Here is a 56173-nt window from a genome sequence, read left to right on the forward strand (position 1 = left end):
TTAAAGCGCCGAAAACCCGCCGCAGCGAAGCGGAGGCAGAAGATACGGCAAGATGGGTGCCATGCGCATCGGAGTCTTGACCGGAGGCGGAGACTGCCCCGGACTGAACGCGGTCATCCGAGCCGTCGTCCGCACCGCGAACGGCCGCTACGGGGACGCGATCGTCGGGTTCCAGGACGGTTGGCGCGGACTACTCGAGGATCGCAAGATCCACATCCACAACGACGATCGCACCGACCGGCTGCTCACCAAGGGCGGCACCATGCTCGGCACCGCGCGCACGAATCCGGACGTGTTGCGCGACGGTCTGGGCCGGATCAAGCAGACCTTGGACGACAACGGCATCGATGCCCTGATCCCGATCGGCGGCGAGGGCACGCTCACCGCGGGCAGCTGGCTGGCCGACGAGGGCGTCCCGGTGGTCGGCGTGCCGAAGACCATCGATAACGACATCGATTGCACCGACACGACTTTCGGCCACGACACCGCTGTCACCATCGCCACCGACGCCATCGACCGCCTGCACACCACCGCAGAATCGCATCAGCGCGTCATGCTGGTGGAGGTGATGGGCCGGCACGCCGGGTGGATCGCGATGAACGCAGGCATCGCGGCGGGCGCGCATCTGACCCTGGTCCCCGAGGTGCCCTTCGACGTGGACGAGGTGTGCACCATGATCAAACGCCGTTTCCAGCGCGGCGATTCGCATTTCATCTGCGTCGTGGCCGAGGGCGCCAAACCCGGTGAGGGGTCGTTCACCCTGCGGCAGGGCGGCATCGACGAATACGGCCACGAACGTTTCACCGGCGTGGCCCACCAGCTCGGCGTGGAAATCGAACGTCGCATCGGCAAGGAGGTCCGCACCACCGTGCTGGGCCACGTCCAGCGCGGCGGCACCCCCACCGCCTTCGACCGGGTCCTCGCCACCCGCTTCGGCGTGCACGCCACCGAAGCCGTCCACAACGGCCAATTCGGCCAGATGGTCGCCCTGCACGGCACCGAAATCGACCTCGTCCCCCTCTCCGAGGCCACCAAACAACTCAAACTCGTTCCGCCGCACCGGCACAACGAAGCAGCGGCGTTCTTCGGGTAACAGTCCGGCCCTTCGCGCAAGTCCAGAGCACCTCCATCGTCTCGGCTCGGCGATGCCTATCCACTGAATCAGTCGGAAAAAAAATTGATTCAGAAGGCGGCGAACATCGATGTCGATCGGCGATCGCATTGATCGTGCCCGCGCAGCCGCCGGGCTGAGTCAGCACGAGTTGGCAGCGACCACGGGTCACCCAGCCGACATTGTCGCGGACGATCGCCGGTGCTGGACTCCATGTACCAGCAATTGCTCCGTTTCCTCGAGTTGGATGCCTTCCTGGAGTACCAGGGCATCGCTCCGGTCGGGTGAGCGCCGAATCCGAGAGACGGGCAGCCGCGGAGCGCTTCCGGACCCACCACCATCTCGGTTTCCACCCGCTCGGCGATGTGGTGATGCTGATCGAGCAGACCACCAGCGCCGACGTCGCAGTACTCGATACCGAGGTCGACCAGCACGGCATGACGATGAAGCGGGGGAAATGGGCCGGCCTACGTCGCGGCTGCTCGCACCGGCGGCCGATGCGCCAACGCAGCCGCGATGCCGTGCAGGGGAATCTTCGGGGCTCCCGACTCGCGCAAGAAACAACGCACTTCGTTGAGCTTCTGGCCGCAGGATTGACCACTGAAACACGTAGAGCCGTCGAGCATGAGATAACGGAGGCACCGATGAAGGCGATCGTCACAACGGATCAGGCCGCGGAAGCAGCCGGGATCACACTCGCGGAGCGGCCCGAGCCGACGCCGGCGATCAACGACGTCATCGTTGAAGTCCATGCGTCGGGCTTCGTCCCCGCAGAGTGGGAGTGGCCCTCGACGTGGGTCGATCGCTCCGGCCACGATCGAGCCCAAGCGATCATCGGCCACGAGTGTGCGGGAATGGTCACTTCCCTCGGCTACGGCACGACGGGACTCTCGCTGGGCCAGCGGGTGTTCGGGATCACGGACTGGCACCGCGACGGAACCCTGGCCGAGTTCGTGGCCGTGGAGGCACGCAACCTTGCGCCGTTGCCGGGGAACGTCGACTTCACGGTGGGTGCGAGCCTGCCGATCTCCGGACTGACCGCATGGCAAGGCCTGTTCCAGCACGGTCGTCTTCAGGCGGGCCAGAGCGTCCTCGCACACGGCGCCGCCGGCGCGGTCGGGTCCGTGGTAACGCAACTCGCGCGAGAGTTCGGCGCCTATGTCATCGGTACCGGACGAGCGGCGGACCGCCAGGCAGCGCTCGACTTCGGCGCGAACGAGTTCCTCGATCTCGACGGCGAAAATCTGGAAGACGTCGGCGGGGTCGATCTGGTCTTCGATGTCATCGGTGGTGACATCCAGAGGCGCTCGGCGCGCATCATCCGTCCCTTCGGGACGCTGGTGTCGGTGGTCGGACCTGCCGAGGCTCGCCCTGTCGACGGTCTCGCGGTCGACTTCGTCGTCGAGTCCGTTCCGAGTCAGCTTGTGGAGATCGTCGACCGGGTGCGCGACGGGCGCCTTCGCACGCACATCGGAACCGTCGCGACGCTCGACGACGCCCTCCCTGCGCTCAACCCGACCGGGCGCCGCAAGGGCAAGACCGTCATTCGCGTGCGCCCCTGAGCTCACTGACAATTTCGTGGCGAAGAGCTCGGCATTGGCCGACGTTGGCCGCTGCGCCCGAGAGAGACTGGCGACTTGTTAGGTAAGCGTTGCCTGCTTTAGGCTGTGTCGGTCCGCTTCCGCCCTAGCCGAGGTCCGCTCATGTCCGGCACGAACATCGCCTTGCTAGGCGCCATAGCAGGATTCACCATCTACCTCGGCCTGCCGATCGGCAGGCTGCGCAAGCCCACCCCTCGTCTGAAGGCCGGACTCAACGCGGTCGCCATCGGGATCCTGGTGTTCCTGGTCTGGGACGTGCTGACGCACGCCTGGGAACCGATCGACGGGGCGCTGGGTAAGCACGAGTGGGGCACGGTGGCATCCGGCGGCCTCACCCTGATGGCGGGCCTGGCGGTGGGACTGCTGGGCCTGGTGTATTACGACAGTTGGATGGCCCGTCGCCGTCGGACCGCCGAGCGCCCACAGGGCCCGGGTGCGGTGGCCGCCACCGAACTCGCATCCAAGAGCCGCAGCCAGGCCGCATCCCTCACGCTGATGATCGCTACCGGCATCGGTCTGCACAACTTCGCCGAGGGCCTGGCCATCGGCAACTCCGCCGCCAAGGGCGAGCTCTCCCTCGCCATCCTGCTCATCATCGGCTTCGGTCTGCACAACGCCACCGAAGGGTTCGGCATCGTCGCCCCGCTCGCCGCGGACGGCGAACGCCCCTCCTGGCTCACCCTGCTCGGGCTCGGCCTGATCGGCGGCGGCCCCACCTTCCTCGGCACGGTCGTCGGTCAACGCCTGGTCGACGACACGGTGTCCATCGCCTTCCTCGGCTTGGCCGCGGGGTCGATCCTCTACGTAGTGATCGAACTGCTCGCCGTCGCCCGCAAGACCGGCTTCAAGACGCTGACGACCTGGTGTGTCTTCGCCGGTCTCGTGCTGGGCTTCGCCACCGACGCCGTGGTCACCGCAGCCGGGGCCTGACTCGAACCACGCGTCCCCTGTCATCTCACGCAGCGCGGCCGCCGGGCATCCCCTTCCGCTCTGCGTGTGCTCGGGCGCCTCGGATCTACCCGGTCACCTACACCACCGATATGCCCCCCACCCATGTGACATAAACACTCACACCGGCAGTCGAAAATCTGCCGTGTCGGATGTAGACATTCGCTGAGAGTCGTTATAGAGTCACTGTCGTTCGAGTTGATGAAGTCCGGTGGCCGGGCAGGTGAACTGCCCGGAAGAAGTAAGTTCCACCGTCCCCTTCCGGCGGATGACAGATAGACCCGGTGCAGTCGGCCGGACCCGCCGGAAGGGGACGAAGCACCATCGAATAATCGAATCCGCAAGCACCGTAGGAAGTCCGGCGATCCAGGAGGTGGTCACTGAGTAGTCATTTATCGGTTCCGCATCCCGGAAAGCATCGGATGCGGTGTGTGAGAGCGGCCCTCACGGGCCGGTGAGAACAGCAATGAAATTATTCCCCCGTTCGTAGATCCCAGGCCCCGGCGCAACCGCGCCGGGGCCTGTCGGCGTTGACCCGAGAGGCCCTGTGCAACAACCCAACCCCCACCCCACCGGCGGTCCCAGTGCCGCCGACAAACTCGACGACGACGATTACCCCGCCTACTCGATGGGACGCGCCGCGGAAATCCTTGGTGTCACCCAAGCGTTCCTGCGCGGCCTGGACGCCGCGCAACTGCTGACCCCGCAACGGTCGCCGGGCGGGCACCGCCGCTACTCGCGCTACCAGCTCCGTATCGCCGCCCGCGTCCGCGAACTCGTCGACGCCGGCAACGCCCTCGACGCGGCGTGCCGCATCGTCATCCTCGAAGACCAGCTCGCCGAGGCGCAGCGCCTCAACACCGAACTGCAACACACCCTCGACAAGCACACCGACCCCGACTGAAACCAAGGGTCATGACCGGTTACTCCGCGGCGCTTTCGGTGAGCGGTTCGGGAGTCGGTTTTCGGCCTGGAGGATGCTGTCGAGGTCAGGGCTCGGGCCCGGACGGGACGAGGTCGGAGTCGCTCGGGCCGGCTAGAGGCGTATCGCGGCGCGGACGAGGTCGGCGACGGCTTTGGATCTGCTGTGGGGCGGCCACGCGATGACTGTCGTGACGGCCGGTGCGTCCGGAACCGGCACGATGGCGTGCCCCTCGCCGAGATGGGTTCGCGCCGACTCGGGCAGGATCGCGCAGGCGCGTCCGAGCCCGATCAGCTGGACCAGCTGGGTGTGGTCGCGAACCTGTGGGCCGGGGCCCTCCGGGTAGCTGCCGTCCGACCGCGGCCAGCGCGGCAGCGGCAGGTCCGTGAGGGCGGAGACCTCGGCCGAGGAGATGTGCGACCGGGTCGCGAGGGGGTGGCCCGCGGGCAGGACCAGGATCTGCTGCTCGGTGTACAGGTCCTCGGTGTCGAATCCGGCGATGGTGTCGAAGGGCCGATGCAGCAGGGCGACGTCGGCGCGCCCGTCACGCAGCAGCCGTTCCTGTTCACCGGGCCCGCACAGCATCACCTCGACGGCGACAGCGCCGGGCTCGGCGGCATAGGCGTTCAGCAGTTTCGGCAACAGTTCGCTGGACGCTCCGGCCTTCGTGGCCAGCACCACGCCGGGCCGGTCGGCGGCGCGACGGGTGCGACGCTCGGCGGCCTCGACCGCGTCGAGCGCGGCCCGAGCCTCCCGCAGCAACACCGACCCCGCCTCGGTCAAGCTGATCGCACGCGAGTTGCGTTGCAGCAGAACCACTCCGAGGCGTCGCTCCAGCTGCTGGATCGCCCGCGACAGCGGCGGTTGCGCAATGACGAGTCGCTCCGCCGCCCGCCCGAAGTGCAACTCCTCGGCGACCGCGACGAAATATCGCAACTCCCGCGTCTCCACCATCTCATCCTATCCGCGGCTCACCACAACCGATACCCGTGCGGTATCGCTGACCACCGGGTAGGTCTTGGACGCCCCACAGGAGTCCGAACCAGTATCGACGGTATGAGTGAATCGACGATTGCGCTGGTGACCGGCGCGAACAAGGGAATCGGATACGAGATCGCGGCGGGCTTGGGCGCCCTCGGCTGGCGAATCGGCGTGGGCGCGCGTGATGCGCAGCGCCGCGAGACCGCGGTGGAAAAGCTGCGCGCGGCCGGGACCGACGCGTTCGGCGTACCGCTGGACGTGACCGACGACGCGAGTGTCGCCGCCGCGGCCGAGTTGATCGCCGAGCGAGCCGGCGGCCTCGACGTCCTGATCAACAACGCCGCGATCACCGGGGGTATGCCGCAGGCGCCCACCGTGGTGAACCCCGCGACCGTGCGAGATGTCGTGGATACCAACGTGATCGGGGTCATCCGCGTCACCAACGCGATGCTGCCCATGCTGCGCGAGTCGGCCTCGCCGCGGATCGTGAACATGTCCAGCACCGTCGGCTCGCTCACGCTCCAGTCCACGCCCGGCGCCGAGACGGGCCCGATTTCCGCCGCGTACTCGCCGTCGAAGTCCTTCCTCAATGCCGTCACCATCCAGTACGTCAAGGAATTGGGCGATACCAACATCCTGATCAATTCCGGCTGCCCCGGTTTCACCGCCACCGACCTCAACGGCTTCCGCGGCGTCCGCACTCCGCAACAGGGCGCGGCGATCGCGATTCGCCTCGCGACGCTGCCCGACGACGGGCCGACCGGCGGATTCTTCGACGACGCCGGAACCGTGCCCTGGTGATGGCGACGCACATTTCGTCGTGCCGCGGTTCGCCGGTGTTCCGGCGGTCCTGACAAGCTGCGCGGACAGGCGGGTGGCCTCGGGGTCACCCGCCTGTTCCGCCCATCCGTTTCCGGGGCCGACCGCTGTCGTGGCAGCCGAATCACGGCTGATGATCCGCGGCGGTCTCGAGCATCAGAGTTCTGGACCGATCTTCGTCCAGGGCAACGCGATTCAGTTCGGCGAGGGCGTCGCGGTAGGGGGTGAGGTCGCAGTCTCGTTCCAGGAAGAGCGATCCGGTGTGGCCTTCCACATGGATGATCGGCGGTTCGGGGAGGCCGGTGGCGGGGAGGTTGCCGAATTCCAGCAGTACGAAGCGGTCCAGGTGCAGGCCGATGTGGCTGTCGGCGGAGCGCGGGATGACGCGGATCGAGATGTTCGGCAAGTGCGTGAGGTCGTGCAGGTGGGCGAGTTGGCGGGCCATCACCGCCGGGCCGCCCACGGGGTGGTGCAGGACCGATTGCAGTAGGTATACGACGATGTCGAAATCGTTGTCGTGCAGACGTTTCCGACGTTGCAGCGCGGTCTCGACGCGGTGTTCGATATCGGCCGTGGCGTCCTGCGGATGCAGGGTCCATTCGCAGGCGCGGCGATAGTCGGCGGTCTGCAGGAGGATCGGGATCGTGACGTTCTGGAACGACGTCCACCGCCGGGCCGTCTCCTCGAGCGCCGCGAGGTGGTCGACATCGGCATGTGCGGGCTCGCCATTCGGACGCCACCACGCGCCGCCCGTGCGTTGCACCTCGCGCGCCTCTGCCGCGAGATCCAGCAGGGCCCGGCGTTCGTCGTCGTGCACTCCGTAGGCATTGCACAGCGCGTTGATGTGCAGGCCGGAAATCCTTGTCGCCTGGCCGTCTTCGAGGCGGCCGATGGACTGCGGGGACAGCTCGGCAGCCCGTGCCGCGGCGGCCTGACGTATCCCGGCCGCGTCCCGGAGCTTGCGCAGGCGGCGGCCCAGAGACCGCCGGGCGAGGGTTGATCCGGTCACTTGTTCACCTCCTGCACATATGTTTCGGCTACGTTTGCGACGCCACGTTTTCTGTTCCCAATTCCAGTCCGGTGAATTCCAGCACGGATTGTTGCAATGCGCTGTGTTCCAGCGGGATGCATCGGGTCGCGCCCGGCATCCGCTCGGGTTTCTCGTTTGTCGGTGGTAGTCATTACAGTCATGGCAGCACTCTCCGAAGACGTAGATTGCAGACGAATATCCGACGGCGGCTTGTTGATTCGCGCGCCATCCGGCACACATCGAGTACACACCGAGTCGTGCCGGATCGGGACCGAGTCGAAGACATTCGTCACCAGAGGAAAACGTTCCAATCAATCTGAACGAAACAGCCACAGCCAAAGGGGGCCTCATGACGATCGAAGCGACCACCGTGCCACGCAGGCTGCTCGCCAGACGGCTGGTCGAGTTGCGGGAGGCCGCCGACCTGACCCGAGACGCCGCCGCCGAACGCGCCGAGATCGGCCGGCAAACCCTGTGGCGCTTGGAGAACGGACGCACCTCGGAGGTCAAGAAGCCCACCATCCGGGCACTGTGCCGCGTCTACGAGGTCGACGATGAGGACTTGAACACGCTGTTGTGGCTGGCGGACGAGTCGCGCAAGGATGGTTGGTGGCAATCGTACAGTGATGCGATCTACCTCGATCGAGATCTCTTCATGAGTCTGGAGGGGGCCGCGAGTCGTATCAGGTCTTTTCAGCTCACGTTGATACCTGGACTCGCACAAACCGCCGACTATCGACGTGCCATGGCGCGCGACTTCTTGCCGGTGGTGAGCGACAAGGAATTCGAGCAACATCTCGAAGTGCTCAATATTCGCCAAGGGCGCCTCAGCGATTCGAAAGACCCACTGACACTGGAAGTGCTGATCAGCGAGGCGACGCTGCGTCATCGAATCGGAGGCGCCGCGGTAATGCGCTCTCAGGTGCACTATCTTTACGAACTGAGCACACTGCCCAACATATCTGTGCGAATTATTCCGTTAACGGTCGAGGGTCATCTCGGGCTTCAGACAGGATCATTTGTATTGCTTGAATTCCCGGAACATCTGAACCCATCGCTCACCCAACCCCCAGTCGTCTTCATCGAAAGTTACGCTGGAGCCCTGTACCTGGACAAGCCAGCGGAGATCGAGCTGTATAAGAACGCATTGGCCGCTATCGAAGCAGCGGCACTTGGCGAGCCGCAGTCCAGGGAACTGCTACAGCAGATCGAAGAGGAGTACGCAGCATGAGTATCGACCTGTCCACCGCTACGTGGTTCAAAAGCAGCAGAAGCAATACAGGCGGTGACTGTGTCGAGGTCGCTCACCTCGAAGGTGGCATGGTCGGCGTACGCGACTCCAAGAACCCCACCGGCCCGGCACTGATCTTCACCCCGGCAGAGTGGGATGCCTTCGTGGCCAACGTGAATGACAATGCCTGACCAGGCACATGAGCCTCACGACGCGGCGTCCGCGACCTCGTTCGCCGCGTCGGTAGGCCGTGCGTCCGCTTCGGCGCGTGACTGCCGCGCGCGCCGGTCGCGGTAACGCACCAGTGCCCACAGCAGCAGCGCCTCGGCGATCGCGGTGAAGACCGTGAGGAACTGACTGAAATAACTGGCCAGCACATTCACCACGGTCAACGACACCACATCGGACCAGATGGCAAGGCGCACACCGAGTTCCTCGTTCCCGCGCAGCCACGCCACCGCGCCGACCGCGCACCCGATGCCGACCGCGAGCTCGGCGACGGCGGCAATTGCCAAGGCCACCAGGGATTTCCAACCGTGGCCCTGGGTGAGGTCGAGCATCCGGTCGATGTCGTGCCACCGCGAATGCCAACCGGCGATCACCACACCGGCCAACACCAGGCGCAGCAGCGACCACACCCCGTGTGCGATCAGCACCGCGATCAGTACCACGCGCAGCATCGGCAACGGTAGGAGCCGCTTCTCGAGGGCAACGCCGATCCGGGTCACCCGGTGCTCCAGCTCCGGCTCGGTGTCGCAGGGTAACGCGGCCAGGTAATCGTGCAGCGCGACAACGAGTTCTCGATATTCCGCACCGCAACCGTCCGAATCGATGGCGCGGAGTTCGGCGAGCAACTCCGTCCGGCGCTGAGCGTTCATCCGGGTGCCGACGGACCGGCCGATCTCCTCGGTGATCGCACCCAATGCCAGCTCCGGATGCCGGTTCCGCCGCCGCGCCGACATCCGCGCCACCGCGACGGTCAGCAGAAAGGCCAGATAGATGATGGGAGCAGCCAGCGGAAAGAAATAGTTGTTGTCCGTGGTGATGAATTTGCCCACCTCGTCGATGAACAGCCCCAACCCCACCCCGGACAGCAGCGCGGCCCAGGTGATCGCCGTCCGCCCCGAGGACATCAGCAACAACAGACACGAAATCACCAGCAGCAGTCCCCCGAACAGGGCGTGCGCGATGTGGTAAACGCTCCCACCGATTTTCGGGTATCCGGAGGCCATCAGGTACAGCCGGGTGATCACGACGGTCAACCCGAACGCCACCGCCATCAATGTCACCAACCGCCCGGCCTCGGGCCGCCACCGCATCCTCGTCCGCTGTGCGCCGATCATGGGAGAACACACTGTCATACCCCAGGCCGAACGCCTATCACTCGATCATGAAGGGCCCCAAGGGGGAAACGACATGCCCGCTCAGCGCCGCTTGCTACCTTGATATCGTCTCGTCTTTCGAAAGGACCCCGAACTGTGGAACCCGGCTCTCCTGTCGACCTGCAGAAGAATCAGCCCCATACCGCCCGAATGTACGACTACTACCTCGGCGGCAAGGACAACTACCGCGCGGACAGGGAAGCAGCGGAAAAGGTCGTGGGCATCTGGCCGGGCGTACGGGTAGCCGCGCGGGAGAACAGAGCTTTCATCCACCGCGTGACACGGTTTCTCGCACACGCGGGCATTCGTCAATTCCTCGACATCGGAACCGGAATCCCGACCGAGCCGAGTCTGCATCAGGTCGCCCAACAGGTCGCGCCCGAGGCGCGAGTGGTCTACGTCGACAACGATCCGCTGGTGCTCGTCCACGCCAGAGCATTGATGGTCAGCTCACCGGAGGGACGCACCAACTACGTCTCCGCCGACGTCACGATGCCCGAGACGATTCTCGACGCCCCGGGTTTGCAGGAGACTCTGGACCTGAGCCAACCTGTCGCGCTGAGTCTCAACGCATTGATGCATTTCGTCCCCGACGAGCAGAATGCCTACGGAATCGTCGATGCGCTGATGGACCGGCTCGCGCCCGGCTCGTATCTGGTGATGACCCACGTGACCCCGGATTTCGATCCGACCGCCATATCCACGGTGGTCGACATCTACCGCGGCAGCGGCCTACCGTGCCAGGTCCGAACTCGGGACGAGTTCACGCGGTTCTTCCGGAAACTGGAGTTCGTCGATCCCGGCGTGCAGGTGCCACACTGCTGGCGGCCCGACGGGGTGGAGCCTCCGAAGAAAATCGACGCGGAAGTATCGGCCTACGCGGGCGTCGCACGCAAGCGATAGCCATCGCGCACCGGCTCGAGATAGGGCACGATTACGTTGTCCACCGGGGCTTTACAGCGGAGTCTGGTCCCACCACCTGGCGAGCACCTCGTGCGCGGGGGTATCGGCCATCATCTCCACCGGGCCGGTGTCGAAGGCATACAGCAGCGTATTCGCCCGCGCCGGATCGGCTTCGAAGGAGACGAGCATTTCGGCCGTCTCGGTTTGCATGTCCTCGGGCACGATCCAGTTGCGGGCGGTGAAGGCGGCGTCGCCCTTGGTGCCGGTGGAGGTGCGCGTCATGGGGGCCGCGGCCAGTGCGGCCTGCGCGGCGGCCGGGCTGTCGAAGACCGCGATCGCGTAACTGAGCGAGGTCTGGCGTGAGGTGCACTCCCAGGCGCCGATCCAGTTCGCCGAGCCCAGCGGATTGCTGCGTCGGATCACGCTGGTCACCGGGTCGCTCTGGAGTACCTTGCCGGGCTGACCCGGCTGGCTCCGCTGACAGGACACCCGGCCCTGGTAGGCGTCCCCGGTATTCGAATCCCCCTGCGGCAGCAGGGTCGGGAAGGTCTGCTGGACCGCGGTGACGGCGTCGAATCGGCGCGTCACCGTCGGGGTCGCGGTACCCGACGCGGTCGCGGGGGCGGTGGCCTTCGGCCCGGCGGCGGCACCTGGATGCGAACCACTCGACAGCACGAGGAATCCCACACCGACCACGATCAGCAAGGCCACCGCACCGAGCACGCCCCACATCAGCAGATTGGACGTTCGTCTCGAAACTGGTTGCGGCACACTCGAATTCGGTGAAAATGCACCGGGCGGAGCTACCGGGGGCACCGCAACTCCCACCCCCACCCGATGACCGTTCATCGCCTGCCGAGCGGGTGGCACCCCGGCGGGGGCGAGCGGCATTCCCGGATGCACAGCCGCAGGCGGCACCGCGGCGACCTGCGGCGCGGGCGGGACCGCGGGAACGGGTGCGGTCAACGCCTGCTTTGCCGCCGCGGCGAATTCCGCACAACTGCCGAACCGATCGGGCGCCCGCTTGGCCATCGCCCGCGCGAGCACCAGATCCATCGCCGGATTCATCCCGGGACGACGCGCACTCACCGGCGGTAGCGGCAACAGCAGATGGCCGTGGATCAGCTCGTTCGGATCCTCCGAATCGAACGGCCCGGTCCCACTCAGCAGCCAGTACAGCGCACACCCCAGCGCATATTGGTCGGAGCGGTTGTCCAGCGGTGATCCGGTCATCTGCTCGGGCGAGGCGTAAGCCAGTGTCGCGGTGAACATTCCGGCCTGCGTCAGGTGCGTGGAATCCTCCCGCAACCGGGCGATGCCGAAATCGGTGAGATAGACCCGCTCGCCCTTACCGTTGGTATCACGGCCGAGCATGATGTTGGCGGGCTTCACATCCCGGTGCAGCACACCATTGCCGTGCGCGTAATCCAGTGCGGCGGCGACGCCCTCGATGATCTGCACCGCGCGCTCGGGCGGCAGCGTATGCGGATTCACCGTGGCCGCGTCGACGCCATCGATGTACTGCATGCTGATCCACAGCTGCTCGTCCTCGACGCCGCGATCGTAGACGGCAACGATATTCGGATGATCCAGCTGGGCGACCAGATCGGCCTCGCGCTCGAAACGCGCGCGAATCTCCGCATCCGCGAACAATTCCCGGTTCAGCAGTTTCAATGCGGTCTGCCGCTGTAATCGTGGATGCCGCGCCAGATACACCGAACCCATGCCGCCTTGGCCGAGCAGTCGCTCGACGGTGAAACCGGCGAACACGTCACCGCTGCGCAGCACCTACGACCCCCTTCCCGGCCACGGGCTCATCCCCGCGTGCGCGGGGAGAACTGTACGAGTCGACGCCACGCGCATCCTACTCGACCTGGGCGCTGTACTTCCCGCTCGGGAATTCAGCCCGGCGTCACCAGACCCGATTCGTAGGCCAGTACCACCGCTTGGGCGCGGTCGCGCAGATCCAGTTTCGAAAATACCTTCGATACATGTGTTTTCACGGTCTGCTCCGCGACGAACAGGGCTTCGGCGATCTCGTTGTTCGACATGCCGCGGGCGATGAGTTCGAGTACTTCGCGCTCGCGTGGGGTGAGGGCGTTCAACGCCGGGGACGGGTTGCGGCGGGCGCGCCGGCGGGTGACGTCGGCGATGAGCCGTCTGGTCACCGTCGGGGCGAGCAGCGCCTGACCGTCGGCGACCACCCGCACCGCACGCACCAACTCCTCGGCGGGGGCGTCCTTGAGCAGAAAACCGCTGGCGCCCAGGCTCAATGCCTCGTAGACGTAGTCGTCGATGTCGAAGGTGGTCAGCATCAGCACCCGCACCGGCGGATCGAATCCGGCGGCGAGGATGGCGCGGGCGGCGTCGAGGCCGTTCATCTCCGGCATGCGCACATCCATCAGCACCACGTCGGGGCGCAGGCGTTTCGCCTCGGACACCGCGACCTGCCCGTTGGCCGCGTCACCGATGACGCTGATATCGGACTGTGCGGCCAGGAGCGCGCCGAATCCCTGCCGGACCATCGCCTGGTCGTCGGCGATCAATACGGTGATGGGCACAGGCTCTGCCCTATGTGAAACGGATGATCGACAGCAGACCCGCGACGATGCAGTACACCGCGAACGGCAGCATCGTGCGAGTCTTGAAGAACCGTTCCAGGAAGCGCACCGCGAACCACGCGGCCAAACCGGCGACGATCGCGCCGACTACGGCTTGGCCGATGATGCCGCGTCCCTGCGGACCGGCCAGTTCGGGGAGTTTGAGCACACCGGCGGCCAGAATCACCGGCGTGGCCAGCAGGAAGGCGAATTTCGCGGTGTCCTCGTGGTCGAGTCCGCGCAGCAGGCCGCCGACCATGGTCAGACCCGAGCGACTGAATCCGGCCAGCAGTGCGCCGGACTGGGCCAGGCCGATACCGAGCGCATCCTTCACGCTCAGGGCCGCGAGACGTTCGTCCGAGGCGAGATGTTCCTCGGTCAGCACATCGCCGCCGCGACCGGAGACGCGCGCTTCCTCCTCGGCGAATCTACGTCCGTAGTCCGACAGCGACGGCGCGTTGCGGCGGCGCAATCCCTCACCGACGATCAACACGACGCCGTTGAGCATCAGGAAGATGCTCGCGTAGATCGGGGTGGCGAACAGTGCCCGCAGCGGATGCTCCAGGACCAGGCCGAGGAGGCCGACCGGAATGGTGGCGATGACGATCAGCCAGGCCAGCCGCTGCGTGGAGGTCTCGATGCGACGAGTGCGCAGGGTCTGCACGAATCCGATGATGATGTCGCGCCAGTCCCGCCAGTAGTACCCCAGCAGCGCGATCGCCGTCGCGACGTGCAGGGCGACCACGAACGCCAGGTACGGCGTGCCGGACTTGGAATCCCCCTGCGTGACGAGCTCCTGCCAGCTGCCGCCGATCCACGCCGGGACCAGCACCGAATGGCCGAGACTGGAGATGGGGAACAACTCGGTGACGCCTTGCAGCGCGCCGATCACGATGGCTTGGAAGTAGGTGAGCATCGTGACGAGTCTCCCATGCGCGCTGTCGATCTGCCGCACCAGTTCCCGGGCTGCTTCGCATCGCGTCTGCGACCGGCCGCCCACGTGGATGCGGCCGGCCACCACCCCGGAATCGACGCGCCCATCCGATTCGTGGCCCGCACGTCGGATCGCGATCGATCGCACAGCGGAGGACTGCTTCGCCGCGGCTCACGGCACCGGGGTGGGTGCGCCGAAGGCCGACGGCATGGACGGTGTCGACGGAAGCCTGGCGCAGACCTGGAACCCGCCGTCGGGGCGTGGTTCGGCGGTGAGTGTTCCGCCGATGGCCTCGGCGCGGGCACGCATACCCGCGATACCGGTTCCGGGGACGCCGTCGGCCGGTGATTCGCCGGGCGCATTGACAACCAGCAGCTCCACGAGGTGTGTATCGACCGTCAGGTTCGCCCGTACCGCCGCATGCGGGGCGTGACGGGAGGCGTTGGACAGCGATTCCTGCACGATCCGGTACAGCGCCAGGCCGACCGTGTCCGGCACGGTGTGCAACGGGCCCTCGACGGTCCAGTCGATCGCGACACCGGCCCGGCGCGCACTCTCCAGGAGCAGGAGGATGTCGGCAGCCGTGGGTTGCGGTGCGTGATCGGGCAGTTGGCCGTCGCTGCGCAGTACCCCCAGCATGCTGCGGACCTCGTTCAGCGCTTCCCGAGCCGACGCGCCGATCGACTCGAATTCCGCACGCGCGGCGGGTGATACGTCCGAGACGCGGTAGGGCGCGGTCTGTGCCTGCACCACCACCATCGACATGTGATGTGCGACGACGTCGTGCAGATCGCGGGCGATGCGCGCCTTCTCCTCGAGTACGGTACGGCGGGCTCGCTCGAGCTCGCTGACCTCCTCCTGCTCGACCAGCGCCCGGCGCGAGAGCACCAGCCAGCGCACCAGCAGACCGAACAGGACCAGACCCGTCATCGCGATCGGCCAGCCGAAGACCGACGAGGCGACCGACTCGTCCGCACCCGCCATCGTCGTGGCGAACAGCAGCGCCGAGGACAGCCAGGCGACCAGCACGATCTGTATCTGTGCGCGCACCGCCACCGCGAACAGCAGCGCGAAGAAGACCAGGATGTGTACGACCTGGAACGGCAGGTGATTCCCCGGCTGATGCGGAATCGCCAACGCGATCAGCAGTGCCGAACCCGCCGAAATCGCCCATCCCAGAGCGGGATTCACCCGGAGCAGCACGACGGGCAGCGCCGCCAGCCCCGCGATGAACGGCTGCGCCGCCGTGGGCACCTGGTGCGTCAGATGCAGCGTCGGCCAGGCCACCGAGAACATGGTCACGGCGACCACGCCGACGGCTACGTCGAACCACAACCGCATCCGTTTCGAGTTCCGCGCCGTTCGCGCCGGCATCCGCATCGTCCGAGCCATGCCTATGACCCTAGAAACCCCGTCCACCCGATTCCGTCATACCGCCGGGTGAATTCGCACCCCTACCCCAGTACGAGACCTGCCGCCGCCTCCCCCGCCACGTCGGCTCCCGAACAGATCCTCAGCGTGAGGCTCGATTCGCGACCGAATTCATACGTTCGACAGATGAGCGAGCCCCACGCCGCGTCCCCACAGAATCCCGGCCCTGTTATCCGCAGCGCACTCGCGCACACGGTGATCCCGGAACCTGGCGAAGACCGCGAACCAGCGCCTGTTGCGCACAAATCTCGTTGCGCCCCAGCATCATCGGGCTCATCTGGCGCGACCACGACCGATTCGCCCGCTGTACCGCCCACGCCAGCGATGGCCCAGCCGAAAGATGGCGAGGGCGCAGAGCCACCACATCGTTCGAGTGACCAGGTATCCGCTGCCGGAGTCGTGACCGATTCTCGGAACCGTGCGGGGGGATCGTGGCGGGGGCGAGTGTGGGCGGCGGTCGGGGCAGTCGGCGTGGTTACGGCATTCGTTGTCGCACAGCCGGTTGCCGGGGCGGCGGTGGGGACGGTGGGTGGGGAGAATTCCGCGGCCCGGGTGGCGGTGGCGGGGTTGACCGGGGCGCAACCGGGAAATGTGCTGCTGCCCAGAGACTTTGCCACCGACCGAGGGTATCGGCCGGTCCTCGCCGATGGGTTGCTGGTCGATCCGGGTGGTGACTGTTCCTCGCCGGTGCGGTTGCCGGCGGAATTCCGTACCGCGTGCCAGGCGCACGATCTCGGGTACGACCTGCTGCGTTACGCCGACGATCACGGGCAGCCGCTGGGGACGTGGGCGCGGCAGGCGATCGACGCCGTCCTCGAACAGCGCATGCTGACCGCCTGCGAAGACCGCCACGGTCTGCGCCGGGCCCAGTGCCGGACCGCGGCCGCCGTCGCCGGAACCGCCGTGGACCTGAATTCCCGTCGCCAGAATTACGCAGCGCCCCGCACCGAGTACCTGTTCGGCATCCGCCTGGCGGGCGAGCACCTCGGCTACCAGTTCCTGGCCATCGCCGCGCCCGCCGCGCTGGCGCTCAGCGCCGTCGCACTGCTCATCACCGAGATCGTGCGCGGCAAACGACGGCGCAAGCCGCCCTCGGCCGATCGTGCGGAGACGACGCGATGACGCCGGACGCTCCAGTGGATTCGGCATGGCCGGACACCCGATCACCGGCACAGACGTCGCACCGTGCACGGCGATCCAGATCTTCTCGATTACACCGGCTCGGCGAGGAATTCGCCACGGATACAGGGGGTTTCGATGAGTTCTTCGACTGCTGAGGTTCGAGTCGTCAGTGAGTCCGGCGCTGTTCCGAGGCGGCGGCTTTCGGCGCCGCGCACGGGCACGGTGGTCGCGGCGGCGGCGGGGACGGTGGTGTCGCTGGCTCCCGGGCTGTTGCCGCGGACCGCGATCGCGCAGGGCCTGCTCACCGGGGCGCTCCTGGCGTTGTTCGTCGGCGTGAGTGCGGTTGCCCGAAAGCTGTTGCGGCACAATTCGTCCGGTAGCACACAGCGCGGGCTGCGGGCCGCGATCCCGGTGGGCTGCGCGCTGGCGGTGGCGCTCGCGGTGGTGCGGGCCGAGTGGTGGCAGAACCGGCTGCGTGCGGCCATGGGATTCCCGGACGTGGGCGTCGGATACTGGCTCGAATGCGCGGCCGTGGCGCTGCTGGTCGCGCTCGCGCTGCTCGGGGGCACCCGCGCGATGCGGTGGGCCGTTCGATGCGCGATGCGGGCGCGGAACGTCACGCTGACGATCGTCGCGGCGCTGGCGATACAGATCGCCCTGCTGCCCGCGACAGCCGATGGGCGGCGGCACGCCGACGCGCGCGCTGATGCGCCGACGAATTCCACTGGCGCGCAACCGTTCCCCGAAAGCCTCTCAGAGAACGGCGAAGCGATACCCGACCCGTCCTCGCTGGGGGCGCAGGGCCGCAGGTTCATGTCCGCCGAGGCCGGTCGATCGGTACGCGTCTACGCCGGCCTGAACTCGGCACCGGATCTGAATTCCCGTGTCGCCCTGGTCATTCGCGAGCTCGAACGGTCGGGTGCGCTGGCTCGCTCGAATCTCGTCGTCATGGTCCCGACGGGATCAGGATGGGTCGACGAACACGCGGTGACGGGCCTGGCCCGGCGGTTCGCCGACGATGTCGCCATGGTCGCCGTGCAGTACTCCGACGCACCGAGCTGGGTCGGCTACCTGTTCGGCCGCAACGCCGCCGAACAGTCGCAGCGAGCCCTGTTCACCGCGCTCGAACGACGACTGACCGGCCTGAAAAATCCACCGCGCCTGTACATCTACGGCCAGAGCCTCGGTGCGACCGCTGGAAGTTCGGTCTTCACCGACGACGCCGATCAACGCCACCGCGTCTGCGCCGCGCTCTGGGCGGGCCCGCCCGCCGATCGAGTCCACCACGCCGGTGCCCGGATCCTGGCCAACTCCTCCGATCCCGTCGTCCAGTGGTCGCCCGAACTGCTGTGGCACGCACCGAATCTCACCAACGCCCGTCCCGATGCCCCGCACCCGCCCTGGATCCCGCTGATCACCTTCGTCCAGACCAGCACGGACCTGCTCTCGGCCCTCACCCCCGCACCGGGCCACGGCCACCGCTACGGCATCGACCAGGGCACCGCGCTGGGCACCTGTCACTCTCGTGAAGGCCGAAATCCGTTGCGGGATCAGGCGATCGGTCCGCGCGCCGCCTCGTAGGCCGCGCCGACCCGGTAGAGGCGGTCGTCGGCGAGGGCCGGGGCCATGATCTGCAGGCCGACCGGGAGATTGTCGTCCGCGCTGAGACCCGAAGGGACCGACATGGCGCAGTGCCCGGCCAGGTTGGTCGGCAGCGTGCACAGATCGGACAGGTACATCGCGAGCGGATCGTTGACCTTCTCCCCCAGCTTCCAGGGGGTGAACGGGCTGGTCGGCGACACCAGGACGTCGACCTGCTGGTAGGCGCGATCGAAGTCCTGGGCGATCAGGGTGCGCACCTTGAGCGCCTGCCCGTAGAACGCGTCGTAGTATCCCGCGGACAACGCGTAGGTGCCGATCATGATGCGGCGCTTGACCTCCGGGCCGAATCCGGCCTCGCGGGTAGCGGCCATGACCTGCTCGGCGCTGTGCTGACCGTCATCGCCGACGCGCAGGCCGTACCGCATCGCGTCGAAGCGCGCCAGGTTCGAGGAGACCTCACTGGGCAGGATCAGGTAGTAGGCGGGCAGCGCGTGCTCGAAGTTCGGGCACGACACCTCCAGCACATCCGCGCCCAGATCCTTCAGGGTGGCGACGGCGGCGTCGAAGGAGGCCAGCACGCCGGGTTGATAGCTGTCCGAATGCAGTTCCTTCACCACGCCGACCTTCAGCCCGCGCAGATCGCCGCGCGCACCTTCGCGCGCCGCGGTCACCACATCGGGCACCGCGACATCGCGCGAGGTCGAATCCCGCGGGTCGTATCCGGCGATCACCTCGTGCAGCAGCGCGGTGTCCAGCACCGTGCGACCGCACGGGCCACCCTGATCCAGCGAGGACGCGCACGCGACCAGGCCGTATCGCGATACCGTGCCGTAGGTCGGCTTGGTGCCGACGGTCGCGGTCACCGCGGCGGGCTGGCGGATCGAGCCGCCGGTGTCGGTGCCGATGGCCAGCGGGGCCTGATACGAGGCCAGTGCGGCCGCCGAACCGCCGCCCGAACCGCCCGGAATACGCTCGGTGTCCCACGGGTTGCGGGTCGGGCCGTAGGCGGAGTTCTCCGTGGACGAACCCATCGCGAACTCGTCCATATTGGTCTTGCCGACGATCGGGATACCCGCCGCACGCAGCTTGCTCGTCACCGTCGCGTCGTACGGCGACACCCAGCCCTCGAGGATCTTCGATCCGCAGGTGGTGGGCATATCGGTGGTGGTGAACACGTCCTTCAGCGCCAGCGGCACACCGGCCAGCGGCGAGGCCACCTCGCCGCCCGCGATCGCGCGATCCACCTCGGCCGCGGTCAACAGCGCCTGCTCACCCGCGACATGCAGGAAGGCGTTGAGTTCCCCGTCCACCTCGGCGATGCGCTGCAGATGCGCCTCGGTGACCTGCACCGAGGACACCTCGCGGGCGTGGATCTTCTCGGCCAGCTCGGCCGCGGACAATCGGGTCAGATCCGCCGCGCTCATGCTGCACCTCCCTGCGAACGAGTGGGGGCCTGCGTGGTTACACTCCGCTGCCGCCTCCGGCCCTGACCACTCATTCGCCCTCTCCCAGAATCTGCGGAACCTGGAACCGCTGCTCGTCGACCGCGGGAGCGCCCGAGAGCGCCTCATCGGGCGTCAGGCATTCCACCGGCACATCCGCACGAGTCACGTTCGTCGTCGGATTCGGCGACGCGGTGGCGGGAACGTCGGCGGCGACCTCCGAGATCACCTGCACGTGGCTCAGGATCGAATCCAGCTGGCCCGCATACAGGTCGAGCTCTTCATCGGTGAGAGCGAGCCGGGACAACCGGGCGAGGTGTGCAACCTCGTCGCGGGAGATGGCGGGCACCGCGGGACCCCTTTCGGCAGGTTCGAGCATCGAACAAGTCCGGCATCGAGACGATCGCGCCGGTTGACACCGATAGCCTAGCGAGTCCACCCGCACGACCGTGTCTTCGGCCCCCGCTTCGCTCCTCCGCTCCACACGGTCCGGAATCGACCCGGGCCACGGCCTCGGAGCTGGCGTTATCGAGGGTTGACGGAACCGGGTACCCCTGTAATCGACGCTGCATTCGATGGATAGGTGACCGCTGAAGGACCCGCAGTCGGTCCGGAATCGGGGCGGGCCCCGGCCTATGGCGTGGAACGTCAGGTTGTCCGCTCAACGTCAACGCTACTGCGGTGGCACGAACGACCGATCAGGCTCACAATGCGAGTGACGTAGGTCACCGCGGAAACTTCGAGTCGATTACCCGACATCACGGGTGTAAAGATGACCAGGCTCGGGTATCCGTCCGAAAGTTTCGGTCGCACAGGAAGGAAGGAACGCACGTGTCATTTCTGCTCCGCGTGCAACTTCCGGATCGCCCAGGAAGTCTCGGATCTCTCGCCCTCGCCTTGGGCTCGGTAGGCGCGGACATTCTCTCACTCGACGTAGTCGACCGCGGTGCCGGTTACGCCATCGATGACATCGTCGTCGAGGTCACCCCGGGCGCCCTGCCCGACACGTTGATCACTGCGGCCGAATCGATCGAGGACGTCCACGTCGATTCCCTGCGCCCGTATTCGGGGGTGCTGGACACGCATCGTGAACTCGAGCTGATCGACCAGGTCGCCGGGGCGCGCGACGATCGATTGCAGGTGCTCGTCGACGGTCTGCCGCGGGTGCTGCGCGTCGGCTGGAGCACGGTCCTGGATATGGGTCCACAGGGCGCGTATCGGCTGGTCGGCAGCCAGAGCGCACCCGAAACGCAGGCGGCGACGGCTCCCTGGATGCCCTTGGAGAAGCCGGTCGCCCTCGACGGCGAGGCCGACTGGGTGCCGCAGATCTGGAAGGATATGGACACCAAGCTCGCCGCCGCACCGCTCGGCAACACCGGCAAGGTGCTGATGCTCGGCCGTCCCGGCGGGCCCGACTTCCGCCCCTCCGAGATCGCCCGGCTGGGCTATCTCTCCGGCATCGTCGCCACCGTTCTCGGCTGAGCGCTCGCCCGATCGGCGCGCTCACCCGGCCGACGAAATGCGAAGGGCTACAACGCCAAACGCATGACGGTCAACGGCAGGCCCTTCTCGGTCGCCCAATCCCGTTCGGGTACATGGGTGAAGCCGATCCGGTCGTACATCCGGCGTGCGGCGGCCATACCGGGCATGGTGGTCAGCACCACCGCGTCGAAATCCTCCGCGCGGGCCGTGTCGATCACCGCGCCCACCAGCGCGGCTCCGATTCCCGCGCCGCGTGCTCGCGGATCCACCGCGAGCATCCGGAATTCCAGCTCGTTCGCCCGTGCGATATCGGCGAACGGCGTCCCCGGGCGCGCGATCGTCACCGAACCGACCACCTCACCCGCTCGCGACGCGACCAGCACCAGCGCCGAGCGCGCACGCGCGGACGTGTCGAAAAGTTCTGCGACATAGGGGCTCTCGGAGTGCACATGCCCTTCGCCGACGTAGACTCCGACGGTGAGCGCGCCGACGTCGGCGAACTCCTCCTCGCGTGCGGCGAGGATCGTCAGCTGCGCGTTCATCACCGCACCTCACCGGTCCATCGCGCGGTCGCGCGGGTCGCGTGACCACGTAGGCATGCCCTGCCCGTCGACGGCACCGGCATCGGACTTCTCCGACAGCCGAGAAGCCGCCTGATCGACGATCTTCCGATGCCCTCGGTCACTGGAACGCTCACATCCTCCCGCCGCGATTCGCCGCCCGGCTCCGTTCGTGTAGACGTTACTTCGCGCTGTGTCGCGACGGGCCGGTCGGTCGTGGTTCGCGCGCTCATTCCGCGTTCTCGTGTTCGGCGACGCCACCGTGCTCAGTGGCACCCTCGGATTCATCGCCGGTCGGCTCGGCGGATGTCACCGCTTCGGGACCGCTCTCGAGCAACGTGCGAAATCCCGCCTCATCCAGGATCGGCACCCCCAACTCCTCGGCCTTGGCCGCCTTGGAACCGGGTGCGTCGCCGATGACCACGAAGGCCGTCTTCTTCGAGACCGAGCCGGCCGCCTTACCGCCGCGCACCAGGATGGCCTCCTTGGCCTCGTCGCGCGAAAAGCCTTGCAGTGAACCGGTGACCACGATCGACAGGCCCTCGAGATTACGTTCGATGGAGGTATCGCGCTCGTCCTGCATGCGCACGCCCGCGGCACGCCACTTCTCCACGATGGCGCGATGCCAGTCGACGGTGAACCATTCGATCAGCGCCGCCGCGATGGTCGGGCCGACGCCGTCGACCGCGGCAAGCTCCTCGCCCGATGCTTGTTCGATACGCTCCATACTGCCGAATTCGGCCGCCAGTGCGCGCGCCGCGGTCGGCCCGACGTGCCGGATGGACAACGCCACCAGCACCCGCCACAGCGGACGGTCCTTGGCCGAATCCAGATTCTGCAGCAGACGGCGGCCGTTGGCCGAGAGGCCGCCGTCCTTGTTCACGAAAAGCGTTGTGGTGAGCAGCTTTTCCTCGGAGAGGCCGAACAGGTCGCCCTCGTCCGTGATGACGCCGGATTTGAGCAGGTCGACCGCGGCCTCGTAGCCCAGGGATTCGATATCGAACGCGCCGCGCCCGGCCATGTGGAACACCCGCTCGCGCAACTGCGCCGGACAATGCCGCTGATTCGGACAGCGGATGTCGGCGTCGCCCTCCTTCGCCGGGGCCAGTTCGGTGCCGCATTCGGGGCAGTGCGTGGGCATTACGAACTCGCGCTCGGAACCATCGCGCATATCGACCACCGGTCCGAGCACCTCGGGGATGACGTCACCGGCCTTGCGGATGGTCACCGTATCGCCGATCAGCACGCCCTTGCGGACGACCTCGGCGGCATTGTGCAGGGTCGCCATCGCGACGGTCGAGCCCGCGAGGGCGACCGGTTCCATCACCGCGAACGGGGTGACCCGGCCGGTGCGGCCCACGTTGACCTGGATATCGCGGAGTTTGGTGGTGGCCTCCTCCGGCGGATATTTGTAGGCGATCGCCCAGCGCGGGGCGCGGGAGGTGGAGCCGAGCCTGCGCTGTAGCGCGATCTCGTCGATCTTGACGACCTGGCCGTCGATCTCGTGCTCGATATCGTGCCGATGCTCACCCCAGTAGGCGATGCGCTCGAGCACCGCGTCGGCGCCCTGCACCCGCACGGTGTGCGCGGAGACCGGCAGCCCCCACGCCTCCAGGGCCCGATACGCCTCGTGTTGTGAGGACGGGCCGAAACCCTCCATGCGGCCGAATCCGTGACAGATCATCCGCAGCCGCCGCCGGGAGGTGACCGCCGGATCCTTCTGCCGCAGTGAACCCGCGGCGGTATTACGCGGATTCGCGTACGGCGCCTTACCTTCCGCGACGATGGCGGCATTGAGATTCTCGAAGTCCTCGAGCCGGAAGTACACCTCACCGCGCACCTCCAACAGCACGGGGATCGGGAACTCCTCGGTGATCGTGAGTTCGGCGGGGATGTCGTCGATGGTGCGAGCGTTGAGCGTGACGTCCTCACCGGTGCGGCCGTCGCCTCGGGTCGCGCCGCGGACGAGCCGCCCGTTCTCGTAGACGAGGTTGAGCGCGACGCCGTCGATCTTCACTTCGCACACGTAGTGGGTGTCGTGACCGGTCTCGGCCTCCACCCGGCTGATCCAGGTGCGCATCTCCTCGGCGTCGAACACATTGTCCAGCGAGAGCATGCGCTCGAGGTGGTCGACCGCGGTGAATTCGGTGGCGAAACCGCCGCCGACCAACTGCGTCGGCGAATCGGGGGCGCGCAGATCCGGATGTGCCTCCTCGAGCGCCAGCAGGCGCTGGAACAGCGCGTCGAACTCGCCGTCGGAGATGATCGGCGCATCACGCACGTAATAGCGGAACTGATGGTCGCGCACCTCTTCGGCCAGCTCCTGCCACTGCACGCGCTCATCGCCGGTGGCCGCGCTGATCTCGCTACCGGATACCTCCGATGTCACCGATTCCCTGGTCAGCTCGTTCACGGGTCGAACACTAGCCGAACCCACCGACACACTCGGCGCGACCTGCGACGACCCCGAGAAGTGCGGGTACGCCGGACAGCGGTCCGAGCCGGTCAGCGAGCGGCTCGGACCGACCGTGGTTCCGGCGCGAAAGCCGTTGCCGGTCTTGTACCTTGACAACATGCCAGCGACGTCCGACCTGAATCCGAACGAGCCGCACATCGCCCGGATGTACGACTACTACCTGGGTGGAAAGGATCACTACCAGGTCGATGCCGAGGCCGCCGAGAAGGTGCTCGCGGCGCTGCCCGCCGCCCGGGTCGTCTACGCGGACAACGATCCACTCGTGCTCACCCACGCGCGCGCTCTGATGAAGGGAACGCCCGAAGGGCGCACCAGCTACATCCAGGCCGACGCCACCCGCCCGCAGGAGATACTCGACGCCGCGCGCGACACCCTGGATTTCGATCAGCCGATCGGGTTGTCGGTGATCGCACTGATGAATTTCGTGCCCGACGCGTACGAGATCATCGCGACCCTGACAGCCGCACTCGCCCCCGGATCGCACCTGGTCATGACGCATCTGACGGGCGACTTCGATCCGGAGGGCGTCGCGGCCACGGCAAAGGTGTACCGGGAGCGCGGTATGCACTGCCACCCGAGGACCAAGAGCGAGATCGCCCGATTCTTCGACGGTCTCGAACTTCTCGATCCCGGAGTGGTACCCATCCACCGGTGGCGAGTGCCTGTCGAGCCGCCGAAATCGCGGGACGCCCAGGTTCCCGGGTACGCGGCCGTCGCCCGCAAGCCCTGATTCGCGGGAACACCGCCTCGGGTGCACTGGTTGGAGACCATATGGAACTCGCCACGGCCCTGGACTTCGCCCGCGCACACACCCGTTCGGTGCTCACGACCATTCGCGGGAATGGCCGACCACAGCTGTCGAACGTCACCCACTGGCTCGCCGACGACGGTCCGATCCGCATCTCGATCACCGCGGACCGGGCGAAATACGTCAACCTGCGCCGCGAACCCTGGGCCGCCCTGCACATCACCCGCGAGGACTTCTGGGCCTACGCGGTGATCGAGGGCGACGTCGAACTCACCCCCGTCGCCGCGGACCCCGCCGACGCGACCGTCACCGAACTCATCGACTATTACCGCGCCCTGTCCGGCGAACACCCCGACTGGGACGACTACCGCCGAGCCATGGTCGCCGACCGCCGCGTGATCGCCCGCATCACCCCCACCCGCGCCTACGGTATGCTCCCCTGACCCGAATCCGACGGCGCCGCTGTGGTTTCCGGACTCACCTGCGCTGCACGACCGGCACAGACCGCCGGCCCTTCGCGTGTCACATATCGCATGGCGGTCGGAACTCCGCACCGCCGCAGACGTTTTCGAGTTCGATACGGCAGAGCCCCCGAACGTTTTCGATCGCGTCGCGCAGGTCCTGCGGGCCGGCGAACTATGCCTGACCGGGTTGCGGGATCTCGGGCAGCACCTCGCCGGTTTCCAGCAGGGTCTTGAGGTTCGCCAGGATCGCGGGCCAGCCCTCGGTGATGCCCGCGAGCATCGCGCTGCCCGGCCCGAACCCATTGTGCACCACGGTCAGTTTCACCTGGCCGCCGAGCGGTTCGATCTCGAAACGCACCCGCGAACGCGGCTCACTGGACAGTTTCTCGAAATCCGCTGCGCTGAAACCGAATTCGTCGGCGAATGCCTGGTCGACGGTGTGCCAGGTATAGGACAGCAGTCGGTACGGCCGCGCCTCGAGCACGACCTGTTCGGGGTCCTTGCCGGTCCAGCCGCGCTGGGACCAGGTCATCGGCGAGCCGGGCTGCCAGTCGGTGTCGAAACTCGCGCCCCAGTAGCGGCTGGTGAAGGCCGGATCGGTCAGTGCCTGCCACAGCTGACGATCGGTGGTCTCGATGTAGGTCGTGTAGACGAATTCGTCGGATTCGGTCATGGTCACGCTCTCCAATGTGGATTTCAGGTCGGCGAGCAGATGCACTCGCCCACGGTCGTAGTGATTGATCCAGCGATCGGCGATGGCGTTGATGGGCTCGGCGTTCAGATAGTGCAACTTCTCCCGGCCGCGGCGGCGGGTGGAGACCAGATTCGCCGCCTCCAGCACCGCGAGATGTTTACTGACGGCCTGCCTGGTCATCGCCAGCCCGGCGCACAGCTCGCGCAGGGTCTGACCGTTGTCCGCGTTCAAACTGTCGAGCAATCGGCGGCGGCTGGGATCGGCCAATGCCTTGAACACCTCGTCCACATCACCATCCTCCATATGCAACCATTCGGATGCATATCCAGATATTAGGCAGCCAAATGGTTGCATGTCAACACCCGGTGTCGGGACCTCCGACGGCGGGCGGCAGGATCACACCCGTGCTGCGCAACTTTCAGGTGACCAATCACAGATCGCTGGCCGAACCGCAGGAACTGCGGTTGGTCGGCACCCGGGCCGCGGCGCTGCCCGCACCCGTGACCGCGGTGCACGGCCCGGCCGCCTCGGGCAAGTCGAGCCTGGTCGACGCACTGGGCCAGATGCGCGAGGCGGTGCTGAACTCGGTCACCGGCTGGGACCCGTATGCCGGCCCGGTGCGCACCCCGCATCTCGGATTCGCCGAGCGGCCTTCGGAGTTCACCGCGACGTTCATCGCCGAGGGCGTCCCCTACACGTACGGATTCCGGCTGGACAACGCCGACGTCAGCGCCGAATGGCTGCACAGCCACCCGCACAATCGCAAACGCATCGTCTTCGAGCGCGACGGCGAGCAGATCCGCATCGGCCCGCAGTTCGAACCGGTGCGCTACGGCATCGGCGCGCTGGTGCCGCTGGTGCGCCCGAACGCGTTGCTGCTCAGCCTGGCCGGGCAGATGTACGCCGAGGCGCTGGTGCCGGCCTACCGTTGGTTCTCCGCACAACTGGACGTACTGCGCGGCCGGGAGGACGCGCAGGCCACCGCCCGCCGCCTCGCCGGTCATCTGTCCCGCTCGCCGGAGACCGCCGCTCGGTTGCTGACCCTGCTGCGCTCGGCCGAATCGGGTATCGAGGATTTGCTCATCGCCGAGCCCGACCCGATGTACGCGGACTACCTGCGCGATCTGGACGCCGAAATCGCCGGGGCGGCAAAGGAACTCGATGCCTGCCTGGCTTCGCCCGGATATGCGGTGCAATTCGAGAGCACACACGGACTCAGCCCGACGGCGCTGGAACGCGAACTGAGCAATCTGCGCGCGGCCCGCGACACGCTGTACACCCGGATGGTGAACCGTCGCGGCGCGGGCCTCGGCCTGGTGCACGCGGGCATCGACACTCCGTTCGACATCACCGACGAGTCCACCGCGACGCTGGCGCTGCTGCGCCTGCTGCCCACCGTCCTGGACGCCCTGGACACCGGTCGCGTGCTGGCCGTGGACGATATCGACACCCACCTGTCCGGCGACACCGCCGACCGGCTCATCCACCTGTTCCAGAATCCGGAGACCAATTCCCGTGGCGCACAACTGATCTACACCACCAGTAACCGAACCCTGGTCGATCGGGGCAACGGCCGCTCATCCCGCCGCACCACCGTCTGGCAGCTACGTCGCACTACGAGCGGAACCAGTGAACTGACCGCGCACTGACCGGGTCGAGGCGCCGCGGGCCGAGGTCGCCCAGCGCGGCCCGCCACCGGCAACGCCTAGCATGGTCACCATGCTGCTGCAGATCGTGTTCATCGTGGTGATCGCCGGTGCGCTGGCGGCCACGGTGATGTTGTACCTGCGCGGACGCGGCGGGTCGCCACGCGCGAACACCGAATCCGGCACCCTGCACGTCACGGGCGTCAGCCCCCGGCCCGCGGCGCAGGGCGAGCAGTACGTGACGATCACCGGCACCCTCACCGGTCCCTCGGTCCCCGGGGAGACGGTTTACGGCCGCTACGCCTGGGACGTCAACCAGTGGCCCAGCCCCGGCGACGAGATCCCGGTCAGCTACCCGCCCGGCAAACCGCGACACTGGCAGATCGCACATCCGGGAGCTCGCCCGCCACTGGGCTCCTGAGCGGCCGAACCCCGACGCTCAGTCGAAGGTCAGCGATTCGGGATCCTCCGCGAAGGCGCGGGCGATTTCGGTGGCCAGGGACAATACCCGGCGAGCCCAGGCCAGGGGCGTGTTCGCGAGACCACAGGCGGGGCTGATCAGAACGCGGTCGGCGAGGGTTCGGCGGCCTACGCCGAGGCGGTCGACCAGGCGGACCGCCGGTTCGGCCAGTTCGCGCCAGGTGATCGGGGTCGTCGGAGACTGGACGGGAATCAGCCCGAGCGCCAGCTGTTTTCCGGTCTCCAGGAGTTCGCCGATATCGTCCAGGTCGCGGGTACCAATGGTAGCGAGATCGAAACCGATTGCGGCCGCGGCACTTCCGCGCAGGAATTCCAGGGCGGGCCGGTCCGCACAGGTGTGTACCAGGACGGGGGCCGGCACTGCGGTGATCACCGAATCCAGGACGGACAGCGCCTCGGGTGCGGGGACAGCACGCACCGAATCCAGCGCACTGGTCCCGGGCAGCCATCCCTCCAGCACCGCGGTAGAGGACGGTTCATCCAGTTGCACAACGACTTTCGCGCCGAGTCGCGCGGCCACCTCGGCCGCGTGCCGGGTCAGTCCCTCGGCCAGTGATTCGGAAAGGTCGCGCACCGCACCGGAATCGGTGAGCACGCGATGCCCGTTGCCCAGCTCGAGCTGCGCCGCCAGCGTCAGCGGACCCGCCGCCTGCAGCTTGACCGTCCGCCCGGCTCCCACCGAACCCGTACCCTCCCAGGCCTCCTCGAGCGCATCGAGATCGGTCCGCAGCAGATCCCGAGCGCGCCGGGACACCGCACCCGGCCGCGCGGTGAGCCGATATCCGCGCGTCGTGGCGTCGAACGGCAGGTCGACCAGCAGCGCCGACGCCCGCCCGATCATGTCCGAACCCGTTCCGCGACCGGGCAATTCGACCAGGTGAGCCAGATCGCCCAACTCGCCCACGATCGTCGCGGCGGCCTCGCGCGAATCCGTGCCCGGCCACGACCCGACCGCCGTCGCGACACCACCGCGCAACAACTGTTCGACCTGCCCCGTACTCATCGCACTACCCCTCGATCGATGCCGGTCCACGCGGCGTCCATTGCGCGCCACCGCTCGATATCCACTGCGCGCCAACGCTCGACGCCGCGCGGCAGCGATCGCGAAATCCTCACCGACTGGTGTCCGACGCCAGTTCGGCGGTACCGCGGTCGTCCCGCTCGCGGTCGGCCCCGGTGATGGTGCCGCTGCCGATGACCTCGTCGCCGAGGGTATCGGGGCGATACAGCACCACGGCCTGACCTCGGGCGACTCCGGTCAGCGGCTCGCGCAGCCGGGCCACCAGGCCGTCGCCGATCGCCTCGGCGATCGCGGGCGCGGTGCCGCCGTGCGCGCGGACCTGCGCGATGCACTCGATCGGGCCCTCGGGCAGTTCGCCGGAAGTCCAGATCGCGCGATCCGCTCGCACGGTCCACACGTTCAGCTCGTCCGCGCCGCCGACGCGCACGGTCCCGGATTCGGGATCGATATCGGTGACGTAGCGCGGGCGGCCGTCCGCCGCGGGGCCGGGCAGGCCCAGGCCCTTGCGCTGGCCGATGGTGAAGCCGTGCACGCCGTCGTGTTCGGCGAGCCGGTGTCCGTCGGAGTCGACGATCGCGCCCGGCCGGACGCCGATCTTCGCACCCAGGAACGCGCGGGTGTCACCGGACGGGATGAAGCAGATGTCGTGCGAATCGGGTTTGTTCGCCACGGCCAGACCGCGTTCGGCGGCCTCGGCGCGGATCTGCGGCTTCGGGGTGTCGCCGACCGGGAACATCGCGCGCGAGAGCTGCTCGGCGGTCAGCACCGCGAGCACATAGGACTGATCCTTGTCGGCATCCACCGCGCGACGCAGCACACCGTCCTCGAGGCGGGCGTAATGGCCGGTGGCCACGGCATCGAACCCCAGCGCCACCGCGCGGTCGGCCAGGGCGGAGAACTTGATCTTCTCGTTGCAGCGCAGGCACGGATTCGGCGTCTCGCCCGCGGCGTACGCGGCGACGAAGTCGTCGATCACGTCGGCTTTGAAGCGATCGGCGAAATCCCAGACGTAGAAAGGGATTCCGAGTACATCAGCGGCCCGGCGGGCATCGCCGGCGTCCTCCTTGGAGCAACAGCCCCGCGAGCCGGTGCGCAGCGTCCCGGGTGTCGCGGACAGCGCCAGATGCACGCCGACCACCTCGTGACCTGCGTCGACCGCGCGTGCGGCCGCTACGGCCGAATCGACGCCGCCGCTCATCGCCGCGAGCACTCTCATCGCGAACCTCCCTGCGCACTCGCCAGTCCCGCCGCCCGCGCACGGCCCACCACGGGCGGCAGCACCTCCAGAACTCTGTCGATATCGGCCCGGGTCGAGGTGTGCCCCAACGAGAATCGCAGCGAACCTCGCGCCTCGCGCGCCTGCGCGCCCATCGCCAGCAGGACGTGACTGGGCGCGGCCACCCCCGCGTTGCACGCCGATCCGGTGGAACATTCGATCCCCGCCGCATCCAGCAGCATCAGCAGTGAATCACCCTCGCAGCCGGGAAAGGTGAAGTGCGCGATACCCGGTAACCGCAGCTCGGCGGGCCCGTTGAGCACCACGTCGGGAACCGCGGCCCGCACACCGGCGATCAGGTCGTCCCGCAGGCGGGTCAATTCCGTTGTGCGCGAGGGCAATCCCCGCACGGTCTCGCGCAGCGCCGCGGCCATGCCGACCGCACCGGGCACATCCGAGGTCCCCGAGCGCAGATCGCGTTCATGACCGCCGCCGTGCAGCAGCGGAACGCAGCCCACCTGACGGCCCAGCAGCAGCACGCCGACGCCGTGCGGTCCGCCCACCTTGTGCGCGGCGAAACTCGCCGCGGCGGCGCCACTCCCGGCGAAATCGATGGGCAGCTGGGCGGCGGCCTGCACCGCGTCGGTGTGCAGCGGCACGCCGAATTCCTGTGCCACGGCTGCCAATTCGGCGATGGGTTCGATCGTGCCGACCTCGTTGTTGGCCCACATCGTCGAGACCAGCGCGATCTCACCGGCATGCTTGGTCAATATTTCCCGCAACGCGCGGGGCGAGACCAGCCCCTCCCGGTCGACCTCGAGCAGACTCACCCGGGCGCCCTCGTGCTGTTCGAGCCATTCGACCGCATCCAGCACAGCGTGATGCTCCACGGCGCTGACCAGAATTCTGGTGCGCTTCGGGTCGGCGTCACGTCGCGCCCAGTAGATTCCCTTGACCGCGAGATTATCGCTCTCGGTGCCGCCGGAGGTGAAGATCACCTCCGAGGGCCGCGCCCCCAGATCGGCGGCGATGGATTCGCGCGCCTCCTCCAGCAGTCGCCGCGCCACGCGCCCGGACCCGTGCAATGAGGACGCGTTGCCCGCCGCACCCAGAACAGCCGTCATGGCCTCGACGGCGGCGGGGAACATGGGTGTTGTGGCCGCGTGGTCGAGGTAGACCGTCTGGGGCACCGCACCGACCGGACCCGGGAAGACCGACTTCATGACCGCACAAGCCTATCCGACCGTTGACCTGGGCATCTCAGGGGTATCCCTCCGGGTTCCACACAACATGTTCAGCGTGCGTAACCCGATGAGCCTCCTCCGATATTCCCGCGGCCCGCTGTGCAGCGCTGCACGCGGCGAATCGCCATCGGCCGGGTCAGGCGAGCGCGAGGAAGAGCTTCTCGAGTTCGGCTTCGCTCATCGCTTCGGCGCCCTCGGCGCTTTCACCGGTCATACATTCGCGCAGACCGGTGGCGACGATCTTGAAACCGGCCCGGTCCAGCGCACGGGATACCGCGGCGAGCTGAGTGACGACCTCTTTGCAGTCCCGTCCCTGTTCGATCATGGCGATCACGCCGCCGAGCTGCCCCTGCGCGCGACGCAACCGATTGAGTACCAGCGTGATCGTTTCTTCGTTACCCACCATGGCGGTAGTCCTCTCGTTCCGTACCCGCCCAGCATACCCCAGGGGGTATGCTGGGCGGTTCACCTCAGTGGTGCGCGAAGGTGATCGACGGCAATACCGCGCACAGCCATCGCGGGGACCGCCAGGCGTGGTGACCGGTGAGCCGCAACAGTACCGGCAGCAGCACCAGGCGCACCGCGGCGGCGTCGAGCAGCACCGCGACCCCGAGAATGACGCCCATCTCCTTCGGCGGCAGCGGCTGGGCGAGCGCGAAGGTGAAGAACACCGCGACCATGACCGCCGCGGCGGCGAAGATCACCCGGCCGGAGTGGGCCATGCCGTCGACGAGGGCATGAGCCGGACTGCCGGATCGTTCGTAGTGCTCTTTCGCCGTGGCGAGCAGGAACACCGTGTAATCCATCGCGATAGCGAAGATCATCGCGAAGAAGAACACCGGCCCCCAGCCGTCGAGGAAACCCTGCGGGGTGAAACCGAGCAGGCCCGCACCGTGTCCGTCCTGGAAGATCAGTTTCGCCACGCCGAAGGCGGCAGCGGTCGACAACAGGCTGACCACCGTGCCCATGGCCGCGACCAACGGGGCCTGCAGCGCGACCAGCAGCAACGCGAAGCCCAGGACCAGGATGATTCCCACGATGATGGGGAAATAATGGTTCAGCGCGTGCTGCAGATCCAGGTTCTCCGCCGGAGCGCCCCCGACGAGCGCTCCAGCCGGCAGCCGCTCACGCAGCTGGTCCAAGATGCCGCCCATCCGAGCATCGGACGGGTCCACGGTCGGCAGCGCCTGCATCATGGCCAGGCCGCTGCCGTCGCGGGCAGTCTGCGGCGGCGTCACCATCGCGATGCCGTCGACCGCCGATGCCGCCGTCGAGACCTGGGCGGACTCGGCCGCGGGTGCGATGATCTGCAATGCTCCCGGCGCCCCCTTGCCCAGTTGCGCCTGCACCAGTTCATATCCTTGGCGTACGGGTGCGTCCGAGGGAACGACCTGGATCGACGGCATGGCGACCTTCAGACCGGCCACCGGGATGGACAAGGCGATCAGTACCAGCAACGCGCCGATCGCGAAGGGCCAGGGCCGGTCGTGCAGACGCTGCCCCCACGCGGCGAACCGCGGTGAGCGATGGTGCTGACGCCCGACCTTGGGCAGCGATCCCGCGTTGACCTTGTGGCCGAGCGCCCCCAACGCGGCGGGCAGCAGCGTCAACGTCGCGGCCAGGACGAACGCCACCGCGAACATGATCCCGACCGCCATCGTCCGAACCGCGGGCGCGGGAACGATCAACACCGCCGACAGACTCACCAGAACCGTGAGCCCGGAAAGCACGACGGCCTTGCCCGCCGTACTCATCGTCTCGGCCGCCGCCGCGCGCACATCGGGCGCGGTCGCCAGAGCTCCGCGGAACCGGGCGACGATGAACAGGGCGTAGTCGATCCCCAGGGCCAGGGCGAACATCATCGCGAAGTTCATGGCCCACACCGAAATCGGCGTGAGGTGGTTGAGCAACACCAGCCCGCCGGCCGAGGCGATCAACCCGGCCAGGGTCAGCAGCAGGGGCAGTCCAGCGGCCACCAGCGATCCGAACGCGATCACCATGATGGCCAGGGTCACCGGCCAGGAGAACATCTCCGCCTTCAGCATCGCCTCGTGGTTGGCCTTGTTGAAATCGCTCCACAGCGCCGACGCACCGGTCGGATAGACCTCGATTCCGTTGCCGGACAACGCCGTCAACGCGCTCTTGTGGTCATCGACCGCCTTCACCATGTCGTTGGGTGAGGCGGCGGCGCCGGCGATGAGGATCCCGGTGTGCCCGTCGCGACTGATCGAGGCCCCCGGCTGCGGAGCGACGACCTCCCCGAACCGGGAATCGGCGGCGAAGATCGCGGTGGCCCGCCCGAGCACGGACTGCACCGCGGGGTCCTCGATGGCCTTGGTGTCCGAATGCACCACGACCTGCACCGCGGCCGACGAATTACCGCCGAAGTGCTGCTGAGCCAGCTCGCGCACCTGCACGGAAGCCGACCCGTCTGCCTGCCACCCCGCGCCCGCGAGCGAGTTGAACACACTGGGCGCCGCAGCGCCCAGCGCTACCAGCACGATCAGCCATACCCCGAACACCAGCTTGGCCCGACCGGCCATCGTGGCACCCAACCTGCCCAGCACTCCGCCGGTACCCCGTGGGGTGACCTCCGGCGGCGAAACAATCCCAGAGTCGGTCATCAATTCTCCGTTCTGATACCCCTGGGGGTATGTTGGTCATTGGCTTCGAACATACCCCCTGGGGTATAAATGAGTAAAGGCGGCCTCGGTCACAGGGCCGCCGGAATTGCGGTGCGAGGAGGACGAATGACGGAAATCGAGTTGTATGTCGATCCGGTCTGCCCGTTCGGATGGGTCACCACCCAGTGGGCGACGACCGCGAGCGACACAGCCGATACGAAGCTCACCTTGCGACAGATGAGCCTGGCGGTACTGAACGAGGGAGAGGATCTCGCCGAGAATCAGCGGGCGATGATGGACCGCTCCCGCCGCCTGGGACGAGTTTTCGCGGCGGTGACCGACCGCTACGGCACGGGCGGATTCGCCCGGCTCTATCAGGAGCTCGGCGCCCGGATCCACGTCCGCCGCGAACCCGCTACCGAGCAGACGATCGAGGCCGCACTCGGCGAACTCGGCATGGACCCGGCGCTCGGTCGCGCACTGGACGACGAAGCACTCGACGACGCGGTTGCCCGGACGCACGAGGCAGGACAGCAGGCCCTCGGCGACCGCGGCGGATGCCCGATCAGCGTGTTCGACGGCCGAGGTCTCTTCGGCCCGGTACTCACCGAAATTCCCAGCCCGCAGCAGGGACTCACGCTTCTGCGCGCGCTGATCGACATCGCCGCGACACCGGCGTTCGCGACTGTCCAGCGACCACATTCGGGCCCGCCGAAGATCTATGCCTGATCCGGTAGGCGACCCTCGCCCATGGCTGGGCTCCCGTCCCCCGCAACCCGGACGCGAGCTGTGAGATCCGGTCGGCCGACCACAGCACGTCGCTGAAATCGCCGCCGTTCCGGGTGATTCGGACCGCACCGCCGTAGTCGGTGATCGCGCCGGATAGGGCCCGATTCGAACCCTATGACGGATTCGAGTTTGACGACGCCAACCGCGGGAAGCTCGTCGGGGTCGGAAGGAGGAAGCCATGACCGATCCCCGAGAGACCTACGATCCGCCGCAGGACACCGGCGCACCGGATGCGGTGGAAACCGACCCGGCCGCGCTCAACAGCGCCGAGGATCTCGACGAGGACCGGCTTCGGCAGGACCCGCTGGAACGGGCGATGGATCCGCCCGAAGACTGGTCGGGGGCGGACAAGTACGGCATGACGTCCTCGGAGCAGGCGCGGGCGCGACCGCTCGCCGAGCGCCTCGCCGAGGAGGAGCCCGATCTCGTCGGCACCGCGACGGCCCCGCAGCCGCCGGACCAGGACTCGCAGGAAGCGGATCTCACGGCCGACCTGCGGGAATCGGATACCTGGAAGCTCGGTGCGCGCACCTACGCCGAAGACCTCGGAACAGCGGCCGACGAACCGAGCGGCCCGCAGGAGCAGGTCCAGGAGCCGCCCGACTGACATTTCGTATCGATGCCGATTCCCTGTCGACACCATCCTGTGGGAGAGACGATGACCGAACCCCAGAACCGCCGTATCGAACCGACCACACGCCGCAACCGACGCCGGCTCTCGCGCAGGCACCACGCCGGCGAAGGCATCGAGGACACCTACAACGTCCCCGGCATCATCCTGTGCGGACTGGCCATGGTCGCGCTCGCCCTCACGCTCACCGCGGCGGGGTACGGCTATGCCGGCTGGGCCGTGATCTGCGCGGTGATCTGCGCGGTCTGCGCGCTCGCCGGGGTGAGCTGGCTGCTGCTGGAACGGCGGCGCACCAATCGGCGGATGCCCTCGGTTGCCGAGCGGCAGGGCCACTGATCGACGCGCGCCCTCGTCCCTGGCGTCAGTTCTCGAGAGTCGTACCCGGGGCGTGCCCGTAACGCAGCCGATACCGCGCGGCGAAGCGGCCGGGATGTCCGAATCCCCACCGTGCCGCGATCGAACCGACCGTCGCGCCACTGTCGACGGACCGGGCGAGAAGTTCCTCGTGCGCACCGTGCAGTCGCATCCGGCGCAGATACTCCATCGGAGTCGTGTCGAGATGACGGCGAAATGCCAATTGCAGGGTGCGCGCCGTGACATAGGACGCCGCAGCGATATCGCCGACCGCGATGTCGTCGAGGATATGGGACTCCATGTACGCGACCGCTCGCCGGACGGTGGCCGGGTGGGCATCAAGGCCCTCCCCCGGCGTGGGTCCGGCGGCGGTGTTCGGGAACGTCTCCAGAACCGTGGCCGCCAGATATTGCGTGGCGGTGGCCGCGACCAGCCGCGGCACCTCGCCGTCGTACCCGTCGGACAGCTGTCGCACATGCTCGATCGCGGACCTGAGCCGACTTCCGGCCACCGCGGACACCGGGCGATGTCCGATCAGTGACACGCGCGCCGCGCCGGCATTCTCGCCCGAGGCGACGCGAGTCAACTCGTGCGGATCGAACATGGTGATCGTGAAGCGGGCGCGGTGAACCACACCGGAATACCGCAGTTCCGGCGGCGTCAGGATGCCGACCTCCCCCGGCTCGAACACATCGGTGACGCCCTCGTCGTGGTAGTTCTCCTCGATGGACCCCGTCTCCACACCGCACAGGCAGATCTTGCCGAGCGGATCGGCGTCGTAACGCATGTCGAAACCCACGTCCAGGCGGTCGAGACTGACGGTTCCGACCACATCACGAGTGATACGACTACGGATCGGCCCTTCGGTGGCATTGCCGATCTGCATGGTTGTGTAGTTCCGGTTCAGGAACTCTTCGGTGTCGGCCAGGCTGCCACTGTTGAACTTCATACCCATGCCGTTGCGTCCTCCTCTGCCCCGGCGACCGCTCGGAGCCGACGAACCACATCGTCCGCAGGGCTTCAATACTGTCGAGCTTTCAGGATACCCAGCACTGTCTGCCACAAACCGACATCGGCCCTGTTCGCCGAGGTCGGGCGCCCACTGTAATCCTCGCCACCGCCGTCCCGGCAACAACCAGATGAATCGAATCGACGGCGACACGCATAGCGCGTAACAGCTCGGGTAGCGCGTTGTCGTGGCGATCGAAGCCACAGCGCGGCAGTGGTTGTCGCGTATTCCGACCGTGAAGGAGGTCAGCAATGGCGGACCGGAACAATCCCGGTCAGTTCGGGAACCGTTCGGACACCGAGGAGCAGGCGAGCCGCGGTGGCCGGGCGAGCACCGGAAGCTTCGGCGAACGCAATGCCGCCGACCCTCGGGAGGCGGGGCGCAAGGGCGCCGAGGCGCAGCCGGCCGAAGCCAAGGCCAGGGGTGGCCAGCACAGCCACAGCGGTCATTGACGAACGAGCCGATGGATCGACCGCGCGTCGATGACGGCTCACCGCGAGGCCGGGCGACGGACGTCGCCCGGCCTCGCGCCTCGTCGGCGCGGCCGCTGGACAGCGCCATGCCTCACCGTTCCCGCGAGCCGAGGCCGACAGGGGTGCACCTCGATGTGCGATGGAGCCGGAATCGACGGTGTGAGTGCCCGGCGTGCGGGTAGGTCGCAAGGACACGCTCCCGAGACGAGAGAGAAATCAGATGGGAAACGACACCGACGCCACCGTCATCGATCTGCTTCTGGCACAACATGATCAGATCGAGCAGCTGCTCCACCGAATCCTGTCCACCCCGAGCACCGCCAAGCGGGAACCCTTCGAGGATCTGGTCCGCCTGCTGGCCGTGCACGAAAGCGCCGAAGAGGAGATCGTGCACCCCTTCGTCCGACAGTCCGGCATCGATCAGGGCATCGTCGACAATCGGCTGGCCGAGGAGCACCAAGCCAAACAAGTGCTGTCGGACCTGTACGAACTGGGCGTGGAGAACGTCGAATTCGACACCAAATTCCAGGCATTCGCCCACGACGTCATCGAGCACGCGCGAAACGAGGAAAAAGAGGAGTTCAACCACCTCGCCGAACACTGCGGCCGGACCGAACTCACCCGGCTCGCCACGCTCGTGCGCGCCGCCGAGGCCATAGCTCCCACCAGGCCGCACCCGAGCGGCGGAGAGAGCGCGGTGGCCAATCTCATCGCCGGCCCGCCCCTGGCGGTCTTCGATCGCGTGCGCGACATGGTTCGCGACTGGAGTCGTAAAGCCGGCGACTGAGTACCGAGAACAGCTATGACAACAGAGTTCGACGCGGCGGACGGTGCTCACGATTCCGCTGTGGGACAACCACATTCGGCGCGTGAGGGCGAGCCGATCGTCGAAGCGGAGGCCGCGGCGGAACGGGCGAGCACCCCCGCGCACCCGTTGGGGCAGCCGGGCCGCCTGTTCGATCGACGCTCCCCGTTCATCGTCGGATTGACCGGCGCCGCCGGAGTCGCGGTGACCTACGCGCTGATCCAGGCGATACTCACCGCCGGGCAGGCGCTGCTGTTGATCGCGGTCGCGCTGTTCTTCGCGATCGGTCTCGAGCCCGCCGTGTCGTGGCTGGTCCGGCACCGGCTGCCGCGGTGGGCCGCGGTCACCCTGGTCCTGCTGCTGGTGGTCGGGCTGATCGCCGGATTTCTGGCCGCCGTCATCTCACCGCTGGCCTCGCAGGCAGGCGCGTTCGCCCACAACGCGCCGGACTACATGCACCATCTCGCGCACCGTTATCAGGTCGTCGGCAACCTCGACTCGCGGTTCCACCTGCAAGATCAGGTTCGGCGTGCGCTGAGTTCGGAATCGTCCCGGTTGGCCGGCGGGGTCCTGGACCTCGGGCGCGCGGTCTTCGGCGCGGCGACGGCGACGGTCGTCGTCTTCGTGCTGACCGCCTATTTCCTGGCCGACTTCACCCGGGTTCGCAGCAGTGTGTACCGGCTGTTCCCGCGCGAACGCCGCCCTCGCGCCATTCTGATCGGCGACGAGATCTTCGCGAAGGTCGGCGCGTACATCCTCGGAAACCTGCTGATCTCGCTGATCACCGGTATCTCGACCATCATCTGGCTGCTCATCTTCGACGTCCCGTACGCGTTGGTGCTCGCCGTGCTGGTCGCGGTGCTGGATCTCATCCCCATCGTCGGTTCGACCGTCGCGGGCGTCATCGTCGCGCTGGTCTCGCTGACGGTGTCGTTCCCGGTCATGATCGCGACGGTCGGCTTCTTCATCGCATTGCGCCTGATCGAGGACTACTTGCTGGTGCCGCGCATCATCGGCCGCACGGTCCGGGTGCCGGCGCTGGTCACAGTGGTCTCGGTACTGCTGGGCGGTGCACTGCTCGGCGTCATCGGCGCACTGCTGGCGATCCCGGTCGCCGCGGCGCTGCTGCTCGTGGTCCGCGAAACCGTGCTTCCGTCGCTGGACCGATGACCAACCCCGAAAAAGGTGGCCCCGGGAAACCTGGGGCCACCTTTTATTCTTCAGCCACGTGGGGTCGGACCATCCGGACGGATCGGCTAGAAGTAGTGGGAACGGCCCGCCACCGGGCGTCCCAGCGCCCCGAGCAGCGCCAACGCCAATCCGACCACGAGCGCGATGATGCCGAGAATCCACAAGATGTGGATTCCGAAGATGAAACCTAGAACCAGAAGAATGATTCCGATGACGATCATGAACAACTCCTTACACTGACGAGCCGGCCCGCGACCCGCTTGCTGCAAACCCCACGCTGGTGACGAAGGGCGCCGTCCGCCGTACGGTGCCACTCGCATCAATGCGCTCATGACACTCGCCGGAACCTGCGACGTCGAGCGCAATACCCCGAATTTCGCGGCCGAACCCGGCGGCCGGGATGAATTCCCCCGGTGACGTATCGCCGGGTGTGCTCGCGCCATGAGCGGGTAGTTCGCGGATATGGACCATTCCCACGCTCCGATCCTGGCCGCGCTGGCGGATTACCATCGCCGCGGCCGCTACGGATTCACGCCGCCCGGTCATCGGCAGGGGCGCGGAGCCGATCGCCGGGCGATCGAGGTCCTCGGGCAGGATGCGTTCGGATCGGACGTGCTGGCCAGTCCCGGCCTGGACGACCGGCTGTCCCGTGGCCGATACCTCGCCGACGCCGAGGCCCTGATGGCCGACGCCGTCGGCGCGGACTCCGCGTTCTTCTCGACCTGCGGAAGCTCGCTGTCGGTGAAGGCCGCGATGATGGCTGTCGCCGGCGGGCACGACGGCGGGCTGCTCGTGGCTCGCGACAGTCACAAATCCATCGTCGCCGGGCTGATCTTCTCCGGTGTGCAGCCTCGATGGATCACACCGCGCTGGGATGCGGACCGCCATTTCTCCCATCCGCCCTCGCCCGAGCAGGTACGCCGAGCCTGGGAGCGATATCCGGACGCATGCGGTGCACTGATCGTGAGCCCGAGCCCCTACGGCACCTGCGCCGACATCGCTGGTATCGCCGAGGTGTGCCACGAGCGCGGCAAACCGCTCATCGTCGACGAGGCATGGGGTGCGCATCTGCCGTTCCACGACGAATTGCCCACGTGGGCAATGGATGCCGACGCCGATGTATGTGTGGTCAGTGTGCACAAGATGGGCATGGGGTTCGAGCAGGGCTCGGTGTTCCACCTGCAGGGTGACCTCGTGGACCCGACGCGTCTGAGCGAATGCGCGGATCTGCTGATGACCACGAGCCCGAACGTGCTCGTCTACGCGGCCCTGGACGCCTGGCGTCGGCAGATGGTCGAACACGGGGAGGAATCACTCGGTCATGCCCTGGAGCTCGCCCGCCGCACCCGCGAGAGGCTGAACTCCATCGATGACGTCGAGGTCCCCGAGGACGCACTGCTCGGCGTACAGGCATCTCACGACCTCGATCGGTTGCAGGTACTGACCGACGTGTCGGCCACCGGCGCCACCGGTTACGACGCCGCCGACTGGCTGCGCGACCACCGACGGATCGACCTCGGTCTCAGCGACCACCGACGAGTTCTGGCGACACTGTCCATGGCCGACACCCCGGAGCGCATCGATCAACTCGTGCGGGCGCTGACCGATTGGCGCGCACAGCTCGGTAACCCCGCACCGCACGGAATTCGATTACCGTCTCCGAACGAACTCCAGCTCGACAGCGTGATGCTGCCCCGCGACGCGTTCTTCGGTCCCGCGGACATGATCCCGGTCGACGACGCCGTCGGGCGTATCGCCGCCGAACAGCTCACCCCGTACCCGCCCGGCATCCCCGCCGTCGTTCCCGGTGAATGTCTGGACACCGCCGTGCTCGATTATCTGCGGACCGGCGTCGCTGCGGGGATGAACATCCCCGACGCCGCCGATCCCGAATTGAAGACCGTCCGCGTGGTTGCCCGCACCGCGCGAAAGTGAACACCTCCGACGCCCGTGCATCCGAAATCCGCCCGCCCGTTCGATACCAGGTTTGCCCGGATACGGCACCGGGTACCGCGTCGAGGCGAAGACTGTGCGCACCGCTTTCGAGTCACAGGAGGTTCGTCATGGTGACCACTCACACCTGTCCCGGGCTCGCCGAACAGGAGAAGGACGTTGCCGCCGACCCGATCGTCGACGAACTCGGCGGCGACCGCGATAGCTGAACATGACGGGAGAAGGGGCAATCATGCGGGTGACAGTTCTCGGAATGGGCGGAATGGGCCGTGCGCTCGGCGAGCGGCTACTCGAGGCCGGACATGCGGTCGAGGTGTGGAACCGCACGCCGGGCCGAGCCGACGGGTTGGTCGCGCGCGGCGCCCGGGAACTGGCCTCTCCGGACGACATCGCGGCGGGCACCGATGCCGTCTTCGTCTGTACGGCCGATGATCGGAGCGTCATCGACGTCGCGGCGCCCGAGGACGCGGCCCGGCCGAGTTGGGCGGACACGGTCGTGGCCATCATGTCGACCGTGTCCGCGCATACGCTGACGCAGCTGCATCGTCACTACGGTGACCGTCTGGTCGCGGCACCGATTCTCGGTGCGCCCCAGGCAGTTTCGTCGGGCAAGGCCACCTTCGTCATCGGCGGCGCGCGCTCCGCGCGGACGGCCCTGTCACCGGTCTGGCAGCTGTTCGCCGGGCCGGTCGACACCGGCGACGACCCGGTTCGCGCGGCCGTGGTCAAGCTGGTCAACAATCAGTTGCTGATGACCGGCCTGGCCGTCGTGGCCGAGGCGGCGCGCGTCGCCCGCGCGGCCGGTATCGAGGAGGAGACGCTCCGCAACCTGCTGCGCGAATCGCTGATGGTCCCGGCCGGCCTGCACAACCGAATCGACGGCCTGTTCGATCCCGGACACGACGGCTGGTTCACCACCGTACTCGGAGCGAAGGATCTCGGCCACGCCCTCGACCTCGTCCCCGACGGCTGTGAACTCCCGCTCACCCGGGCCGCGCGCGAGGCGTACCTGCGCGTCGCGCAGGACGGCTGGGACACCGCGGACCTGACCGCGATCGTCGAACTCGGCCACCCGGCCCCCGACCGGGTCTCAGTCGGCGAGCGCCCGGCGACGCAGACCGGTGAGCGTCCTGGAGAGCAGCCGTGAGACCTGCATCTGGGATACGCCGATCCGTTCGGCGATTTCGGCCTGAGTGAGATTCTCGAAGAACCTCAGCCGCAACACCGTTCTTTCCCGGGGCGGCAGTTCGCGCAGCAATGGGCCGATCGCGAGTGCGTCCTCGGTGAGCTGGTAACCGTCGTCCTCGTTGCCGAGTTCCGCGATGACCCGGGCGGTCGTCGGCTCGTGATCGGCATCGCTCGGTGAGCTATCGATCGAATCGGCGCTGTAGGCGTTCGCGGCCAGCAAAGCCTGGGTCATCTCCAGCCGGTCCACGTCCAGCTCGGCGGCCAGTTCGGTGACCGTGGGCATCCGGTGCAGCCGCTGTGCCAGTCGTTCGGTCGCGGGACCGATGGCCGCCTGGAGTTCCTTGGCCGGGCGTGGCACCCGCACCATCCAGGTGCGGTCACGGAAGTGGCGGCGAACCTCGCCCATGATCGTGGGCACCGCGAAGGACATGAACGTGCTCTGCCGGGACGGGTCGAAACGATCCACCGCCAAGACGACGCCCAGCGACGCGATCTGGAACAGATCCTCGAAGGTTTCCCCCCTTCGGCTGTAGCGGCGCGCGATGTGGTCGGCCAAGGGTAGGCAGCGGTCCACTATCTCCTTGCGCAGCCGGGCATGTTCGGGATCGTTCTCAGGTATTGTGGCCAGTTTCTCGAACCACGGCTCGAGACCGTCGTAACTGTCGCGGCCGCGGTTCGAACGCGACGCAGACGTCGGTTCGGTGGTGATTTGCGAGGTCATAAGATGCCTTCAGCGACCGAGTCCGTCGCGCGGCGAGGCGCTGGTGATTCAACGTCGCCGCATCGATAGGTCGCGACCTTCAGTCTGGCAGGAACCGGCCCAGCCGGTCAGTGCGCATTACGAAAGACCCGATCCAGAACGCGAACACGCTGGTCGGGAGCGGTGGCACGCTCGATTCCCGCAGCAGCGGGCACAGGATACGGCAGGCCGGCCCGGGACGGGTCGGCCTGCGGTGTCGAACCTTCGGCAGAATGCCTCAGGAGATCTCGGCAGGGTGGTGAATATCGTTGTCCGAGACGATCTTCCGGGTCGGACCTGTCCCCAGGGCGGTGACGCCGGCGTCGATGATCGGAGTCTCGTCGCCGCGGATCGCGCGTTCGCAGCGGCGGGCCAGATCGTGCCGGTCCTCGCCCGGGGCTTCGGCGGGCAGCAGCGTCAGTTCGACGACCACGCCGCGCGAGTGCAGCACCCGGCCGACCGAGTCCAGGAAGGTGTCGACGCCGACGAAACCGGGCACGGTGGACAGCTCGCCGGTTCGATCCAGATAGCGTATCCGGATCGGCTGCACCGCGGTGCCGGTGTCCACCGCGGCCTGGAACAGCGCCGGGCGCATCCGGCCGTGTGCCCGGCCGCACCAGGTGGTGCCCTCGGGGAATATCCCGACGCGCTCGCCCGCGGACAGCCGCGCGGCGATGGCTCCGATCACGTCCGGGAGCCCGCGCAACCGCTCCCGCTCGATCGGGATCACCCGCATCAGCCTCGCGAGACCGCCGAGCACCGGCCACTCGATCAGGTCCGCCCGAGCCACGAATCCCATCGGCTGGACCGCCGCCAGCGCCAGCACATCGGTCCAGCCGACATGCCCCGCGACGATCAGCAGCGCCTGGTCGGCGGCAGCCGCGCCGACGGCGGACTCACTCGGCTCGGAGTTCGCACCACGCTCGTCGACGACCCGCAATCCGATTCCGCAACAACGCAATACGGCACGCGCGTAGCGCCGATGCAGGGTGCGCCGACGGCTGCGCGGAGTGACCAGGTTGACCACCGGGAAGGCGAACAGCAGCCCGAACGCACCGATCACCCGAACGGCGACGCGCAACGACCCCACCTCGGCCACGGTCTCGACGCAACCGGGTACGCAGGGACTCGACGGCATCCAGGCGTGCACGGCCTCGGCGGGCGGGCACGATAACCCCGCGGATCCCGGAGATACCAACGCGGACATCGACATTCACCGTCCATCCAGGACCGAGGCCGCCGCCTGTAAGCGCTCCAGATACCGGCGGTTGATGGTGTCCAGGCCGAGCAGGACGACGAAGTCCGCGACGGCGAAATCGGGGTCGTGGGCGGGCTCGCCGCAGATATCCGCGCCCAGGCGCAGATATCCGCGCAGCAGCGGCGGAAGTTTCGGCCGCGCGGGCGGTTCCAGCTCGTCCAGGGTGCGGCCGTCGACCACGACCGGGTTCAGCGGGCGCGCCCATCGGGCCGGATCGCCACCGTGCTTGGCCAGCACCAGATCTCGCACACCGCGCACATTCGCACCGACCGGATCGCCGGGCGCGTCCTGCATGGGCACCGATGCGCAACCCATCACCCAGTCGTAGCCGGTGAGCTGGATGTAGTGCAGGATGCCCGCCCACATCAGCGTCACCACCGAGCCGTTGCGGTGGTCGGGCACCACGCACGCCCGGCCCATCTCCACGATGCGCTGACCTTCGGGATCCATTGCGCTGAGGTCGAATTCGGTGGCGGTGTAGTAGCCGCCCGCGGCTGCGACCTTGTCCGGCGGCAGCATCCGGTAGCAGCCGACGAACTGATCGGTCAGCTCGTCGCGCACGAGCAGATGGTCGCAATGGTCGTCGAACGAGTCCGCGTCCAGGCCGTCGGCCCGCTCGGGAATGCGGAATCCGGGTTCCCCGGCGAAGACCTGATAGCGCAGCCGCTGTGCGGCGATGCGGTGCTCGGCGTCGGAGGACACCACCAGCGAGTACTGTGAGCGGCCGTCACCGGCGGCCGCGCTGCGCACCGGCGCGGAAGAAACCGCGCCGGGCGCGGACTCGGGTGAGAGCAGGGCGGGATCTGACACTGCCTTTGTCGCCATGATCCGATGAAGCCAGCTCGAATCGGCCCCGAAGCATCCGCCGAGTGTCGCCCCGATGCCAGTCCGGTGAACGAGACGAGCATCACACCTGGCGTTCACCGCGGGGTTGTGTCCAGTTCGCCCAGATTGCGAATCGAGCCGCTCCCCGATGCGAACCGGTCACCTACCCGCCCTTTCCGACGCGGTCCTGCGAATCGTCGTGATCTACAGTGTCCCGTCCGGGCAGATCGTGCGATCCGGACTCGTCTCCCAGCTGCCGTTCGTGGTGTCGATCGCCGCGTGGTTCCTGATCAATCGAGGGGTGCTGATCCCGCGCGCCCGCAGAATGCTGGACGCGGAATGTGATGTGACTCAGGGCACGGAAAAGGAAATGTTCCCAGCGGCGGGCGATTCATATACTCGAGTGTCGCCGACCGTCCGGTCGGCCGGGTAAAAGGGACTAATACGATATGAAACGTGTTTTGGCAAGCGCCGCAGTGACTCTCGCCCTCGTGGCGGGCGGCAGCACCGTCGCCGCGACCACCGCGGGTGCGCAGACGACGCCGGCTCCGATCGCCGGCACCGGATCGGCCGACGGGACGGGGACCACCGGCATCCTGCAGACACTGCTCGCGGGTAAGGTCGGCTGCCTGCTGGGCGGCCTGTTCGGAACCACCCTCCCCCACTGCTGATCCGCTCGAAAACGTTCGAGCACATCATGTTTCGCGCCCGCCTGGCAATCCCGGGCGGGCGCGACAGTTACCGCCCGGACGAGCGCTCCGATGTACTCACCAACGCCGCACGGTCGCCTGCGAATGCGACCGGATCGCTTCGGATTCCTCCTCGGGCACGTAAACCGATTGCACCGCAACACGTCCCGGACCGACCAGCCGCAACCAGATGCTGCGATAACTGAAGCTGCGCCACCACCCCAACCCGCGGGTGTGCGGATATTCCAGATGCAGATGCGCGGTCACCGACAGGTCCCGGTACAGCAGCGCGGATGGTTTGACCAGCAGACTCTGGCCCGGCGCGAGGTCCCGGATGAAGGTATTGCCCGGCGCGTGCAGCAACAGCAGACCGGGACCGGCCTGGGCGCTGAAAATATCGCCGAACATGCCCAGCGGGTAGTGCGTCTTGCGATCGTCGCCGCTGCCGGTGACGAACCAGACGTTGTTGTTGGACCAGTCGTAGGAGATATTGCCGCCGGCCGCCAGGAATCGGTGCTCACGCACCCACATCTGCTGATTGTGCGCCAGCGGCAGCACCACGATATCCCCGGCGTGCGTACCGGACAGCGCGATATGTCCGGGCCCGCGACCGGTCATCATGATCAGCGGCAGCCCGCCCATCATCCGCCGCCACGCGCCCTTGAGGCTCATCCGGTCCAACTGCGCGTTCGGATCGACCCACAGCAGATTGTGATGCGAAAAGTAGATCCAATCCCCCTGTGCCAGGGCAAAATCCGCAGCTGGGACCAGTGATCCCTCGATCTGACAACGGGATTGGCCGAACTGAATGCGGGTCATATCGCGGATCGCGGGCTGTTTGGTCCAGCCCGACGCGCTCACCGCCGCCCGGATATCCACCGGCGCACCGCAATTGGGGCAGGTACTCGCGTTCGGATCGCTCGGCTGACGACAGAACAGACAGGTGTAGGCGTTCATCTCGGCCTACCCCGACCGGTGGTGGACGTACATCGACTGGATGCCGACCCGGCCCGGCCCGGTCATCTCGGCCAGGTACATTCGGCCGAACAAACCGACCTTGATGTTCTGCGGCACCGCCTGCATCTGCACGGTCGCGTCCTTGTAGAGGAATCCACCCGGCTCGACCAGGATCTTCTCCCCCGGACGCAGATTCCGCTCGAAGACGTTGCCGTACCCGTGCAGCATCAGCAGCCCCGGATAGCCCTGGGTGATGAAGCGGTCCATGTACATGCCGTTGCCGCCGTGCAGGATATTGGCCAGGCCCTTGATCCGCACGAACGAATAGTTGATGCTGCCCGAGGCGAGCAGGAACGCGTGCTCGCGCACATCGATTTCCATCCCCGGATGCATCGGCAGCACCACCAGCTCACCCGGCGAATCCCGGGAGAACGCGATGCGGCCCGGCCCCTGGGATACGGTGATGACGTGCGGCATACCGGCCAGCGAACGTTTCATCCCGCCACCGGTATTGAGCGCGAAGATCGGGACGGCCTCGTCCTTCCAGAGCATCACGTGATGCTCGTAGTAGACCTGATCGCCCGGCCCGAGCGCGATCTCGGCCACCGGGACCAGCTCACCCTCGACCTGACAGACGCTGCCGCCGAACCGGAATTCGGTCATGTCGCGCAGTCGCGGCGCCTCCCGCCAGCCCGAATCGCTGACCTTGTTCGCCTCGTCCAGCGGCGCACCGCAACTGGGGCAGGTGTGCCCCGTACCCGGCGGTGTCTGCACGCCGCACCAGTCGCACTGCAGCTTGTCCACAGCCGAATCCTCCCCGTTCGCAACCGGTCCGCGACCGTCCGTCGAAACGAGTAGAACGTAGCACCCGGCCGATGATCATTCGAGTGCGTTATTCCGAATTCGGATCCCGCTCCGGCAGCGGCCGCTCGACGACGACCGGACGTCCCATCGGATTGCGCACCCGGCGCTTGGCGGCCTGATAGACCAGGATCGTCTCGGCCGCAACCACATCCCAGGCGAAGTCGGCGGTGAGCCGCTCCCGCGCGGCGAATGCGCGATCCTGCGCGGCCCGGGGATCGTCCAGCACCGCGCACGCGGCCTCGACCAGGCCGGACACGTCGGCAGGTGCGAAGGACGCACCCGTGACACCGTCCACCACCAGCTCACCGAGGCCGCCCGCGGTCGAGGTGACCAGCGGTATACCCGCCGCGGCGGCCTCGAGCGCGACGATGCCGAAAGGTTCGTAGCGGCTGGGTAATACGATCGCGTCGGCGCCGTGCAACCAGCCCAGCAACTCCTCGTGATCGAGACGGCCGACGAAATTCACCGCCCGCGCCACCCGATGCACCCGGGCACGCTCGCGCAACCATTCGAACTGGGTGCCCACACCGGCGACGGTCAGCGTCGTCCCCGGATGCGCGCGCCTGATCCGGGGCAGCGCCGCGATGGCGTCCTGCACGCCCTTCTCGTATTCCAGCCGCCCGACATACAACAGCCGCGGCGGGCCCGAGCGCGGAAGACGCGTGCGAAAAGACCAGGCCCCCACATCGATTCCGTTGCGGATCACCCGCAGCGGCACTCGCTCGGGATGGTAGAGCCGCTCCACCTCGTCCTGCATCGAGGCCGAACACGTGATGAGCGCGTCGGATTCGTTGGCCAGCCACCACTCCACCGAGTGCACCTGCCGGTTGACCCGGCCGGACACCCAGCCGCTGTGCCGCCCGGCCTCGGTGGCGTGGATGGTGGAAACCAGTGGTACGTCGAAGTATTCGGCCAGCGCGATCGCCGGATGCGCGACCAGCCAGTCGTGCGCGTGCACCACATCGGGAGTCCAGCCCTCGGCGATACCCGGCTTGCTCAGCGCCACGCCCGCGCGGACCATGGCATGGCCCATCGCCAGCGTCCAGGCGAGCATGTCCTCGCCGAAGTCGAACGCGGGTGGATCCTCGGCGACCGCGACGACCAGTACCCGGTCCTCGATATAGGTGTGCGTGGGATGGGTGGAGGCGTCGGTGCCCATCGGACGACGGGCCAGCACGACGACCTCGTGCCCGGCGACGGCCAATTCGGTGGCCAAGTGATGTACGTGCCGCCCCAGGCCGCCGACCACGACCGGTGGGTATTCCCACGACACCATCAAGATCTTCATGCTGGTCCTCTGTGTTGGGTGTGATCGCCCGCCGAGGGGACCACGGATGCCGCAGGGCCCAGCCGCCGCGCGTCCAACGCGGGAAAGAGTCCGTCGGCCGCGTACCATCCTGCCGCCAGGTCGCGTGCCTTGGCCAGTTGTCCGCCCAGGGCCGCCGCGGCGATCTCCCGCACCGCGTGCGCATGCCGGTGCGCGCGATCGCGGGCATATCCGGCGGCGGAATCCTTGCTGACCATGAACGCCCAATCGCTCGACACCGCCAGCACCACTTCGCGCAGCAGTTGATCGGCGACCGGATCGCGCAACTGCGCACCGCCCGCCTCCGCGCGCAGCTTGTCCAGCGTGTCCAGGGTGAAACGGACGATCTCGGCATTCAGCTCGACCAGATCTCGCACCTGATCCCCGGCCCACACCCGCCAGTCCTTGCCCGAACCCCAGGACGAGTCCGCGAGCTGAACCGGTTCTCCCACATAACCGCGTTCGCGGGCATCGGCCAGCGTGCCGACGTCGACCCCGGCCTCGGGCAGTGCGCGCAGCACCTGTTCGAGCCACTGCGGACCCTCGTGCCACCAGTGCCCGAACAGTTCGGTGTCGAACGCGGCCACGACCAGCGCCGGCCGGCCGATTCGGGCGGATTCGGCGATCAGGCGCTCGCGCACGGTCGCCACGAAGTCGGCCACGTCGCGGCGCACCGCCGCGGCCGCGAGATCCGGATCGTAGGGCGCCTTGTCCGGGCCCTCGACCTGCTTACCGGTGACCCGCGCGGGTTTGAGGCCGGTGGCGTGGTCGTAATGGTGGAAGTCGCGGTACGCGCCGTGCCCCGGATATCCCGATTTCGGCGACCACACGCGATAGCTCACCTGCAGATCCCGGCCGAAGGCCAGCACGTCCGAATCGCGTACCGGCCGCCCGAGGGTGGTATCGCCACGCAGGGCGGGACCGTCGACCATGAAGTGCGTCACACCCGCGGCGGCGTATTCGGCTTCCATCCCCGGGGTGAAACCGCATTCGGGAGCCCAAATGCCGGCGGGGGTGTGGCCCCAGCGGTGCCGTGCGTCCGCCAATCCCTCGGTGAGTTCGAAGGTGCGCAGCCGCCGATCCAGCAACGGCTGGAACGGATGGGCCAGCGGCCCGCCGAGCAGTTCGATCGTGCCGGCATCGATCAGCTCGCGCCACACCGGCGAACCGCCGTGCCGCCAGCGCTGCTCGAAATCGGCCAGCGCCGCCGCGGCCAGGCCGTGCTCGTGGCGGCCCAGCGCGACGTTCCCGGCCATCGCGGCCTCGTCGGCGCGCAACCGCCAGTTGCCGAGCCAGTGATGCATTCCGGCCAGAGCGTGCGGATCGTCCAGCTGGGCGGCGAGCACCGGCGTGATGCCCAGGCTAAGCAGATTCGAACGACCTTCGGCGGCAAGGGTTCTCAATACTCGCGCCACGGGCAGATAGGACGCGGCCCAGGACTGGTAGAGCCACTCCTCCCCCACCGGCCAGCGCCCGTGATGGGCGAGCCACGGCAGATGCGAATGCAGCACCAGGGTGAACTGTCCGGGCACGACCTGCGTCTCGGCGGCGGATGCGCCGGTCACGGCTTCACCGCGATCGCGACCAGATCCAGGCTCGCGTCGATGCGCGGATCCCACGCTCCGCCGAAGGCTTCCGGTCCAGCGCCCGCCGGGGCGATGTCCAGCGCGAAATCCTCGCTGCGGACCGCGGCGACGTCGGCGGCCAGGTCGGCGGGCCAGGCCTGTCCGGCGAGGGCGCGCTCGATCTGCGCGTCGATGATCGAACCGCCCCATTTACCGTCCAGCGCAACGATTTCGGGCCCGTGGTGCACACCGGCCATCACCTCGACCCGAAAACCCGCCGCCACCAACAGTTCCGCCATCTCCGCTGCGTCGAGCTCGCGGGTGTGGAAGGGGTTCAGCGGCGTATCGCGGCCGGGCGAGAAGGTGATCCGATTCGGCGTGCTGATCAGCAGCTCACCGCCGGGACGCAGCACCCGCAGACATTCGCGCAGGAACTGCCCCTGGTCCCAGAGGTGTTCGATCACCTGGAAATTCACCACGACGTCGACCGAATCGTCGTCGAGCGGGAGCTCGGCCAGGTTTCCCTGGATCATCTCCACCCGTGGGTACGCCGAACGCACGTGCTCGACCGCGCTCGCGTCGTAGTCCAGGCCGATCACCCGGGCCGCCACATCGGCGATCATGTTGGCGCCGTATCCCTCCCCGGATCCGGCCTCGAGCACCGTGCGACCGGCGCAGCGCGAAAGAAGGCGCAGATAGGCGATCTCGTGGCGGCGGAACCAGTAGTTCTCCTCCGGGACGCCCGGCACGGTCCGCTCGCCGGTCAGCGGTAACTGGTCCACCGCACTGGTTTCCACAGGGGAGAAAACGGCCTCACTCATCCGACAGACGTTAGCGGTCGCCTGTATCACACCGACGCGCGGAGGTGGCGATGGAGAACATCACACCGTAAGTTACCCATGAGTAACTTAACGTAGGGTAATCTCCCGAAACGAGCTACTTTTCCGTGGACGTACGGCCCTCGTGCGACCCCACTTTCATGTGTCCACCAGAACAGGAGGTCGACGAAGACCAATGCCGAACATCGTCGTACTGATCAAGCAGGTTCCCGACACCTGGTCCGAGCGCAAGCTGACCGATGGTGACTACACCCTCGACCGCGAGGCCGCCGACGCCATCCTGGACGAGATCAACGAGCGTGCCGTCGAAGAGGCCCTGCTGATCAAGGAAGCGCAGGGCGGCGAGGTCACGGTCCTGGCCATGGGTCCCGAGCGTGCCACCGAAGCCATCCGCAAGGCGCTGTCCATGGGCGCCGACAAGGCGATCCACGTCAAGGACGACGCGATCCACGGCTCCGACGCCGTGCAGACCGCGTACGTCCTGGCCGCCGCGCTGGGCCAGGTCGAGGGTGTCGAACTGGTCATCGCCGGTAACGAGGCCACCGACGGCCGCAGCGGCGCGGTGCCCGCGATCATCGCCGAGTACATCGGCATCCCGCAGCTGACGCATCTGCGCAAGCTGACCGTCGACGGCGACAAGATCACCGGCGAGCGCGAGACCGACGAGGGCGTGTTCAAGCTCGAGGCGAACCTGCCCGCCATCGTCTCGGTCACCGAGAAGATCAACGAGCCGCGCTTTCCCTCCTTCAAGGGCATCATGGCCGCGAAGAAGAAGGAAGTGCAGACCTTCACCCTGGCCGACCTCGGCGTGGATCCCGCCACCGTCGGCGTCGCCAACGCGGGTTCCGCGGTCTCCGGCGTCACCCCCAAGCCGCCGCGCACGGCGGGCGAGAAGATCGTCGACGAGGGTGAGGGCGGCAACCAGATCTCCGCCTACCTGGTCGGCCAGAAGATCATCTGACAGCTGCGCCTTTTCGCGGCATGAGCGGGGGCCTGCGTGGTGACGCTTCGCTACCGCCCCCGGCCCTGACCGCTCATGCGGCCCCGAGCAACCCCAGGAGAAGAGAACAATGGCAGAAGTACTCGTGCTCGTGGAGCACGCCGACGGCGCGGTCAAGAAGGTCAGCGCCGAACTCCTCACCGCCGCCCGCGCACTGGGCACCCCGGCCGCGGTCGTGCTCGGCCCGGCCGGGACCGGTGACAAGCTCGCCGACGCGCTCGCCGCGGCCGGTGCGGAGAAGATCTACGTCGCCGAGTCCGACGACGTGGACGGCTACCTGGTCACCCCGAAGGTCGACGTGCTGGCCGGGCTGAGCGAATCGGCCGCCCCGACAGCCGTTCTGGTCGCCGCCTCCGCCGAAGGCAAGGAGGTGTCGGGTCGCCTGGCCGCCCGCATCGGTTCGGGCCTGCTCACCGACGTCATCGACGTCAAGTCCGACGGCACCGTCGTGCACTCCATCTTCGGCGGCGCGTACACCGTGGACGCCAAGGCCACCGGCGACGTGCCGGTGATCTCGGTGCGTCCGGGCGCGGTCGAGGCCACCCCGCAGGCCGGCGCCGGCGAGAAGGTATCCGTCGAGGTTCCCGCGCAGGAAGAGGGCGTCACCAAGGTGACCTCCCGCGAGCCCGTGGTCGGTGGCGACCGGCCGGAGCTCACCGAGGCCACCATCGTGGTCTCCGGTGGCCGCGGCGTCGGCAGCGAGGACAACTTCCACAAGGTCGTCGAGCCGCTGGCCGATGCGCTCGGCGCCGCGGTCGGCGCCTCGCGCGCCGCGGTCGACTCGGGTTACTACCCGGGTCAGTTCCAGGTCGGCCAGACCGGTAAGACGGTCTCTCCGCAGCTGTATGTCGCGCTGGGCATCTCCGGTGCGATCCAGCACCGCGCGGGCATGCAGACCTCGAAGACCATCGTCGCGGTCAACAAGGACGAGGAGGCTCCGATCTTCGAGATCAGCGATTACGGCATCGTGGGCGACCTGTTCAACGTCGCTCCGCAACTGACCGAAGCGGTCAAGACCCACAAGGGCTAGTCCATTCGAAACTGCACTACCGTGGCCCCGGCTGGAAACAGCCGGGGCCACTGTTGTTTTCGATCACAAGAGTTTGTAACGGTTCGGTCGCTGTCATCACGAATTGCTGCTAATGTTGGCCGTCGTCGGGTTACAGGAGTGGTCGGTCCTGCTCCGGCGGTGCCGTCGCGAGATCGCCTGTCCCGGCGGCATTTCGAGCTTTCGATGGGCAGGCCTTCGCCTGTCCTGTTCCAGAAGTTGACAGGCATGAATCCGGTCGCGGGCAAGACGCGACCGACGAGCTGAGGAAGGCGAGGCGGCCGGGCACCCGGCAAGAGGAAACCTGATGAATCAATCTACTGCCGTGACGATTTCGTGGATCCTCGCCGTGGTGCTCCTCCTGGCCGTCTGCGCGGCGGTCTACGCGGTCTACTACGCGGCTCAGCAGCGCATGCGCGCTGAGACCGTCGCCCGCGAGGTCACCTCGCGCGAGGACGAGCTCGAGTATTTCGTCACCACGACGATGCCCTTCGCGGTCGAGTCCACGCGACATTCGGACAGCCAGGTGGAACTGCCCACCGGCAACGAGCGCTTCCCCAGGCTGCTACGCGGCCTGGCCGAGCGCTACATCTCGGATCTGCACATGGTGCAGGCCGAGACCCGTGATCGGACCCGCCATGAGGCGGAATTCGAAGCGCAACAAGCTATTTCGCAGGCCGAGAGCGCCGTGCGGTCCGAGATCGAGGCCGCCCACGCGGAGGCGGACAAGGTCCGCAACGACGTGCAGGCCGGCGCGCACGAGGCCACCAGCGCCGCGGTGCGCTCGTTCGGCACGTCGGTGGTGAGCCTGGGCGCCGACGTCGGCCAGGTGGTCAGCGACGCGTTGCGCCGCCACCGCGGTGACGAGGTCTACGAGACGCTCTCCCGGATCGACCACAACGTTCAGCAGATGATCCGTCAGGCGCAGTCCTACGTCATCGTCTGTGGTGGTCTGCCCGGACGCCGCTGGCCCCAGCAGTCGCTGACCGACATCGTCGGCGGCGCCATCGGCCGCGTTCGTGACTACACCCGTGTCCGGCCCGGACAGCTCGATCGGGTCGTGATCAGCCGCGCGGTCGAGCCGCTGGTGCACACCCTGGCGACGCTGCTGGACAACGCGTTGCGCTACTCCCCCCCGACCTCCTTCGTGGATGTCAGCTTCCAGGAAGGCCACCACGGCGTCACCGTCATCATCGATGACGCTGGTGTGCGGATGAACGCCGAGCAGATGGAGGAGGCGCGGCAGATCCTGGCCGGAGAACGCGCCGTGGACATCCACCAGCTCGGCCCCGCGCCGCGAGTCGGCCTGCCCGGTATCGCCGCCCTGGCCCGACGCTACGGCTTCAGCGTCTACGTCGACGGCCCCAACGCGTACGGGGGTATGCGCGCCATGGTATTCGTTCCCGAAACCCTGCTGACCGAACGCAAGACCACCGAGCAGTCCGCCGCTGATCCGGCGGTACCGGCGGTCTCCGCACCCGCTCCCGTGGAACCTGTTGCGGTGCAACCGAACCCGCAGATACCCGCACCCGCCCCGATCCGGGAGCCGGAGCCGGTGTCAATCCAGGAGCCGGAACCCGTCACCACCTCGACCGTGCACGAGATCACCCCGGGCGGACTGCCGCGCCGCCGCCGCCGGACCGTTTCGGTCTCCAGCGTGGCGCGACTGGCCAGCGCCGAGGACGGCACTGTCTCCGAAACCACCGCGCTGCCCCGCCCCGAGATCGCGACCGCGTGGCACAGCGGTTCCCAGAGCGGCCGCGCCGCATTCGACGAACACAGCGAAGGGATGACATCCTGATGGGCACACCCGGTACAGCCGTCACCGACGGCAACAAACTGGCCTGGATGCTCGACGATCTGCACGTTCCCGGCGTTCGCTTCGCCGTCCTGCTTTCCGAAGACGGTCTGCGTATCGCCCATGTCGGCGCCATCGGTCTCGACGACGCCGAACGCTTCGCCGCCGCTTCCTCCGG

Annotated in this window: 56 protein-coding genes (1 of these 56 cut by a window edge); 29 read left to right on the forward strand and 27 right to left on the reverse strand. The window is 67.5% G+C overall.

The genetic code is table 11. From position 1 onward, the window contains the following. Positions 1–61 precede the first annotated feature (61 nt). The 4 genes from NV1_RS11050 to NV1_RS11065 all read left to right on the forward strand — a co-directional run bounded on the left by NV1_RS11050 (position 62) and on the right by NV1_RS11065 (position 4564). The gene (locus NV1_RS11050; RefSeq protein WP_067889225.1) at positions 62–1093 is read left to right on the forward strand and encodes an ATP-dependent 6-phosphofructokinase; all 1032 of its coding nucleotides are present in this window, start codon (positions 62–64) and stop codon (positions 1091–1093) included. 662 nt (positions 1094–1755) lie between these two features. Continuing rightward, entirely contained in the window at positions 1756–2673 is a 918-nt protein-coding gene (locus tag NV1_RS11055; RefSeq protein WP_067889228.1) for an NADP-dependent oxidoreductase, read from the forward strand. A gap of 141 nt (positions 2674–2814) precedes the next feature. Then, positions 2815–3642 (forward strand): ZIP family metal transporter, encoded by an 828-nt coding sequence (locus NV1_RS11060; RefSeq protein ID WP_067889060.1) that lies wholly within the window; start codon positions 2815–2817, stop codon positions 3640–3642. Between the two features lie 565 nt (positions 3643–4207). Then, positions 4208–4564: a MerR family transcriptional regulator gene (locus tag NV1_RS11065; RefSeq protein WP_067889063.1), complete on the forward strand. Its 357-nt coding sequence runs from the start codon at positions 4208–4210 to the stop codon at positions 4562–4564. 132 nt (positions 4565–4696) lie between these two features. Here the strand turns inward: NV1_RS11065 and NV1_RS11070 are convergent, their stop codons facing one another. Beyond that, positions 4697–5536, reverse strand: a complete 840-nt coding sequence (locus tag NV1_RS11070; protein WP_373864602.1) for a LysR family transcriptional regulator — start codon at positions 5534–5536, stop codon at positions 4697–4699. A gap of 102 nt (positions 5537–5638) precedes the next feature. Between NV1_RS11070 and NV1_RS11075 the strand changes: the two genes are divergently transcribed. Continuing rightward, positions 5639–6364 carry an SDR family oxidoreductase gene (locus NV1_RS11075; RefSeq protein WP_067889066.1) on the forward strand — a complete coding sequence of 242 codons (726 nt, stop codon included), beginning with the start codon at positions 5639–5641 and terminating at the stop codon, positions 6362–6364. 142 nt (positions 6365–6506) lie between these two features. On the opposite strand, the gene NV1_RS11080 is transcribed toward NV1_RS11075, so the two are convergent. Further along, positions 6507–7391, reverse strand: a complete 885-nt coding sequence (locus tag NV1_RS11080) for a helix-turn-helix domain-containing protein (RefSeq protein WP_067889069.1) — start codon at positions 7389–7391, stop codon at positions 6507–6509. A gap of 370 nt (positions 7392–7761) precedes the next feature. Here NV1_RS11080 and NV1_RS11085 point away from each other — a divergent pair, with 370 nt between their 5' ends. Together NV1_RS11085 and NV1_RS11090 are read left to right on the forward strand one after the other, a co-directional pair. Further along, positions 7762–8643 carry a helix-turn-helix domain-containing protein gene (locus NV1_RS11085; RefSeq protein ID WP_067889072.1) on the forward strand — a complete coding sequence of 294 codons (882 nt, stop codon included), beginning with the start codon at positions 7762–7764 and terminating at the stop codon, positions 8641–8643. After that, the gene (locus NV1_RS11090) at positions 8640–8834 is read left to right on the forward strand and encodes a DUF397 domain-containing protein (protein WP_067889075.1); all 195 of its coding nucleotides are present in this window, start codon (positions 8640–8642) and stop codon (positions 8832–8834) included. The genes NV1_RS11085 and NV1_RS11090 overlap by 4 nt, the downstream gene beginning before the upstream one ends. 15 nt (positions 8835–8849) lie before the next feature. Here NV1_RS11090 and NV1_RS11095 read toward each other — a convergent pair whose 3' ends face one another. Next, positions 8850–9986, reverse strand: a complete 1137-nt coding sequence (locus NV1_RS11095; protein ID WP_067889078.1) for a hypothetical protein — start codon at positions 9984–9986, stop codon at positions 8850–8852. Between the two features lie 135 nt (positions 9987–10121). Here NV1_RS11095 and NV1_RS11100 point away from each other — a divergent pair, with 135 nt between their 5' ends. Then, the gene (locus tag NV1_RS11100) at positions 10122–10928 is read left to right on the forward strand and encodes an SAM-dependent methyltransferase (protein WP_245713656.1); all 807 of its coding nucleotides are present in this window, start codon (positions 10122–10124) and stop codon (positions 10926–10928) included. A 51-nt stretch (positions 10929–10979) separates the two neighbouring features. On the opposite strand, the gene NV1_RS42030 is transcribed toward NV1_RS11100, so the two are convergent. From NV1_RS42030 to NV1_RS11120, 4 genes are all read right to left on the reverse strand, one after another. Beyond that, complete coding sequence (locus NV1_RS42030; RefSeq protein WP_084525271.1) at positions 10980–12716, reverse strand: serine/threonine-protein kinase; 1737 nt, start codon at positions 12714–12716, stop codon at positions 10980–10982. A gap of 113 nt (positions 12717–12829) precedes the next feature. Next, the gene (locus tag NV1_RS11110; RefSeq protein ID WP_067889084.1) at positions 12830–13489 is read right to left on the reverse strand and encodes a response regulator; all 660 of its coding nucleotides are present in this window, start codon (positions 13487–13489) and stop codon (positions 12830–12832) included. Positions 13490–13499: 10 nt separating this feature from the next. Next, the gene (locus NV1_RS11115; protein ID WP_067889234.1) at positions 13500–14444 is read right to left on the reverse strand and encodes an undecaprenyl-diphosphate phosphatase; all 945 of its coding nucleotides are present in this window, start codon (positions 14442–14444) and stop codon (positions 13500–13502) included. Between the two features lie 189 nt (positions 14445–14633). Next, positions 14634–15854 carry a sensor histidine kinase gene (locus tag NV1_RS11120; protein ID WP_084525272.1) on the reverse strand — a complete coding sequence of 407 codons (1221 nt, stop codon included), beginning with the start codon at positions 15852–15854 and terminating at the stop codon, positions 14634–14636. A 510-nt stretch (positions 15855–16364) separates the two neighbouring features. On the opposite strand from NV1_RS11120, the gene NV1_RS11125 reads away from it, so the two are divergent. Both NV1_RS11125 and NV1_RS11130 read left to right on the forward strand, forming a co-directional pair. Continuing rightward, positions 16365–17015 carry a hypothetical protein gene (locus NV1_RS11125; protein WP_157116797.1) on the forward strand — a complete coding sequence of 217 codons (651 nt, stop codon included), beginning with the start codon at positions 16365–16367 and terminating at the stop codon, positions 17013–17015. 135 nt (positions 17016–17150) lie between these two features. After that, positions 17151–18596, forward strand: coding sequence for an alpha/beta-hydrolase family protein (locus NV1_RS11130; RefSeq protein WP_084525273.1), 1446 nt, complete (start codon positions 17151–17153; stop codon positions 18594–18596). Here NV1_RS11130 and gatA read toward each other — a convergent pair. Together gatA and gatC are read right to left on the reverse strand one after the other, a co-directional pair. Beyond that, on the reverse strand, positions 18566–20041 hold the full coding sequence (gene gatA / locus NV1_RS11135; protein ID WP_067889093.1) for an Asp-tRNA(Asn)/Glu-tRNA(Gln) amidotransferase subunit GatA: 1476 nt from the start codon (positions 20039–20041) through the stop codon (positions 18566–18568). The genes NV1_RS11130 and gatA overlap by 31 nt on opposite strands. 70 nt (positions 20042–20111) lie before the next feature. After that, the gene (gene gatC / locus NV1_RS11140) at positions 20112–20408 is read right to left on the reverse strand and encodes an Asp-tRNA(Asn)/Glu-tRNA(Gln) amidotransferase subunit GatC (protein WP_067889096.1); all 297 of its coding nucleotides are present in this window, start codon (positions 20406–20408) and stop codon (positions 20112–20114) included. A gap of 482 nt (positions 20409–20890) precedes the next feature. On the opposite strand from gatC, the gene NV1_RS11145 reads away from it, so the two are divergent. Then, the gene (locus NV1_RS11145; RefSeq protein WP_067889099.1) at positions 20891–21541 is read left to right on the forward strand and encodes an ACT domain-containing protein; all 651 of its coding nucleotides are present in this window, start codon (positions 20891–20893) and stop codon (positions 21539–21541) included. 47 nt (positions 21542–21588) lie between these two features. Here NV1_RS11145 and NV1_RS11150 read toward each other — a convergent pair whose 3' ends face one another. Both NV1_RS11150 and ligA read right to left on the reverse strand, forming a co-directional pair. Continuing rightward, complete coding sequence (locus NV1_RS11150) at positions 21589–22083, reverse strand: GNAT family N-acetyltransferase (protein WP_067889102.1); 495 nt, start codon at positions 22081–22083, stop codon at positions 21589–21591. Positions 22084–22330: 247 nt separating this feature from the next. After that, complete coding sequence (ligA, locus tag NV1_RS11155) at positions 22331–24490, reverse strand: NAD-dependent DNA ligase LigA (RefSeq protein ID WP_067889105.1); 2160 nt, start codon at positions 24488–24490, stop codon at positions 22331–22333. A gap of 184 nt (positions 24491–24674) precedes the next feature. On the opposite strand from ligA, the gene NV1_RS11160 reads away from it, so the two are divergent. Then, positions 24675–25307 (forward strand): SAM-dependent methyltransferase, encoded by a 633-nt coding sequence (locus NV1_RS11160; protein WP_067889240.1) that lies wholly within the window; start codon positions 24675–24677, stop codon positions 25305–25307. 41 nt (positions 25308–25348) lie between these two features. Then, the gene (locus NV1_RS11165; protein ID WP_067889109.1) at positions 25349–25768 is read left to right on the forward strand and encodes a PPOX class F420-dependent oxidoreductase; all 420 of its coding nucleotides are present in this window, start codon (positions 25349–25351) and stop codon (positions 25766–25768) included. 193 nt (positions 25769–25961) lie between these two features. Here NV1_RS11165 and NV1_RS11170 read toward each other — a convergent pair whose 3' ends face one another. Beyond that, the gene (locus NV1_RS11170; RefSeq protein ID WP_067889243.1) at positions 25962–26771 is read right to left on the reverse strand and encodes an ArsR/SmtB family transcription factor; all 810 of its coding nucleotides are present in this window, start codon (positions 26769–26771) and stop codon (positions 25962–25964) included. A gap of 116 nt (positions 26772–26887) precedes the next feature. Here NV1_RS11170 and NV1_RS11175 point away from each other — a divergent pair, with 116 nt between their 5' ends. Both NV1_RS11175 and NV1_RS11180 read left to right on the forward strand, forming a co-directional pair. Continuing rightward, positions 26888–28132, forward strand: coding sequence for an AAA family ATPase (locus tag NV1_RS11175; RefSeq protein WP_067889112.1), 1245 nt, complete (start codon positions 26888–26890; stop codon positions 28130–28132). Between the two features lie 70 nt (positions 28133–28202). After that, positions 28203–28550 carry a hypothetical protein gene (locus NV1_RS11180; protein WP_084525280.1) on the forward strand — a complete coding sequence of 116 codons (348 nt, stop codon included), beginning with the start codon at positions 28203–28205 and terminating at the stop codon, positions 28548–28550. Between the two features lie 18 nt (positions 28551–28568). Here NV1_RS11180 and NV1_RS11185 read toward each other — a convergent pair whose 3' ends face one another. From NV1_RS11185 to NV1_RS11205, 5 genes are all read right to left on the reverse strand, one after another. Continuing rightward, on the reverse strand, positions 28569–29612 hold the full coding sequence (locus NV1_RS11185; protein ID WP_067889115.1) for a methionine synthase: 1044 nt from the start codon (positions 29610–29612) through the stop codon (positions 28569–28571). Positions 29613–29721: 109 nt separating this feature from the next. Further along, positions 29722–30846 carry a tRNA 2-thiouridine(34) synthase MnmA gene (gene mnmA, locus NV1_RS11190; RefSeq protein ID WP_067889118.1) on the reverse strand — a complete coding sequence of 375 codons (1125 nt, stop codon included), beginning with the start codon at positions 30844–30846 and terminating at the stop codon, positions 29722–29724. After that, positions 30843–32069 carry a cysteine desulfurase family protein gene (locus NV1_RS11195; RefSeq protein ID WP_067889122.1) on the reverse strand — a complete coding sequence of 409 codons (1227 nt, stop codon included), beginning with the start codon at positions 32067–32069 and terminating at the stop codon, positions 30843–30845. Before NV1_RS11195 ends, mnmA begins: the two co-directional genes overlap by 4 nt. A 157-nt stretch (positions 32070–32226) precedes the next feature. After that, positions 32227–32496, reverse strand: a complete 270-nt coding sequence (locus NV1_RS11200) for a metal-sensitive transcriptional regulator (protein WP_067889125.1) — start codon at positions 32494–32496, stop codon at positions 32227–32229. 64 nt (positions 32497–32560) lie between these two features. Further along, the gene (locus NV1_RS11205) at positions 32561–34714 is read right to left on the reverse strand and encodes an MMPL family transporter (RefSeq protein ID WP_084525275.1); all 2154 of its coding nucleotides are present in this window, start codon (positions 34712–34714) and stop codon (positions 32561–32563) included. 126 nt (positions 34715–34840) lie between these two features. Here NV1_RS11205 and NV1_RS11210 point away from each other — a divergent pair, with 126 nt between their 5' ends. The 3 genes from NV1_RS11210 (at position 34841) to NV1_RS11220 (ending at position 36470) form a co-directional block, all read left to right on the forward strand. Then, positions 34841–35443, forward strand: coding sequence for a mycothiol-dependent nitroreductase Rv2466c family protein (locus NV1_RS11210; RefSeq protein WP_067889131.1), 603 nt, complete (start codon positions 34841–34843; stop codon positions 35441–35443). A 238-nt stretch (positions 35444–35681) separates the two neighbouring features. After that, complete coding sequence (locus NV1_RS11215; protein WP_067889134.1) at positions 35682–36110, forward strand: hypothetical protein; 429 nt, start codon at positions 35682–35684, stop codon at positions 36108–36110. Between the two features lie 51 nt (positions 36111–36161). After that, positions 36162–36470: a zinc ribbon domain-containing protein gene (locus NV1_RS11220; protein WP_067889249.1), complete on the forward strand. Its 309-nt coding sequence runs from the start codon at positions 36162–36164 to the stop codon at positions 36468–36470. 25 nt (positions 36471–36495) lie between these two features. Here the strand turns inward: NV1_RS11220 and NV1_RS11225 are convergent, their stop codons facing one another. Next, a complete protein-coding gene (locus tag NV1_RS11225) occupies positions 36496–37443 on the reverse strand; it encodes a helix-turn-helix transcriptional regulator (RefSeq protein ID WP_067889137.1) in 948 nt (315 codons plus the stop codon). A gap of 305 nt (positions 37444–37748) precedes the next feature. Here NV1_RS11225 and NV1_RS11230 point away from each other — a divergent pair, with 305 nt between their 5' ends. From NV1_RS11230 to NV1_RS11240, 3 genes are all read left to right on the forward strand, one after another. After that, on the forward strand, positions 37749–37949 hold the full coding sequence (locus tag NV1_RS11230) for a hypothetical protein (protein WP_067889140.1): 201 nt from the start codon (positions 37749–37751) through the stop codon (positions 37947–37949). A gap of 241 nt (positions 37950–38190) precedes the next feature. Beyond that, entirely contained in the window at positions 38191–38757 is a 567-nt protein-coding gene (locus NV1_RS11235) for a hemerythrin domain-containing protein (protein WP_067889143.1), read from the forward strand. A gap of 15 nt (positions 38758–38772) precedes the next feature. Then, on the forward strand, positions 38773–39945 hold the full coding sequence (locus tag NV1_RS11240) for an AI-2E family transporter (protein WP_084525276.1): 1173 nt from the start codon (positions 38773–38775) through the stop codon (positions 39943–39945). A gap of 86 nt (positions 39946–40031) precedes the next feature. Here the strand turns inward: NV1_RS11240 and NV1_RS44505 are convergent, their stop codons facing one another. Then, positions 40032–40187: a DUF6131 family protein gene (locus NV1_RS44505; RefSeq protein ID WP_169813313.1), complete on the reverse strand. Its 156-nt coding sequence runs from the start codon at positions 40185–40187 to the stop codon at positions 40032–40034. A 241-nt stretch (positions 40188–40428) separates the two neighbouring features. Here NV1_RS44505 and NV1_RS11245 point away from each other — a divergent pair, with 241 nt between their 5' ends. Then, entirely contained in the window at positions 40429–41901 is a 1473-nt protein-coding gene (locus NV1_RS11245) for an aminotransferase class I/II-fold pyridoxal phosphate-dependent enzyme (RefSeq protein WP_067889146.1), read from the forward strand. A 250-nt stretch (positions 41902–42151) separates the two neighbouring features. Beyond that, on the forward strand, positions 42152–43066 hold the full coding sequence (locus NV1_RS11250; protein WP_084525281.1) for an NAD(P)-dependent oxidoreductase: 915 nt from the start codon (positions 42152–42154) through the stop codon (positions 43064–43066). Here the strand turns inward: NV1_RS11250 and NV1_RS11255 are convergent. The 3 genes from NV1_RS11255 to NV1_RS11265 all read right to left on the reverse strand — a co-directional run bounded on the left by NV1_RS11255 (position 43010) and on the right by NV1_RS11265 (position 45929). Beyond that, positions 43010–43828: a SigB/SigF/SigG family RNA polymerase sigma factor gene (locus NV1_RS11255; protein ID WP_067889154.1), complete on the reverse strand. Its 819-nt coding sequence runs from the start codon at positions 43826–43828 to the stop codon at positions 43010–43012. The genes NV1_RS11250 and NV1_RS11255 overlap by 57 nt on opposite strands. 256 nt (positions 43829–44084) lie before the next feature. Continuing rightward, the gene (locus NV1_RS11260) at positions 44085–45053 is read right to left on the reverse strand and encodes a lysophospholipid acyltransferase family protein (RefSeq protein WP_245713657.1); all 969 of its coding nucleotides are present in this window, start codon (positions 45051–45053) and stop codon (positions 44085–44087) included. 6 nt (positions 45054–45059) lie between these two features. After that, positions 45060–45929, reverse strand: a complete 870-nt coding sequence (locus NV1_RS11265; RefSeq protein ID WP_067889156.1) for a GNAT family N-acetyltransferase — start codon at positions 45927–45929, stop codon at positions 45060–45062. Between the two features lie 148 nt (positions 45930–46077). Between NV1_RS11265 and NV1_RS11270 the strand changes: the two genes are divergently transcribed. Beyond that, positions 46078–46362, forward strand: a complete 285-nt coding sequence (locus NV1_RS11270; RefSeq protein WP_067889159.1) for a hypothetical protein — start codon at positions 46078–46080, stop codon at positions 46360–46362. Positions 46363–46378: 16 nt separating this feature from the next. After that, entirely contained in the window at positions 46379–46600 is a 222-nt protein-coding gene (locus NV1_RS11275) for a hypothetical protein (protein ID WP_157116799.1), read from the forward strand. Between the two features lie 96 nt (positions 46601–46696). Here the strand turns inward: NV1_RS11275 and NV1_RS11280 are convergent, their stop codons facing one another. The 5 genes from NV1_RS11280 to NV1_RS11300 all read right to left on the reverse strand — a co-directional run bounded on the left by NV1_RS11280 (position 46697) and on the right by NV1_RS11300 (position 52131). Continuing rightward, complete coding sequence (locus NV1_RS11280; RefSeq protein WP_067889165.1) at positions 46697–47575, reverse strand: AIM24 family protein; 879 nt, start codon at positions 47573–47575, stop codon at positions 46697–46699. 6 nt (positions 47576–47581) lie between these two features. After that, positions 47582–48379 carry an AIM24 family protein gene (locus NV1_RS11285; protein ID WP_157116801.1) on the reverse strand — a complete coding sequence of 266 codons (798 nt, stop codon included), beginning with the start codon at positions 48377–48379 and terminating at the stop codon, positions 47582–47584. An 88-nt stretch (positions 48380–48467) separates the two neighbouring features. Next, on the reverse strand, positions 48468–49727 hold the full coding sequence (locus tag NV1_RS11290) for a glycosyltransferase family 4 protein (RefSeq protein ID WP_067889168.1): 1260 nt from the start codon (positions 49725–49727) through the stop codon (positions 48468–48470). After that, on the reverse strand, positions 49724–51310 hold the full coding sequence (locus tag NV1_RS11295; RefSeq protein WP_067889171.1) for a 1,4-alpha-glucan branching protein domain-containing protein: 1587 nt from the start codon (positions 51308–51310) through the stop codon (positions 49724–49726). Before NV1_RS11295 ends, NV1_RS11290 begins: the two co-directional genes overlap by 4 nt. Then, a complete protein-coding gene (locus NV1_RS11300; RefSeq protein ID WP_067889174.1) occupies positions 51307–52131 on the reverse strand; it encodes a class I SAM-dependent methyltransferase in 825 nt (274 codons plus the stop codon). Before NV1_RS11300 ends, NV1_RS11295 begins: the two co-directional genes overlap by 4 nt. A gap of 193 nt (positions 52132–52324) precedes the next feature. Between NV1_RS11300 and NV1_RS11305 the strand changes: the two genes are divergently transcribed. The 4 genes from NV1_RS11305 to NV1_RS11320 form a co-directional block, all read left to right on the forward strand. Further along, positions 52325–53110, forward strand: coding sequence for an electron transfer flavoprotein subunit beta/FixA family protein (locus NV1_RS11305; protein ID WP_067889177.1), 786 nt, complete (start codon positions 52325–52327; stop codon positions 53108–53110). A gap of 109 nt (positions 53111–53219) precedes the next feature. After that, positions 53220–54179, forward strand: a complete 960-nt coding sequence (locus NV1_RS11310) for an electron transfer flavoprotein subunit alpha/FixB family protein (RefSeq protein WP_067889180.1) — start codon at positions 53220–53222, stop codon at positions 54177–54179. A 343-nt stretch (positions 54180–54522) separates the two neighbouring features. Beyond that, on the forward strand, positions 54523–55998 hold the full coding sequence (locus NV1_RS11315; RefSeq protein WP_307628735.1) for an ATP-binding protein: 1476 nt from the start codon (positions 54523–54525) through the stop codon (positions 55996–55998). Then, positions 55998–56173: the 5' portion of a roadblock/LC7 domain-containing protein gene (locus NV1_RS11320; protein ID WP_067889186.1), read on the forward strand. Its footprint extends 232 nt past the window's final position; only the first 176 of its 408 coding nucleotides appear in the window; the start codon lies at positions 55998–56000; the stop codon falls past the right edge of the window. The genes NV1_RS11315 and NV1_RS11320 overlap by 1 nt, the downstream gene beginning before the upstream one ends.

The sequence above is a fragment of the Nocardia vaccinii NBRC 15922 genome (assembly GCF_001613305.1).
Classification (GTDB): Bacteria; Actinomycetota; Actinomycetes; order Mycobacteriales; family Mycobacteriaceae; genus Nocardia; species Nocardia vaccinii.

Coding starts and splice junctions, on each gene's coding strand:
- NV1_RS11050 (WP_067889225.1), top strand. CDS start 62: ATGCGCATCGGAGTCTTGACCGGAGGCGGAGACTGCCCCGGACTGAAC.
- NV1_RS11055 (WP_067889228.1), top strand. CDS start 1,756: ATGAAGGCGATCGTCACAACGGATCAGGCCGCGGAAGCAGCCGGGATC.
- NV1_RS11060 (WP_067889060.1), top strand. CDS start 2,815: ATGTCCGGCACGAACATCGCCTTGCTAGGCGCCATAGCAGGATTCACC.
- NV1_RS11070 (WP_373864602.1), bottom strand. CDS start 5,536: ATGGTGGAGACGCGGGAGTTGCGATATTTCGTCGCGGTCGCCGAGGAG.
- NV1_RS11075 (WP_067889066.1), top strand. CDS start 5,639: ATGAGTGAATCGACGATTGCGCTGGTGACCGGCGCGAACAAGGGAATC.
- NV1_RS11085 (WP_067889072.1), top strand. CDS start 7,762: ATGACGATCGAAGCGACCACCGTGCCACGCAGGCTGCTCGCCAGACGG.
- NV1_RS11090 (WP_067889075.1), top strand. CDS start 8,640: ATGAGTATCGACCTGTCCACCGCTACGTGGTTCAAAAGCAGCAGAAGC.
- NV1_RS11095 (WP_067889078.1), bottom strand. CDS start 9,986: ATGATCGGCGCACAGCGGACGAGGATGCGGTGGCGGCCCGAGGCCGGG.
- NV1_RS11115 (WP_067889234.1), bottom strand. CDS start 14,444: ATGCTCACCTACTTCCAAGCCATCGTGATCGGCGCGCTGCAAGGCGTC.
- NV1_RS11120 (WP_084525272.1), bottom strand. CDS start 15,854: ATGGCTCGGACGATGCGGATGCCGGCGCGAACGGCGCGGAACTCGAAA.
- NV1_RS11130 (WP_084525273.1), top strand. CDS start 17,151: ATGAGTTCTTCGACTGCTGAGGTTCGAGTCGTCAGTGAGTCCGGCGCT.
- gatA (WP_067889093.1), bottom strand. CDS start 20,041: ATGAGCGCGGCGGATCTGACCCGATTGTCCGCGGCCGAGCTGGCCGAG.
- NV1_RS11150 (WP_067889102.1), bottom strand. CDS start 22,083: ATGAACGCGCAGCTGACGATCCTCGCCGCACGCGAGGAGGAGTTCGCC.
- NV1_RS11160 (WP_067889240.1), top strand. CDS start 24,675: ATGCCAGCGACGTCCGACCTGAATCCGAACGAGCCGCACATCGCCCGG.
- NV1_RS11165 (WP_067889109.1), top strand. CDS start 25,349: ATGGAACTCGCCACGGCCCTGGACTTCGCCCGCGCACACACCCGTTCG.
- NV1_RS11180 (WP_084525280.1), top strand. CDS start 28,203: ATGCTGCTGCAGATCGTGTTCATCGTGGTGATCGCCGGTGCGCTGGCG.
- NV1_RS11185 (WP_067889115.1), bottom strand. CDS start 29,612: ATGAGTACGGGGCAGGTCGAACAGTTGTTGCGCGGTGGTGTCGCGACG.
- mnmA (WP_067889118.1), bottom strand. CDS start 30,846: ATGAGAGTGCTCGCGGCGATGAGCGGCGGCGTCGATTCGGCCGTAGCG.
- NV1_RS11195 (WP_067889122.1), bottom strand. CDS start 32,069: ATGAAGTCGGTCTTCCCGGGTCCGGTCGGTGCGGTGCCCCAGACGGTC.
- NV1_RS11200 (WP_067889125.1), bottom strand. CDS start 32,496: ATGGTGGGTAACGAAGAAACGATCACGCTGGTACTCAATCGGTTGCGT.
- NV1_RS11205 (WP_084525275.1), bottom strand. CDS start 34,714: ATGACCGACTCTGGGATTGTTTCGCCGCCGGAGGTCACCCCACGGGGT.
- NV1_RS11210 (WP_067889131.1), top strand. CDS start 34,841: ATGACGGAAATCGAGTTGTATGTCGATCCGGTCTGCCCGTTCGGATGG.
- NV1_RS11215 (WP_067889134.1), top strand. CDS start 35,682: ATGACCGATCCCCGAGAGACCTACGATCCGCCGCAGGACACCGGCGCA.
- NV1_RS11220 (WP_067889249.1), top strand. CDS start 36,162: ATGACCGAACCCCAGAACCGCCGTATCGAACCGACCACACGCCGCAAC.
- NV1_RS11225 (WP_067889137.1), bottom strand. CDS start 37,443: ATGGGTATGAAGTTCAACAGTGGCAGCCTGGCCGACACCGAAGAGTTC.
- NV1_RS11230 (WP_067889140.1), top strand. CDS start 37,749: ATGGCGGACCGGAACAATCCCGGTCAGTTCGGGAACCGTTCGGACACC.
- NV1_RS11235 (WP_067889143.1), top strand. CDS start 38,191: ATGGGAAACGACACCGACGCCACCGTCATCGATCTGCTTCTGGCACAA.
- NV1_RS11240 (WP_084525276.1), top strand. CDS start 38,773: ATGACAACAGAGTTCGACGCGGCGGACGGTGCTCACGATTCCGCTGTG.
- NV1_RS44505 (WP_169813313.1), bottom strand. CDS start 40,187: ATGATCGTCATCGGAATCATTCTTCTGGTTCTAGGTTTCATCTTCGGA.
- NV1_RS11245 (WP_067889146.1), top strand. CDS start 40,429: ATGGACCATTCCCACGCTCCGATCCTGGCCGCGCTGGCGGATTACCAT.
- NV1_RS11250 (WP_084525281.1), top strand. CDS start 42,152: ATGCGGGTGACAGTTCTCGGAATGGGCGGAATGGGCCGTGCGCTCGGC.
- NV1_RS11255 (WP_067889154.1), bottom strand. CDS start 43,828: ATGACCTCGCAAATCACCACCGAACCGACGTCTGCGTCGCGTTCGAAC.
- NV1_RS11260 (WP_245713657.1), bottom strand. CDS start 45,053: ATGTCCGCGTTGGTATCTCCGGGATCCGCGGGGTTATCGTGCCCGCCC.
- NV1_RS11265 (WP_067889156.1), bottom strand. CDS start 45,929: ATGGCGACAAAGGCAGTGTCAGATCCCGCCCTGCTCTCACCCGAGTCC.
- NV1_RS11270 (WP_067889159.1), top strand. CDS start 46,078: ATGCGAACCGGTCACCTACCCGCCCTTTCCGACGCGGTCCTGCGAATC.
- NV1_RS11275 (WP_157116799.1), top strand. CDS start 46,379: ATGAAACGTGTTTTGGCAAGCGCCGCAGTGACTCTCGCCCTCGTGGCG.
- NV1_RS11280 (WP_067889165.1), bottom strand. CDS start 47,575: ATGAACGCCTACACCTGTCTGTTCTGTCGTCAGCCGAGCGATCCGAAC.
- NV1_RS11290 (WP_067889168.1), bottom strand. CDS start 49,727: ATGAAGATCTTGATGGTGTCGTGGGAATACCCACCGGTCGTGGTCGGC.
- NV1_RS11300 (WP_067889174.1), bottom strand. CDS start 52,131: ATGAGTGAGGCCGTTTTCTCCCCTGTGGAAACCAGTGCGGTGGACCAG.
- NV1_RS11305 (WP_067889177.1), top strand. CDS start 52,325: ATGCCGAACATCGTCGTACTGATCAAGCAGGTTCCCGACACCTGGTCC.
- NV1_RS11310 (WP_067889180.1), top strand. CDS start 53,220: ATGGCAGAAGTACTCGTGCTCGTGGAGCACGCCGACGGCGCGGTCAAG.